The organism is Paenarthrobacter sp. PH39-S1, from assembly GCF_030063245.1.
GTDB lineage: Bacteria > Actinomycetota > Actinomycetes > Actinomycetales > Micrococcaceae > Arthrobacter_M.
The window spans coordinates 1-55,518 of the sequence record NZ_JASISR010000009.1; the positions used below are offsets into that span (position 1 = coordinate 1).

Sequence of the window (55,518 nt, forward strand, 5' to 3'; positions counted from 1 at the left end):
CGGGTCCACCGAGAAAGCTGATCGCGTTCTTCCTCGGTGAGGATCAGTTCAGCCTTCGGGCGTCCAGTGCGTGCCATACACCAATTTTAACACTTATTCAACGAATTTACGACGCAGGACACTAGCGACAATGCAGCTCACCCGGATACCTGGCATGGCACGACGCGGGTCGACTCGGCTTCTGATCGAAGCCGTCCGTGTCCGCAGCGACAACAGGTCAAGTGGCATCGGATCAGCCATGATGCGGTGGGTTACTGAAAGTGCAGCCCCCGCCATGGAGGCGTCGCTAGTACAGCTCACGTCTGACGAGGCGCGTCAGGACGCACACCGGTTTTATGAGCGATTGGGATTCGTTGGATCGCACCGTGGTTTCAAGTACCAGGTGCGATCAAGCCGACCATCGTCGGATGCCATGTCGCAGTAGCCGTTCCCCTACGGGAAAATCGCATTCTGGCGAACGTGAGGCGTTATTCACCGGTGTCCCTGTCAGTCTGCCAGGGTGCCGGCCCAAGTACGCGCCTGTGCGATCTGCTCAACGTCAAGCCCCTCGGTGTCGACTGCGCGGCGCTGAGCTTCCTGCCCGTCAATCCAGCGCAGGTGCGTCTCCCAAGCCGCCTGACGACTGACGCCCAGCGACCTGCCGATGTCAGCCCATGACGCTCCAGCGGTCCGCGCGGTCCGGACACTCAGCTGCTGGCCATACCTCACCTTGCGGGTGATGACCTCACTGAGCGCCAACAACTCCAACGCTTCAGCCGTCCGCAGTGAAGGCCCCGGACCCTCACCAATCGCTTCCTGGGTTCGCAGCTCATCAAACCGCTCAATCGCAGCATGCAACGATAACGACCACTCCAACTTCCCCAGATCATTCATGCCTTCAGCGTCCTCTGCTGCAAGCGACCTGTCAAGGTACCTTGACAGGTCAATTAGAAGGCGGACCACAGCCGGTGGCCGAGTTCGGCGGAGGCTATGTTCGAGCACTTTTCACAGTTGTCATGAAAACCTAATGCGCATGGCCGCGCACGTCATCAATTCAAGTGCATGGGTCGGGCAAGAGCGATCCTTACTGGGCTCCTTGAAAGCCCGGTAGCCCTTCCCCCTACGGGCGGGGAGCTGATGTGCTGACGACTTCTGACATTCTGTGCAGTCGTCTTCTGAAAACGACAATTTTTCGTCCGGAGAATCCTGATGGCACTTGCGCCGGCGGGGGACCGGGTTACGGGACGATTCAAAGGCTGCCTGTTGCGGGACGCTGTCATAGGCACCACCCAGTGAGCTGCCACTGATCCATCTGCCGTCTAAGGGACGTTCGACTTGCCATCTGTCGGCCGTGGTATCAGCTTCCAGAGAAACCACTGCACCGTATGCCGCCCCTCTGATTTTATGGGGACATGAAGCTTCTTATTCTCGGGGGTACTGCCTGGCTTGGTCACGAGGTCGCACGTCAGGCGGTCGATCGCGGCCACGACGTAACCTGCCTCGCGAGAGGGTACTCAGGTTCCATCCCAGAAGGTGCATCACTCATTCAGTCGGACCGGGACGAAGACCAAGGCCTCGAACCAGTGGCCACATTCCAGTGGGATGCGGTTTTGGACGTATCCCGCCAGCCAGGGCAGGTGAAACGGGCAGTTCGAGATCTTCGCACGGCGCGTTACTACCTCTTCGTTTCCTCCGGCAACGCATATGCAAGCCAAGGGCCGCTGGGACAGGACGAAGACGCGCCACTGCTTCCTCCGCTCGAATCAGATGTCATGGAAACCATGGAATCCTACGGTCAAGCAAAGGTCGCATGCGAGCAAGCCGTCACTGAGGGGTTCGGCTCAGAGAACTGCATGATCGCCCGCGTAGGACTCATCGGAGGACCCGGCGACATATTCGGACGCACCGGGTACTGGCCGTTACGGTTTGCCCATCCCTCCGTGGCAAACGGAACGGTGTTGATACCCAACGCTCCAGCGCTGCCGACACAGGTGATTGACGTTCGAGACCTGGCTGCCTGGCTTGTCCACTCGTGCGAAAAGCAACTCAGTGGTGTCTATAACGCGATGGGAGAAACGCAGACGTTCGAGGAACACCTTGCCGCCGCCAGGACAGCGGCCCGCCATGAAGGCCAAGTCGTGACCGCCGACGCAGAATGGCTCCACTCCCACGGAGTAGGGGAATGGGCAGGCCCGAAGTCTTTACCCTTGTGGCTGAGCAATCCGGACTGGCACGGAATGAACGCACGCTCCAACAAGAGGGCGAAGGACGCAGGCTTGGCATTACGTCCGCTCGAAGAAACACTGAACGCCACGTTAAAGTGGGAAGAAGAGTCTGGCATCGATAGGCCAAGGCGTGCCGGACTCACCAATGAGGAAGAAGCAGAACTGCTCACTGAGCTGGTCTCAACCATGCACTAATGTTTCCTGCTCTGCATTCTGCAGCTGCGACCAAAAGTAAGCGAATGGATCATATTTCACATTTAGTGACCGCTTCCACTCCCTTTACATGAGCACTGTCCGGTCAAGGTTCCCCTGCGGACGGTAATTGGCACGGCTCCCATCGACAAGTCGCGCGCCAGTAGACGACCCTCTTGCGAGACGCTTTGGCTACGTCTATACGGGATGCCCCTTTCGGGACGAAGCGCACAGACAACAGCGTTTCGCAGAACCCCGAGTAAGGCAGCCATGCTACTTTTCGACGGCATCAAATCTGCCAGCTGATAACGTGAATCTCAATTACATCCTTCAAATTCACCAGCACTGGTCCGATGCCATCAGAACCGATGATTCATAACAAGGAACGGATTTCAGCATGACAATTGAGAACAACCTGCCCGATTTCGTAAGGGCCGAAAACCAAGGGAGTAATCCGGAACTATATGAGATCGAAAACGATGCCCTCGACCGTGAGAACCTCGTCTGGGAGGCCTGAAACAAAAAGCGTCCTAGGACGGTAAATGTATCGTTGACCTTGGATGCGGCTCCGGGTTATGGCTCCAGCGCCACGCCGCGACTGCAGAATCCGTCATTGGCATCGAACCCGACGCTGAGCTCTTGCCGACTGCCAGAGCCAGGACACAACGTGCACAAGTGTTGGCTGGCTCAGCTGAACATATTCCACTCGCTGATTCCAGCGTGGATGTTGTTCACGCTCGATTTGCATACTTCTTTCCGACTCCAATGAATGCTTGTTCGCCGGGTCTCGCCGAGGTACTCCGGGTGCTTCGTCCGGGAGGTTCGCTTGTCGTCATCGATAACGATCACCAGCACGGCGAGTTTGCACGGCTTCTTGGCCAAAGTCCGTGGGCGGCAGCAGCACAGGGTGAAGACGACTTCATTCGTCGCTGGTGGGGCGAAAGAGGAGCAAGCCATCACGAAGTGATGAGCAGCTGGACCTTCGATACGGCCGAGGACCTGAGCGCGGTACTCAGAAATGGAATTTCCCCCTGAAGTATCGGAACCATGGTTGGCCGCAAACCCCGAACGCACAAAGTTAACGTACGGCTACGTCTTGCACCAGGTACGTCGGCCTGAATAACTCCAAAGAATCCGATCCCTGGCACTGCTGAGCAACTGATGGCCACCCTGCTCCATTACATTCCGTGCTACCGGTCTCCCGAGCGAGCCCCCTCGCTCTGACCGAATAGCGTTCCCCTGCGGACAACCCGATCGATCTCGCAGCCGCTGATGCCTCAGGCCATCCGCCCAGCCGGTTATCGACCCTCTTACAGACACTTCGGTACGTTTGTCCGGGACACCCCTTTCGAAACGTTTCGACGCGACAACAGGCGGCAACATCCTGTGTTTACCGTTCTCCGTGCGGGTGCGGAAATGCAGTGAAGTCGAGTATCTAAATTTATGCAGACGTCTTTTGAAAAGGACAACTTTCGACAAAGAAACCCGCCTCAGGATCGTGTTCTAAGCTGATCGAGTGAAAACTGAGAAACTAGTCATTAGACCAACAACCGAGGCTGATTGGCTCAAGATTCGGGACTTGCGCCTAAAAATGATCAATGACACACCCATCGCATGCGCCGAAACGGAAGCTGATGCTCTAGCCCATGACGAAACTGAGTGGCGCCGTCGTGGGGCACAAGGATCACGAGAAAGCTCCATCACCGTGGCGGCAATCGATGAATACGGGAACTGGGTTGGCACCATGGGCTCGTACATAGCTGAGCCAAGCGTTGGCCCGCTGCTTGTAGGAGTTTACGTGTCCCCTGAGTTCCGAGGAACGGACGTGGGCGTAACCGACACCTTGCTGTCCGCGGTTGAAGAATGGGCCAGTAATAACGGCGGACGCCTTACTCTCCACGTGCATGAAGACAACGTGAAAGCACAAAGAGCCTATTCAAAAAGAGGCTTCGAGTTCACCGGCCACTCAGTTGAATACTCTTTGGATCCCAGTAGCCGTGAAGTAGAGATGACGAAGGAATTGATCCCTGCAGCAGCGTGAGGCTGTCCAGATCCGATGTGTTGAGCCGGCTCTATGCAGTCTGCGAGGGTTCCGCTTACGCGACTGGCCAACCAAATCCGAGAGACCGCTGTGCAACCATCGCTAAGCGGCTGTCATACTGAAGCATCTGTAAGAAGCAATCGTTTATTCCAAACAGCCAATTCCGATACAAGGGTGGATAGGGGAATTCAAATTGTCGTTAGAGGTCAGCGTTCTAGACGACGGAGAAGTTATCGGCGCCTTCGAGCGTTATGTCGATGAACGTTCAACAAGCGGCGTGCTGTTTGCCGAGGCAGTAGTATCGATTTCTTTCGACGGTACAACAATCATGGTCGTCTTCGATCCGTCTTCCGCAGGGGCGTCTAGTGAAGCTTTTCTTGCCGTCAATCCTTTCGATACGCTAGCCGAGTTCGTAGGTATGCCGATTGCATTTGCTGACGAGGACGGACGACGATTGCGTTCCCGTGTTGAGAAAGTCCACGTAGCTCTCGCCGATGGTCAGAACCTCGGAACGATGACGGCGGCCGACCTTTACCGCAAGGGCACGGGTGGGGAATGGGCCCCGGGCCTATAGGGTTAGCGGAGTCCCGAATTTGCTTGACTCAACAATGAAGCGATGAAGCCGTCCCGCAGAGCATTCCACTTGCGGGCACGGAGCAGCCGCGCAAATGGTCATAGACATTCCCGCCAGACAACTTCGAAAAACAACGCCAGGGACGACAAATGCCGTCCCACTCCCGAGGAAGTGAGACGACCCCTGTCGACCTACCTTGGGAGGGTGGTCACCGGCCTACCAATGAGAGGGTGTTTCCAAGTCCGCGGGTATGCGTGTCGTGTGGTTGCCGCGGGCTGCATTGAGCTGAGGCTGAGTCAGGTAAATCGTCCTTGATAAATCAGTTCCTTCGAGCCGTGCATCCCGAAAATCTGCGCCGAGCAGATCTGCGCCCGACAAATCGCTGTTCCGCAGGTCCGCTGCGATAAGGTAAGCCCCTCTAAGATCTGCCCCACACAACCGGCGGGAGCGGAGATTCCGGCCTATCAGGTCCGCTCCTGGCTTCAACGTTGCATCCAAATGGTCATCGCCGGCTGCAAAGTAGGAGGCACGTACTTCCTCACTGACCTCCATCAAGATGGATCTCACTTGGGAATGAAAATCTTGTGCATCCGTTGAAAGAAGCTTCGTTAAGTCGCCGCCGAGTGTTTGTTCGATCAAGTTCCGGAGCAGTTCTGCACGGTCTGCGGCGTCAGGATCGAAGGTCCGATTCACGGCTTCGGCCAGGTACCAGAGCATCTCATGTAGCTGCCGTGCCGCTTTGAAGGCGGCAAACATATTGTCTTTGGTATCGGGTTCGGCGAGCCAACTCTTTCCGGCGAAGAACTGCTGAGAAACGTTTTGACCGGCTCCGAAGCAGTCAAAGACAGTACATCCACGAAAGCCCCTGGGCCGGAGGCTGTCGTGGATGGTGCAGGAGAAGTCTTGGGCCAGGTTTTGGCATGGCGTCCCTGCTGGTTTGTCGAGGGCAAAGTCCGCCGAGCGAGAGAACCCGAATGCCGTACAGCACAAGGCAAAACAACTGCCGCAGTCAGGGCGCAGGGATTTCCGGTCAGAGGCAGGGGAAATAGGGTCAGAAGTGTTCGCTGATGTCATGGTTCTGTGATCTTTCAGTGGTGAATTCAGTGCGGGGCCGGTGAGCAGGGGAACACCAAATGGAGTTCCCCTCGCGGGCGCACGTCATCACCACTCCGCTAAGGAGCGCATTGGAACCGCTGAAAGGACTCTGGGTCACAGAGAAAAATTAATTATCACTGCCACCACCCTACCTTGACGAGTATCGATTACTCGGCACTGATCCACCGCTCGGCATCCCCTTCCAAGCCTCACGAAGGGGGGCCATCAAGTCATCAACAGGAGTTCAATTGAAATCGTCCGCAAGGGGTTCCTCATGGTGGGGTATCGAAGACGGCGCCAACGACCTGAGCCGACAGACGCTTTCATGAACAAGCTCCTGGCTCTAGGCTCTGTTAATCAAGGGCAAGGGAAAGAAAGGGTTCGTTGATATGGCCGGACACGGACGGGACCTAACTCCGGCCCCTCGCGGGTGGCTGGAGAAGGCTTTTGACGCGAACATCGGATTCATACTTCCGGCCTTCATTTTCCTTGCGGCATTTTCCCCGCTACGTGAAGCTTTAGGCTATTTGTCCGCCTTTGCCATCGTGGTCCTGTCGGGTATTGCATCGCTGCTGGTTCTTCGGCAGCTCGTTGCGCCGGTGAGAAAGCGCCGGTCGGCACTCGACGCTGAGAAAGGTTTTTTTGAGTGCGCCCTGCGGGAGAAGGAATCAACTTCTTACAAGGGAAAATGGGCCATGGGATACGTCAAAGCAGAACCGGGCCAGCTCGTATTCCAAGCTAAGACCGGCATGACCGGCCCACTGTTTGGCCCCGTTGACACCTACTCAGGGATACAGGAGATCGGGCATCCCATCAAAGCACCCTGGTCCGTACTCCCAAGAGGCCGCCTGATTACACTCGGCACCGACCAGGGAACCGTGGAGCTGGCCACCACCACATCAGGACTCGGCTTACTGACCAAAAAAATCCGCGCAGATGGAACGTGAAGTCCATGAAGTTTTTCAGGTGCTGCCTGCGAAGCACACGGAATCGGATATCGGCAGCGCGGGCATTCGCACCCAATAACCGGGATCGTGAGCGTTCCTGGATTAGGCTGCCGCGGTGCTTTTGAATCAGATCGTGAGCCCTCCCCCGTCCACATCCGTTCGTCTGTCCCGTACGCCGTTCCCCCTGCGGGCCCGGGATACGTTCAGAGCAATGTTGCCTCGTTTAGGTCTCCCGGTCCTCGTCGGGGTTCCGGAATGGCCGAAGTTGCGTTCCTGTGGCACCAGCTGTGAAAGAGTAACGGCCCAGCATATTGATGTGTTCCGAGACCAGCGGCGATAGCCGTTGTACGTCGTCGTCGGCAACGTTGTGGCCGCGGTCGCGGAGCCCGGTGAGCGCGGCGTCCAGGTAGCGGGTGTTCCACAGGATGACGGCGTTCAGGACCAGGCCAAGGGCTCCGAGCTGGTCTTCCTGGCCTTCCCGGTAGGACTGGCGTATCTGGCCCCTCCTGCCATAAAAGACGAGTCTGGCCAGGGCATGTCTGGATTCCTGCACAGTCAACTGGGTGTGAATTTGCCGGCGGTATCCCTCGTCAACATCGATGAAATCCAGCAGATGCTCCGTTTTGGCTATTCGGCCGTACTCCGCCAACGCTTTTCCGAGCAGCGTTGGTGTCCCGCCGCCCTGGGTGACCCGCAGGACTTCCGAGGCGCGCACGGTCCCGGCAGTCAAGGATCCGGCAAGGCGGAGCATGTCCGGCCAGTTCGCCGTAATGAGATCCAGGTTGATCCGGTTGCGGCCGGCCACCGCGTTCAGCTTCCCGTAGTCCTCCGTGGTGTCGATGCGCCAGAACCGTTGATCCGGCAACCCGGCCAGGCGGGGCGAGAACCGGTATCCGAGCAGGGTGAAGAGCCCGAAGACCTGGTCCGAGTAGGAGGCCGTGTCCGTGGCGACCATCTCGGGGCGTTCTCCGCCGTCAAGATCGAGCAGCCCATCCAGGATGTGCAGGGAATCTCGGACCGTTCCCGGGACGACGACGGCACCCAGGCCGGACACCTGGTCGTTGAGATAGTTGAGCCAGGTCAGGCCACGACCTTGGCCAAAGTAGCGGGGATTTGCCCCGGCATTGACGGTGGCCACCGGTACCACGAACCGCATTCCATCGACGGACGCCAGCAATCCGGTACCCCAGCGCTGCGCGAGTCCGAGCGCGGACTGGGCCTGGATCAGGCGGGCGTTGGCCGCGCGAAGCGTATCGGCGCGCACATAGTTTTGATCGACGTGTGTCAGGCGTCCACGCGTCAGTGCGGGGTGGCCGTCTTTGACCACCGGTGTTAGTCCGACGTTGCATGCCTCGGCCACCAAAATGGCGGCTACGGAGACATCCAGCTGGCCCATCCGCGCGGAGGCCTCCGAAACGTGGCTGAATTCCGAGAGGAACCCCGTCCAAGAATGCACTTCCAACAGCACATCGGGCAGATCCACACTCGGCAGCGTTGCCGACACCAATCCCCGCAACTGTGTCAAGGACTCCGGTATCGTCTTGGCCTCCAAAGGTGAGAGGTGGACCTTGCCGGCATCATCAATGCGTACCGCGGGATTGTCTTCCAGTTGCTCGGCCGCCGCACGATAACGGACGTCAAGGCGGTGACGAACACCGGCAAGATGGTTCGCTGGATCTTCTGGCAGCTGGAGCGCTCTCAAGGTCTCGTTTTTGGTTGCCTGCCACGCCGGGTCGGTGAGCAACCGCGCCCTGGGGTCTCCCCAGCGACGTCCGCCCACAACGAAGATGTCCCTGCGTCGCAGCGCTTTATGGACGGCGTCCATCACCGCCACCGTGTAAGCCTTGCGGTCGATTTCTTCCGAAACCGTGACAAGGCACTGCCAAGCAGGCGAGAGTACGGACAGATCAACCTCGCTCGGCGTCCTTCTGCGGCCGTCCAAAACCTCCGGCAGTGCTGTCAGTGCTGCCAATGTTGGGGTCCCGCCTGCGGTGGCCCCGAAGGGTGCCGCCGATGCCAGTGCCGGCAGGAACGACCGTACGGTGGCGAACCGGCGCATCATTTCGGCCACCGTGTCGCCCTCGGTGCCTTCGGGATTCACCAATTCGTTCACCACGTCCACCGCGGCACGTAACTGGGGCAAGGAAACCTGCTCGGCCAGCACCGAGGTGGCCTCGGTGCTGGAATATTCCGTACTACCCAGGACCTCGACCAGCGTTTTCGCGGCCTTTGCCAGCTGCAAGGAGGCTTTGGACAAGCGCGGCAGGGACTTCAACCGGGCCGCAGCGGATTCCCTGGCTGCCTTGCGAAGAACGCGTTCAGTGACGATGGTTTCCAGGGCGTCACACAAATCATCGGCAACCTCGGACGTCAATGCCCGCACGGCACAGAGCAGTGTCGCAACCCGGCGCTGACCCGATAATCCAAGAAGTGCTGAGGCTTTACCCGCCAACCCGTAGCGGGCCAGGGCGTTCATCCGGCCCGAGGGTATCGTCTCCACATCGATAGCCTCGGCACCCAAGGCCCGTAGGCGGGCCAGTCGGTCAAGTTGCCGCAACAATTCCGGCACCGATACCCTCGAGGGCCCGGTCCGCAGCCGCTCCCACGCAGTCAGCCTTGAACCGTCCTCAACGCGAAGCAAACATTCCAATTCCAGGATCAAAGTGGGGCCGGCCGCAGCAACCAACCAGGAATAGAGTCGATCATTTGCTCCGGCACAGACCTCAGACACCAGGCGTGTCAATGTGGAGACGCCGGGAAAAAGGGCTTTGCGCTCACGCAGCCAGACCGCGGCCCGTTCAAACAAACGCACCGGTCCCTCCGGTGACGTCCACGCCCGGGCCGACAAGAACAGTTTGAGTTCCTCGTACTTGACCTGATCAGAGAATTCGCTGTACCCATACACGGTGGAAATCTCCGCAGCGTGCTCGTAACCGGTCTGTCCCCGTTGGCGTAAAACTTGAGCACGGGAGCATCAGCAATACCCAGCTGCCCGGCCAGGGATTCCACCACCGCCCACGGGACAGCCCGCGGATCCGTCAGAAACCGGCCCCACCACCCGCACCGTGACCAAATGGACAGCGAATCCCAGGCGGTTGTGCATTCCCCGGCGGCGGCCAACTACCGACAGATCGGCATCGTCCAACCAACAGAAACGTTCCAAGTCCTCCGCCGACAACTCAGCAGGGAATCTACCGAACGCTGCAGCCTGCTCATCACTTAGAAAATCGACCGCCATGCCACCCATTCAACAGGCACCAGACTCCTTAGCGTGAATTTCCGTACCGATCCTCCCCAGACCCCGGGTTGACGGGCGGAGACAGAGTTCACGGCCGGAGACAGGGTTGACGGGCGGAGACAGGGATGACGGCCGGGATACGCGTCGCGGCTGGGGATAGGCGTCACGGTGGGGCCCCGCGGCGCGGCGGTGCATTCCTGCAGATGCGGTCTGCGCTAATGGCGGTTGTCCGAACCCGGGGGCGCTGTGATACTCAACTAAGCCGCTCCGCAACGTGCCGCAGATCACAGTCGGGTACCGGTGCAGGGCGATCACCACGTTCAAAAAACGCCGTGTCAGTGCACACGCAAGGAGATGCTGATGAGCATGCAAACGCCGCCGCAACAATCCGTCAAACAATCAGGGCTGAAGAAGGTCGTCGCCGCTTCCATGGCCGGGACGGTGGTGGAGTGGTACGAGTTCTTCCTTTATGCCACCGCTGCCAGCCTGGTCTTCGGCAAGATGTTCTTCCCCAACGCCGGTTCCGACCTCGACGGTGTGATGGCGGCCTTCCTGACCTATACGGTGGGCTTCGTGGCCCGCCCGCTTGGCGGCATTGTCTTCGGTCACTTTGGCGACAAGTTCGGCCGCAAGAAACTGCTTCAGCTCAGCATCATCCTGGTCGGCGCGTCGACGTTTCTGATGGGCTGCCTGCCCGGCTTTGCGCAGGCCGGCTACTGGGCGCCTGGCATGCTGGTGGGGCTCCGCTTTATCCAGGGCTTCGCCGTCGGCGGTGAATGGGGCGGCGCCGTCCTGCTGGTCGCCGAGCACAGCCCCAACAAGTCACGCGGTTTCTGGTCCTCCTGGCCGCAGTCCGCCGTCCCGATGGGCAACCTGCTCGCCACCGGGGTCCTGCTCTTCCTCTCCTCCACGCTGAGCGAGCAAGCTTTCCTTGGCTGGGGCTGGCGCATCGGCTTCTGGCTCTCGGCCGTCATCGTCGTCGTCGGTTACTACATCCGCACCAAGGTCAGCGACGCCCCCATCTTCCTGAAGGCGCACGAAGAAATCCAGGCCAACCCGAAGGCCGGATACGGCGTCGCCGAGGTCTTCCGGCGCTACCCCCGCGGCGTATTCACCGCCATGGGGCTGCGCTTCGCCGAGAACATCCTGTACTACCTGGTGGTCACGTTCTCCATCACGTATCTGAAGTTCATTGTGTACGCGGACACCGCCCGCATCCTGCTGCTCCTGCTGGTGGCCCACGCCATTCACTTCTGCGTGGTTTCCTTGGTCGGCAAGCTCTCCGACGCGATCGGCCGCAAGCCTACCTACATGGCCGGTGCCGTGACCGGAGCAACCTGGGGTTTCTTCGGCTTTCCCATGATGGATACGGGCAACGACCTCGTCATCCTGGTCTCCGTGACGATCGGGCTGCTGTTCCACGCGCTGATGTACGCCGGCCAGCCGTCCATTATGGCGGAGATGTTCCCCACACGGATGCGCTACTCCGGCGTCTCGCTGGGCTACCAGGTGACGTCGATCGTGGCCGGATCGATGGCCCCGATCATTGCCACCGCCCTGCTGGAGCACTACAAGTCCTCCGTCCCGGTGGCGCCTTACCTGATGGCTGCCTGCATCGTCACCGCCGTCGCCGTCCTGTGCCTGAAGGAGACCAAGGGGATTTCCCTGCAGGACGTGGACGACGCCGACGCGGCCGGTACGCTGGCCATGAACGGGATCGCATCGGTACAAAGTGAAAGCAAGGTTGGTTAGGGAATGCCTATTAATGCAGCAGAGAACGGCGCGCCAGCGAATCACGCGCCGGGAAACAAGTCGATGGAGACCAAGTCGACGGGAAACAATGCGACGGGAAAAAACGCGACGGGGAATGACGTGTCAGAGACCAGGCCGACGGCGAACGGCTCCGGGCCCTTGCCGGGCCGGATTGACGGACGACGGGCACTGATCACCGGTGGCGCGGGCGGCCTGGGGGCAGCCTGCGCCCGGGCCCTGGCCGCCCAAGGCGCACACGTCATTGTGGCGGACCGGGACGGCACGGCTGCGGCCGCCCTCGCAACCGAAGTCGGCGGGGAAGCCTGGGAAGTGGATCTGCTGGACACCGGCGCGCTGGAGTCGTTGACGCTGGATGTGGATATTCTGCTCAACAATGCCGGGATTCAGGCCATTAGTCCCATCCAGGAGTTTGATCCGGCTGCATTCCGCCGCATCATCACGCTCATGCTGGAGGTGCCGTTCCTGCTGATCCGCGCCGCACTGCCCCACATGTATGCGCAAAACCACGGCCGCATCATCAATATCTCCTCCATCCACGGGTTACGCGCCTCGGCCTTCAAATCCGCCTACGTGAGCGCCAAGCACGGGTTGGAAGGTCTCTCCAAGGTCACCGCTCTGGAGGGCGGCCCAAACGGGGTCACCAGCAACTGCGTGAATCCGGGCTACGTGCGGACCCCACTCGTTGAGGGGCAGATCGCCGATCAGGCCCGCACCCACGGGATCGCCCCGGAGCAGGTGCTCAGCGATGTGATGCTGGCCCGGAACGCGATCAAGCGGTTGGTGGAACCTGCCGAGGTGGCGTCCCTGGTTACCTGGCTGGCATCCGATCAGGCCGCCATGGTTACCGGTGCGTCCTACACGATGGATGGCGGCTGGACAGCGTAAAGGGCCCATGTGCCCCGCTTTTCGCGGCTCAGCAGCCCGGCGTCGAGCAGGATCCTGGGGTGGTGGGATACGGTCGGTTGGCCCAGGTCCAGTGGGCTGGTGAGATCGCAGACGCAGGCCTCGCCGTCGTCGGCCGCCTTTAGGATGGAAGGCAGCCGCAGCCGTTCAGGGTCGGCGTCGCCAGGGGCTGAAATTAAGCACGCGGGAGCGGGAGAATAAACCATGGACATCGAATTACGCACCATTGAGGATTGCCCCCACGGCCCACAGGCCAGGGAGCTGTACAGGCGTGCTTTGGAGCTGGAAGGCCTGGCTGCCGAAAGTCTCACCGTTCGGGAAATCACGACCAATGAACAGGCGGCGGAACTGCTGTTTCATGGTTCGCCGACGTTCAGCTTGAACGGGGCCGATCTCTTACCCTCTGATGCTGAACCCGCACTGACCTGCCGGGTATATGGGACACCCGGGGGACTTGCCGGCCTGCCGGCTCTGTCTACCTTGCGCGAGGCCATTAGGGAATTCAGTGATGGACAATCGTCTTGAGGATATCGTTGCCGGCTACGAACGGGCCTGCGGCGAGCTGACTGAATACCTGCTCGCGGCTGACCGCGCCGATCTCCGCCGCGGGAGCAGCGGGACCCGGTGGACCAATGAGGAGCTGCTCTTCCACATGGTTTTCGGATACATGGTGGTCCGGACCCTGTTGACCATGGTCCGGCTGATGGGCCGGCTTCCCCGATGGTGGGGACGTGGTTTCGCTGCGGTCCTGAATGCAGGGACAACTCCTTTTGATGCGGCAAACTATTGGGGATCCCGTGCCGCCGCTCTGGTCTACAACCGGTATCGGATGGGCCGCAAACTGGAGAAGACAACGCAGGCTCTGGCCCGGCGGCTGCGGCGCGAAACTCCGGCTTCACTGGCCTTGTCCATGGCGTTCCCCGCCCGCTGGGACCCGTTCTTCGCACCGGAGATGACGCTGGCCGATCTGTACGCCTACCCCACGCTCCACTTCAGCTTCCATGCCGCGCAGCTCACCCTTGACCAGCACGGCGCCTGCGCGCCAGGGGGACCCCCTGCCTGAGCCCGGTGGTCAGGCAGCCAATGCGTCCCGCCGGAGCCTGGTCTCCTGCAAAATGGCTCCGATCACGGCCTGCACCGCGGCGGAGCGGAGGGACTCCGGGCGCGCTGCCGCCCAAAAGCTCAGCCGGCGTTCAAAGGCCGCCGGCAGAACAGGAACGAAGTCCGGCTGGCCGCAGACCATGAAGGACGGCAGTATTCCGATGCCGCCATGGCCCCTGACGGCTTCAATCTGGGCAAAGATGCTCGTGGCCTGAAATGCTGCCGCCGGTTCGGAGAGGGCAGAGGATCGGTGCCCCAGCTCGGCGATCTGGAGCGCGGATTCCACGTAGGAAACAAAGGTGTGCCGTTGGAGATCCATTGCGCTCGCCGGTGTCCCCTTGGTCTTCAGATATTCAGGGCTGGCATAGAGCCGGAGGAAATAATCCGTCAGGAAGACCGTCTCGGCCCTGCTGGCATCAATGTGGCCGGCCACTATTTCCAGATCGACGCCGGAACGGTTCTGGCTGACCTTCCGCGTGGCGCTGAGGAGCTCCACCTTGAGCTGCGGATGGCTGCGTTGCAGCCGTACCAGCGCCGGGGCGGCGATGGCGGCGCCGAACCCGTCCGAGGTGTTCACGCGGACCAGTCCGGCGAGGGAACCGGAACCGGTATCCAGGCTGGCTGCGAGATCGCCGAGGCTGTGCTCGATTCCTTCGGCGGCACGGACGGCCTGCCGGCCCAGCTCGGTGAGCTCCCAACCATGCGGATTGCGTTCCAGCGTCCGCCCGCCCAGGCGTTTGTCGAGGGCGAGAATGCGGCGGGAGATGGTGGTATGGGAGGTTTCCAAAGCCTGCGCGACGGCGGTAAAGCGGCCCAACCGCGCCACCGTGAGCAGGATGAGCAGATCATCCGGGCTGGGGAATCTCTTAAAGTCCACCGCTGCGGTCTCCTTCATGTGCATTCCTGCACAGGGTCTCTGCCAATATTCGGCTTGAATGCACTCTAACAGGGTGTGATCCTAGTCATAACCGGATCAGTCCGGACACCGCAGAAGCAAGGGGCTTTCATCATGGCTGTAGTCGCATGGATTGGTTTAGGGCACATGGGCGGCCCCATGACCGCGAACATGATCAAGGCCGGGCACGAGGTGCGCGGTTTTGATCTCGACGCGGCGGCACTGGCCGCAGCGGTCGGCCACGGTGTCACTCCGGCGCGGAGCATTGCCGACGCGGTGGACGGCGCCGACGTCGCCTTCACCATGCTTCCGAAGGGTGACCACGTCCGCACGGTCTATCTGGGCGACGGCGGCATCCTGGCTTCCGCGGCAAAAGAGACACTGCTGGTCGATTCCTCAACCATTGACATCGACTCGGCCCGGGCGGTTCACGACGCGGCCGCCGATGGCGGTTTTCGTTTTGTGGATGCGCCCGTCTCCGGCGGTATGAGCGGGGCCCAGGCGGGGACATTGACGTTCATGATCGGCGGCGAATCGGTTGCCGTTGCCGACGCGTCGAAGTACATTGAACCGATGGCGGCGAATATCATTCCCACGGGCGCTGCGACGACGGGTCAGGCCGCGAAAATCTGCAACAACCTGATGCTGTTCATCAATCTGGCCTCCACCGCCGAGGGCGCGGTGCTCGCCGACCGGCTGGGTCTGGACAAGCAGGTTTTCTGGAACATTGCCTCCGTCTCTTCCGGGGACAGCTGGGCGCTGCGCACCTGGTATCCGCTGGCCGGGGTGGTTCCCACGGCGGCGTCCAACAAGGACTTTGCCCCGACGTTCACAGCGGAGCTGGCCAACAAGGACATCAGCCTGGCCATTTCCGCCGCCCGCAACACCGGCACCCCGCTGGAGATTGGTGAGCGTGTACAGCAGCTCTTCCAGCGGCTGATTGATGCGGATCAGGGCCGCAAGGACTGCTCGATGATCGTCTCCCTGGTGGACGGCTCTCTGACCTCGGGGAAAGTAACAAAATGACGCAGACCACGAACAACCCTCCCGCCGCGCCGCACACGGGCATGAACGCGGACTCGCCGGTGACGGACTGGCCGATGTGGATCGACGGCCGGCAGGTGGAGGCTCAGCAGGTCGGCAGCCAGGCCCCGCAGTGGCGGCCGGTGTATAACCCGGCCCGCCGGGAAGCGGTCATTGCCCGGGTCCCGGCGGCCGGACCGGCGGACGTGGACAAAGCGGTGGCCGCTGCCCTCCGCGTCTTCCCGGAGTGGCGGGCCCTGCATTTCAGCGGCAGGCAACGCGCCCTGGCCCGGATTGCAGATGAGCTGGAGGAGCGTTCCGAGGAGTTCGCCAGGCTGACCGCACTGGACACCGGCAACGCGCTGCGGACGCAGGCCCGCCCGGAGGTCTTGTCCATGGTGTCGCTGTTCCGGTATTTTGCCGGCGTGGCAGGGGAAGTCAAAGGCGCGACGCTGCCCGCGGGTGACGATCAGCTGCAGTACACCAGGCTGGAGCCGCTGGGCGTGGTGGCCTGCATTCTGCCGTGGAACTCGCCGCTGATGATCGCCTCGTTCAAAATCCCGGCCGCCCTGGCCGCGGGCAATACCGTCATAATGAAAGCCGCCGACGACGCACCGCTGACCATCCTGCTGCTGGCCGAGGTCTGCAACCGGCACCTCCCGCCGGGGGTGGTCAACGCGCTGACCGGGCGCGGCTCGGTCATCGGCGCGGCGCTGGCGGATCACCCGGACGTGGCCAAGGTTTCCTTCACCGGATCGACGGAGGTGGGACGCGGGGTCGCCCGGCAGGCCGGCGAGCGGCTGGCGCATATGTCCCTGGAGCTGGGCGGCAAGAACCCTTCCATTGTGTTCCCGGACGCGGTCGACGACGAGCTGATCGACGGACTGCTGCTGGCCTCGCGTTTTACCCGGCAGGGGCAGAGCTGCACCGCCGGTTCCCGGCTGTTCCTGCACGAGGACATCCATGACGAGGTCATGGACAAACTGGTGGCAAGGCTGGGCGCCCTGAAGGTGGGTGATCCGTTGGACGAGGCCACGGATATGGGCGCGGTGATCAACAACAAGCAGTTTACCCAGATCAGCAGTTACCTGTCCGAGGGCCGTTCCACGCCCGGCATGACCACCGCGCTGGGCGGCGAAGCCCCATCGGAAGGGCCGCTCCTGGCGGGTTACTACCATCTGCCCACCATCTTCAGCGGGGCGAAAAACGAGTTCCGGCTGGCGCAGGAAGAGATCTTTGGCCCGGTGCTGGTGGCGATCCCGTGGCATGACACCGATGACGTGGTGCGGATGGCCAACGACACGCACTTCGGCCTGGCGGCCTACGTCTGGAGCCATAACCTGGACAATGCGCTGAACACCGCGCACCGGTTGGAGGCCGGGTGGGTGCAGGTGAATCAGGGCGGCGGGCAGGTGGCCGGCCAGTCCTACGGTGGCTACAAGCAGAGCGGGCTGGGCCGGGAAGTGTCCTTGGAGGGGATGCTGGCCGGGTTTACCCAGACCAAGCAGATCAACGTCAAGCTGCGCAGCCACGGTGGACTCCATGTCTGAGCCGGCAGCCGGTTCACGAACCCGCGGCCCGCTGGAGGGCATCAAGGTCCTGGACCTGAGCCGTGCCCTGGCCGGGCCGTACGCCACCGCGCTCCTAACAGACCTGGGTGCCGAGGTGACCAAGGTGGAGAGCATCAAGGGCGGCGATTCGACCCGGTCCTGGCCCCCCTTCGAAAATGACCAGAGTCTTTACTTTGACTCCACGAACCGGGGCAAGTCCTCCATCGCGGTCGATTTCTACAGCCCCGAAGGCAGGGCCCTGCTGCGCTGGCTGGCGCTCGCGGCCGACGTCGTCGTCGAAAATTTCCGTCCGGGAGTCCTGCGCACCATGGGACTGGACCCGGCGGAACTGCGCGCGGCCAAGCCTGAGCTGATCATCGCGTCGGTGAGCGGCTTCGGCGCGACGGGTCCGCTGAGCCAGGCCGCCGGACTGGACCAGGTGGCGCAGGGGATGTCGGGGCTGATGTCCGTTACCGGTGCCGATGCGGAGCATATGTTCCGCATCGGAGTCCCGATTATCGACATGGTGGCCGGCATGTTCACCGCGTTCGGCATTGCGGCGGCACTGGCCGGCCATGCGAGCCACGGGGCGGGGATGGTGGTGTCGACGTCGTTGCTTGAGTCGGCGCTCTCGATCTCCAGTTTTCAGGGTCAGCGTTACCTGAGCACCGGTGAGATCCCCACGCCGCAAGGCAACAACCATCCGGTGCTGTCCCCCTACGGGGTGTTCAAGACGGCGGACATTCCCGTCATCGTCGCCGTCGGGACGCAAAAGCAGTGGCAGCTGTTGTGTCAGCTGCTCGGCGATCCCGCGCTGGCCGATGAACCGGAATACCGGACGGGCAAGCTGCGCACCCTCAACAGGGGTCCGCTCAACCTGCGGCTGGAAGAGCTGCTCGCGGCCGGAAACGGCGCGGACTGGGTCCGTAAATTCCGTCAGGCCAAGATCCCAGCGGGGCCGATCTACAATTTTCAGCAGGTCTTCGACGACGAGCAGGTGCAGTCCCTGGACATGGTCAAACACATGCGCCGACGTGACGGCAGTGCCCTGCCACTGCTGCGCGGGCCGCTGTCCATTAACGGGCAGGCAACCGCAATCCGCAAGCCCCCGCCGGCCTTGGGGGAGGACACCCGGAAGGTCCTGGAAGAGCTGCAGCTCAGTGCGGACCAAATCGCGGGCCTGCTGGCGGCCGGCATTGTGATGGCCGCGGACGTTCGTGCTGAGAGCACCGTTTCATGAGCGAAACCGGGTCGGTCCGGGCGAAGAGAACGGTCCAGGCGAAGGGGACCCTCCGGGTCCAGCAGCGTGGCCCCGTGGCGACGGTGCTGCTGGAGAACCCTGGCATGCGAAATGCCGTCACCGAGGAGATGTGGGGTCAGTTTGAACCCGTGCTGGCACGCCTGGACGGGGAGCCATCTGTCAAGGCGGTGGTGGTGCGCGGCGGGGGCTCGGACTTTTCCGCCGGCGCGGACATCGGCGCGCTGCAGCAGATCCTGTTGGACCCCAGCACCGGTCACAGCGACGGCGGCCGGATCAGTGCAGCCGAACGTGCCCTGTCCAAATTCCGCAAGCCCACGATCGCAGCCATCGACGGATACTGCATGGGCGGAGCCTGGCAGATCGCCGGTGCCTGCGACATCAGAATCGCCTCCGATGCTGCGGTCTTCGGCATCACGCCGGCGAAGATCGGCATTGTCTATCCGCTGTCCGGGATTGAGCGGCTGGTCCGGCTGGTGGGGCCGGCCCCGGCGAAGTTCCTGCTCTTCAGCGGCGACTTCGTGGATGCCCATACTGCCTTGGCTCTGGGCCTGGTGGCGCGCGTAGTCCCGCAGCCGGAGTTTTGGGCTGACATTGATTCCTTCGCCCGCCGGCTGGCATCGCGCTCCCAGCTGTCCATTCACGCGATGAAGGACCTGGTGGACGCCATCGCCGGCGGCGCGGAGGACCTGGCGGCGCGCAACGAGTTCTGGCAGCAGGAGATGGCCGCGAGCAGCGATCCCGCGGAGGGAGTGCGCGCATTTCTGGCCAAGGAAATCCCGGAGTTCAGCTGGCTCTCGCCTGCTTCCCGGCAGCCGGGGTCCTGACGGCTACGCGGCAGTCAGGCCCGTGCGCGCCATCGCATCCGCGTAGGCCGCCTTCATCTCCTCGAGCCATTCCTGCTGCCGGGTGGCTGAGCCGCCGAAGGACCTGCCGCCAAGGGAACGCACCTTGTATGTCTTGACTCCCCGGCGCCAGATCAATGGGTTCTCGGTCTTCAGGAGCAGACCGGCCAGCCGGTTTGCCTCGGTCCCGTGGGCCACGATGGCGGAGGCCCTGGGGACCAGTGCCAGGAGCCTCAGGAGTGGTTTGAGGCCGGCCGAAATCTCTCCGGGCGCGAGCTTGCCGTTGGCTTCCCCGTGGGTGAACCAGGGGTGCACATTCCACGGCATGATGTATTCGGGCCGTAGGCCGATCTGCCATTGCACTCCCATCAGGCGCGCCACGGCATCATCATCCCCAGGCGTGACAAAGCCGGAGTCGTGTGCGGAACCGATATTGGAGTACAGACTGATGATGCGGCATTCGTCCACGTTGTGGACCGGGTCGATGTAAGAAACCTCACTGCCCGGCCGGAGGTCGACGAGGGAATCGCAGAGTTCGTTAACTGCCGCGACGTTCGGTTCGTAGCGGCGGTTCCAGAGTTCTTCGCGGTAGGTTTCAGTGACCTGGGCTGTCATCGGGTGAGGCTTCTCCTATGCGGGCGGACACGCCCCTGCGCCGGCCGCAGGCATGCCGGGACCGGCGGTGGGGGTGCTGATTCGTTGGGCGGATCGGGTGCGGAACGCGTTCGGCCCGGAAGCCTGCGATTGGCAACTCCCGGTCCGGGCTGGTTGCCTGCTCGATCGGTATCCAGTCTATCAAGCCCGGGGCAAAACGAAACTGGCCGGAAGGGAATCTGCCTCACCTATCTGCCTCACCTAAAGGGCATTAAAATACATGACGGACTTTGGTGGGTTTTTCATCGCTGCCGGCTCGTTCAAATGACGATGAGCACGTTCCGGTGGCACCTCGGGACTGACCCCCGTCAACGCCACATTGGGCCTGGTGCCGAGGCCTACCCCTTGGCGGCCGCGACAGCTTCGGCGAGGGAGGCGAGACCCTTGTCGAAGTCGCCCCCCACCATTTTGTCCATGCTCATAAACAAAGCAAAGACGCGGCCAACGCCCTTGTTCTCGCCCGTCATGGTCCAGGTGACGCGGGTTCCGCCGGCCTCGGGCGTGAAGGTGAATTTGGTGGGGTTGACGGCCTTCATGGGCATTGTGAATTCCAGCCGGATGCCGATGCTGGAAGGCGCGGTGACATCCACAATTTCCATGGTGCCCGAACCTGCCTTGCGATTCCCGGTCCACGCATATTTTGCTCCCACGCCGGCTTTGGCGCCGGAGTAGGTGCGCTTCATGGACGGATCAATTTTCTCCCACGGCGACCAATTGGTCCACTGGTGGAAGTCGTAAACAAAGGGATAGATCTCTGCCGCGGCGGCCGGGATAACGATATTGCGCGTGACGCTGAAGGATGACATGCCGTCATCATATGCGGTGGGTCAAACATTCCCTACGGGTCGTCCAGAAATGAAGGGGGGCCTTCGGAACTGCGGCGGCGGATCGAACACGGCTGCCGCGCACGACCGCGGCATCGTCAAAGGACTCCAAAGTTTGGGGCTCGCTGGCGTCCTCGGACATCGCCCCCGACTGCCGAACGCGAGCCCCAACCTGACAACGTACTGCTAGACCGTGGCGGTGGCTACGTCGTAGTCAAGGCGCGGCAGACGGGGCAACCAGGCGTTCTCGCCCGGCTTGCCGATGTTGACCACCATGATGGTTTTCCGGCTGGTGCCGGCGTGGAAGTCAGCATCGATGGCGGCGGTGTCGAAGCCTGCCATCGGGCCGGCAGCCAACCCAGCGGCCCGGACGGCCATGATGAAGTAGGCCGCCTGCATGTGGCCGTTGTTACCGGCCATTGCGGACCTGAGTGCGTCCTTGCCCTCGAACATGGCCTTGCGCTCGGGAGCGTGCGGGAAGAAGGTGGGGAAGTGCTCGTGCCAGTCCCCGTCGACGCTCAGGATGGCGACCATCGGCGCCGTCGCGGTCTTCGCGGCATTGCCGTCCGCCATGTAGGAGACCAGACGATCGCGGGCCTCGGCGGACCGTACCCAGGTGACGCGCAGCGGTTGGATGTTCATCGCCGTCGGGCCCATCTTGGTGAGCTCATAGATGGCACGCATCTGCTCCTCGGTCACCGGCTCATCGGTGAAGGTGTTGGCCGTACGCGCCTCAAGGAAGAGGGCGTCGGTGGCTTCGCTGTCCAGGATCAGTTCATCCTGAAGATTGACGACGACGGCGTTATCGATGCTCATGGCGCTGCTTTCTGTGGGGGAGACAAATTTGTGGGGGACAAATCTGTGGATAAGACGTACGGTGTTCCCCTTTGCAAGCGTTCGGACCGTGCCTGCTGCTTCCCGGATCCAAGGAGGTATTCATCACAGTTGCGGCTGAATGGCTATCCCTGCGCGCTGGTGATGATGCTCGGCTCGACTCGGCGCGGGACTGGGTCGAGTCGGCAGGAGCCTCCAACGGCTGTTCGGCGCGGGAAAACTGCCGCAAGTCAGCCTGGTCCTAGGGCCCTGCTATGGCGAGGTGAGCTCCGCCAAATCTCCGCGCAGCGGCCAACCCTGGCCGTCCAGAATGACCTGTGAACAGCGGCGCGTGCTGTTGTTCACCACGATGGGCGCCATCAGGTTCACGGTGGTGGTCCGCTCACCGAAGTTTGCCACCACCAGAACCTGTGCCTGCTCGGGTGTGTCCAGCGCCAGCACCGTGCACTGCTCGTCGGAGAGCAACGGGGCGTAATCGGGCAGATAGACGGACGCGTCAAGGACGTACAACCGCCGGTCCGCACCGGCTACCGACTGCAGCCGGTAGAGGCCGTCGGCGCCGGCCACCGGATCCAGAGTGAAGTCCACCAGTGGTTCCAGCCCGGGCGGAGGGGCGGCGAACGTCAGGGTGACGCTCACCGGAGGAAGTCCAGCAGGGACATCGGGAGCACCTTCGCCGTCACGGCGAGCGCGGCCTGGTAATTGGTCGCCTGCAGCTGCAGATCCAGGATGGCCTTGCCAAGGTCCAGGTCCTCGATGCCGGATCTGGTGGCCTCCAGCGTGCCCTTGAGGGCGGTGTTGGTCTCCTGTGCGCGCAGCAGCTGTGCCTGCCGGGCGCCGACCTCGGCGTGCCGGCTGCTGATCGCCGTCATCCGCGCTTCGAGATCCTTCAGATTTGCGCTCACGTCAGCTCCGGAGGTGAGGTCGGCGGTGATTTTGTCCAGCAGTGCGAAGACTGACGTGTCACCTGTACCAAAAACGGCCGCCCCATCAGCGTCCACCCGGATACTGGTTTCATTGCCAACGCGGCGTTCGACGGCGCCGCCCGCCGGTACGGTGTAGGGTGCGGTCGAGGAGAACGGCGAGGAGTCGTTGGAGTTTCCGGCGAAGATGTTCCGGCCCATAAACTTGGTGTTGGCCTGGCTGAGCAGGTCTCTTTTCAGACCGGTGATCTCGACCGCGAGGGCCTCCTTGGCCCCGCTGCTCACACCGCCATTAGCGCCCTGCACGGTCAGGTCCCGGACCCGGTTCAGAATGAACGACGCGCTGGACATGGTGGTGTCAACCGTCGCCAGCCAGCCGTTTCCATTTTCGATGTTGCGGCCGTATTGATCCGTCGCAGACTGCTGGGCGCGTACCTGAAGCGCGGCGGCAGCGGCGGCGGGATCATCCGAGGGCCGCACGATCGCTTTGAGCGTCGAGGCACGGTCCTGGAGTTTGGCCAGCTGGGATGAACTCGACTGCAGGTTCCGCTGCGCGGAGGCCATCATGGTCTGGTTGGTGACACGGCTAATCATGCGCTATCTCCCCACGAGTCCGGTTCTGTTGATCAGTACGTCCAGCATCTCATCCACGGCCGTCATGACGCGCGCCGCTGCCTGGTAGGCATGCTGGTAGGAGAGCAGATTCATGTTTTCCTCATTCAGGCTGACCGAGGCCGTGGAGGCCTGCAGCTGCGTGGCGCTCACCGCCGAGGCGGCGGCCAGCTGTCCCTGCTGCTGCGCCGAGCGTGACGCCGCGCCCAGCTTGGTGATGAAGCCGCTCCACGCGGTGTCCGGAGAGTCCGGTCCCACGCCCAGCTGCGAAATGGCGTCCGCGTTGCCGCCATTGAGGGCTCCGCCAGTGGCGCTCCCCGTGGCCAGGCCGGAAACGTCGGTGACCGCAACGGTCAGTCCCTGGGCCGACGGTTTGCCGGGCGAAAAATCAAAGAAGTCCCCTCCGGCCGTCCCCGCGGTAGTGACGCCCGCCCGGTGTGCCGTGTTGACGGCGTCGGCCAGCTTCTGCGCAAACGTGTTGTAGGAAGCGGCCGCCTCGGCAATCGAACCACCGGTGCCGGCCGCGTCGCCCGCACCGCCGCCGGCCGGAGCCAGCACGGACAAGGCGCCGGCGATTTCGCCGCCGTCGAGCGGTCCGGCGGCTCCCGTCCGGTCCGTCCATTCCAGCTGGACGGCGTAGGTTCGGGCGGGGCCAGTGCCGGCGCCCGCGGAGTCCATCACATAGGCGCCGGTCACCTGCACGGTGCGGGCCGATCCGCCGGAAACCATCGCGTTGCCGCCCACCAGAACGTCCACCATGCCGTCACCGGTGTCCCGGACTGCGCCACCGGCCAGCGAAGCAATGGTGGCGGTGAGCTGGCTGCGCTGGTCCACCATCTCGTTGGCGGAACCGCCGGCGGCGATCGTCGAGCGGATGCGCAGATTCAGGTCCGCGACCTGGGCGGCGGCGTTATTCAGGTCCGTGGCCATGCCATCCACCTGCGAACGGCCCTGGGACCACTGGGCTTCCAAATTCCCGTATCCGACGGCCAGCTGTCCGGCCAGGTCGTTCGCGGCGGCCAGGAGAACAGCGGCGGGGGCCGCCTCACCGGCCTGGTTGGCCATCGCGCCCCAGCCGGCCCAGAAAGCCTGCAGCTTGGCGGAAATCCCCTTCGCGCCGGGTTCGTGTGTCGAGTCCTCGATCGTGGTGAGGGCGTTGCTGCGCACCGCGGTATACCCGGCGGCCGCGGTGGTGGAGCGGACCCTGGCATCCAGGAACGTATCACCCAGGCGGGCCACGCCGTCCACGGAAACCCCCTGCCCGGCACGGGCGCCGGCGGAAAAAAGCCCAACATTGGCGCCTTCACCGATCGCGGATGTGGTCACGCGCTGCCGGGTGTAACCGGCGGTGTTCGCATTGGCAATGTTCTGGCCCGTGACGCTCAGCCCCTGCTGGGCAGCGGTCAGGCCGGAGAATGCGGCGTTCAGTGCACCGAATGTGCTCATGAAGAGGTCCTCACAGGTCTTTATCGAAGAGTCTGGCGCCGGCGTCCAGCCCGGTGCCACCGCGGGAATTGTAGGTGCCGGCGTCCGGTACCAGCCCGGCCACGGTTTCCTGCGTCGAGCGGGCGGCCGCACGCAGGAACTGGTCATTGGCGTCCCGGAGTTCGCGGATCCGCGTTGTCAGTTCCGCCAGGGCCTTCAAATGGCCCGCGAAGATCTCGGACCAGGGACCGGCCGGCGCCTTCGCGGCGATGTCGCGCAGGCTGGCGTTCTCCTCCGTGCCCCACTCCCTGGCGAGCGCGGAAACTTCGACGGTGCGGCCGAGCCCGGCCGTCCGCAGCCGCTCCACCACCTGCTCAACCTCACGTGTGGCATGCTGCAGCCAGCGGGTTTTTCCGGAGGTGAGGATCAGTTGTTCCTCCTCCAGCTTGAACGTCAAAAGCTCCAGTAGTTCCCGTTCTTTCCACAGCAACGAGGACAATTCCTGGGCGCCCAACCTCACCAGCTCCTCTTTAAAATTCCGACAGACGTCAGACCGCCGCCTAGTTGTTACCCAACTATCGGCAGGGAATGTCTTTATGTTAGTCCGCACTGGTGGTATGTTTCACGTAGCGCGCCCGAGTTATACGGCTGATCATGGTCTCTGGTCAGTTCGGGAGCCTTCTGTTGGCGTTGACGGCTCCCGGGGGAACCAAATAAATGAATCGTATTAAGCGCAATGAGCTGGTCATCGAAAACCTGCCATTGGTTGGCTATCTCGTGTCCGAACTGTGTGCCAAGGCCACCCATCTCTCACGGGATGATCTGGCGTCGGTGGGCGCCATTGCGCTGATCACCTCGGCCGAGGCCTACAACCAGGACTTCGGCGTCCCCTTCGGAGCCTTTGCCCGCCGTCGTATTGTCGGCGCTTTTGCCGATGAAATGCGGTCCAGCGACTGGGCTCCGCGCTCGGTGCGGCGCCGGATTAAAGAGACGTTGGCCATCCGTGAGACTCTTACTGCCGCGTTGGGCCGGATCCCGACGGTGGATGAGATAGCCGCGTCCTTGGGGGTGACTCGGGATGAAGCCGATGCCGCCTTGGCCGATGCTGCGCGAACCGTCTCAACCATTGACGAGGTCACCGCCGGGTTCTTGGTTGCGGAAAATGCCTCCCCCGAGGGCGAGCTGCTGGCCGCCGAGCGGCTGCAGTACCTCCGCGCCGCCGTCGGGACGCTGCCGGGAAAGATGCGTTACGTGGTGGAGCAGATTTATTTTCAGGACCGCAGCGTCAAGGACCTTGCCGCGGAGCTGGGCTCCACGCATTCCGCCGTGTCCCAGCAGCGCGCCGAGGCGATCCGTCTGCTCGGCGACGGGATGGGGACGCATTACGGGAACGACGACGGCGACAGGCACGTTCCGCTGTCCCGGATCGCCCCACAGCGACGCAACGCCTACCTGTCCGCCATGGGCGGCCACACCGCAGGGGGCATTACCCGCGCCGCGCACCATCACCCGGCGCCGGCGATGGACGTCGTCGTCGCCTGAAAATACGCAAAAAGGCGAATTCCGAATTGTCTTCCGCGAGCTGCTAACCGCCGTACCTGCTCCGCCGATAGTTGAGTGTGCCGGACCATGGATGGGCCGGCGAAACTGACCCCACTCACGGAGGAATACACCATGGGCATGCAGATCAACACCAACCTCGCGGCAAACAACACCTACCGCAACCTGGCCAACACGCAGAACGACCTGTCCAAGTCATTGGAGAAGCTCTCCAGCGGCCTGCGCATCAACCGTGCCGGCGATGACGCCGCCGGCCTGGCGATCTCGGAGGGCCTGAAGTCACAGGTGGGCGGCATGACCGTCGCAGCCCGCAACGCTCAAGACGGCATCAGCGTCATCCAGACCGCTGAAGGCTCCCTGGGCGAAGTGCAGTCCATCCTGCAGCGTGTTCGTGACCTGGCTGTTCAGGCCGGCAACGACTCGAACAGCGTGGATTCACGTGCCGCGATCTCCACTGAGGTCACCGCGCTGGGTAAGGAACTGACTCGGATCGGCGATTCGACGAACTTCAACGGCAAGAAGCTGCTTGACGGCGTTACCACGAGCCTGACTTTCCAGATCGGCGCGGGCAGTGTCGCAGGCGCGGACCAGATCTCGGTCAACTTCTCAGACGTAAAGGCCATCGGTACGGCCGTGTCCACCTTGGCTTCGGGAACAGGCTTCTCAAGCGCCGCTGATGCTTTGACTACGATCGACGCCCTGGATACGCAGATCAAGGCCGTATCGACCGCCCGCGCCTCCCTCGGAGCGGACCAGAACCGGTTCGAAAGCGTCATCAAGAACCTGGCCGTTTCCAAGGAAAACCTCTCCGCCGCCGGATCCCGCATCCGCGACACAGACATGGCCGAGGAAATGGTCAAGTACACCCGCAACAACATCCTGTCGCAGGCCGGGACCGCCATGCTTGCGCAGGCCAACCAGTCCAACCAGGGCGTGCTGCAGCTCCTGCGCTAAACCCTGTGAACCAGACCCTGTGAACCAGACCCTGTGACCTAGACCCTCTAAGTGCGTTCCTCGGTAACAGGGCCTCGGTAACAGGAACAGGACTGATCGCGGCTCCTGCGGCGGATGGACGAGTGCGACTCACCCGTTCATCGGCCGCAGGTAGGCCGCTTCCGTAGTTAGAGACGTATTCAGGAGTTACGCGCATGGGAATCACTCTCGATGGCTTGTCGAGTGGTCTGGACACCACTACGCTTATTGCCTCGCTGATGAAAGTGGAAGCCATTCCGCAGACACTCCTGAAGAACAAGGTCTCGGACACGCAGGTCATGGCGTCGGCGTTGCAGGCGTTAAACACGAAAATTGCCGCGCTGGCGAACCTCGCCACGGCCGCCGCGAAGCCCGCCGCCTTCGATGTCTATGCCGCCACCAGCAGCTCCGACAAGGTGACGGCTGTGTCCACGGCTGGGGCCTCCGCAGGGCAAATCGATTTTGCGGTCGATCGACTCTCGCAAACCCAGGTCAGTGTAACGGGCGCCTTGACAGTATGGCCGGACAGCGGGCTCACCCTCACGGCCAAAGACGGCACGGCGACCACCATCACAGCGGCCTCCAACTCTTTGGATGACGTGGTCGAAGCGATCAATGCCGCCCCGGCGGGTGTCACCGCGATGAAAGTGGCCAGCGGGACTGACGCCGGCGGGAATCCTCAATACCGCCTCCAGCTCACTGCAGCTTCGGCCGGTGCCGCCGGCCGGTTCAGCATTTCCGGCACCACCGCCGCCGTGACAGACATCAAAACCGCCCAAGACGCGCAGGTGACTCTCTGGGCCGGCACCGCCGCCGCCCAAGCCGTTACTTCGGCCACCAATACTTTTCCGGAACTGCTTCCCGGCGTCGCCGTGACGCTGGCTTCCGGTGCCCTGGGCCCCGCCACGGTTACCGTGGCACGCGATGACAAGCAGGCCGCCAAGATGGCCTCGGATCTGGTTACCGCCCTGAACGGGGTCTTTTCCCTGATTGCCGCCCGCAGTGCCGTTAGCACCAGCACGGATGCCAGCGGTAAGACGGTCACCGCAACGGGGCCCTTCACCGGGGACAGCACCGTCAGGGACGTGAGCCAGAAGCTGCTCTCCGCCGCGTCGCTGCCGGTGAATGGCCACTCGCCATCAGAATACGGCGTTGGCATCACCCGCGACGGAAATCTGCTCTTTGATGCGGACAAGCTGACGGCCGCTTTGGTGAAGGATCCCACCGCGACTAAAGCCGCCCTCGCTGAAATTGCCTCCCGGGTAAGCACTGCCGCCGCTGTCGCCTCCGATAAATACAGCGGTACCATAACCGCCCAGATCACCGGCCAGCAGAGCGCCATCAAAGATCTCAGCGACCAGATCAGCAGCTGGGACCTCCGGCTGGCGAGCAGGCAGGCCGGGCTGCAGTCAACTTATGCCGCCCTGGAAGTTGCGTTGGGAAAAATGAAGTCCCAGCAGTCCTGGCTGACCGCACAGCTGTCCGGCCTATCGTCATCGAGCACGGGAGCATGAGCACCATGAGTACTGCTTACGCACAGCAAATGGCCAAATACAACCGGGAGGCGGTCCTGTCGGCCCCGCCGGCCCGGCTGCTGACCATGCTGTACGACAGGCTGCTGCTTGACCTGGACCGCGCCGAGGCAGCCCAACAAGGGCAAAACTGGGCGGCCGCGTCGGAGAATCTGGTCCACGCGCAGGCAATTGTTGCCGAATTATCCACCTCGCTGAACGCGGATGCCTGGGACGGTGCCGATCAGCTGTTCGCGCTGTATACGTTTGCATCCAACACGATGATTGAGGCGAACATTCAGCGGGACGCCGGGAAGACCCGCGACTGCATTGCGGTCCTGGAACCGCTGCGGCAATCCTGGCACGAGGCGGCTGCATCGCTGCCCGTCCGGACCGGAGCACCGGCATTCACGGGCGGAAGCCTCGGCATTGGCTAAGGCGCCCGGTACTGGACAGAGCACCGAACGGAGCACCGGACAGGGCATAGAACAGGGCTTCCACGAGGGCATTGAACAGGGCATCGTCGAGGGCATTGAACAGGGCTTCGACGAGGGCATTGAACAGGGCTTCGACGAGGGCATTGAACAGGGCATCGACGAGGGCATTGAACAGGGCTTCCACGAGGGCATTGAACAGGGCTTCGACGAGGGCATTGAACAGGGCCTCCAATGGCTCGGGATTCTGGAGCAGCTAGAGGCCGGGGTCAATGCGCCGGGTCCGGGGGAGTCCTTGTATGGAGTCCGGCGCCAAGACGCCTCGGCCGATGCCACGGTAGCGGCGGAACGTGAATCGGCTGTGCAGACAGCAAACAACGCGACTCCGTGGCTGCCGCTGGCTGATCCGGGGCCGATTCCCGCCGGGCTGATCGGCCGGGCTCACCGGCTGCTCGCAGCCCAGCATGACGCCGTCGAACGTCTGGAAGCGCAGCTTCACGAGACCGCGCGGCACCTGGCCGCCGTTCAATCGGTGCCGGAGACGATACCCACTGGGCGGCCCGTTTTTCTGGACGTTACGGGCTAGACCTAGCGCGTTTGAACGGAAGGGCTAACGGAACGACCGACAGTGTCAAAGAGGCCGTAGTAATGATCGAGGCGCCGTAGGAATTTACTCCGAGAACACGCGCGCTCCGCTTGTATTCACTCGGGTTCCAGATGCGGCACTCGACTGTGACCAACTTGCCGTCTGTAGCTCTGCGCTGACGCTGGTGTCAATGCCGAGTGCTGGGAGGGTTCAGAAGGGCGGCGTCAGAAGGGTGGTGGTGGTTCGGGGTTGTTGGGGTAGACGCGTCCGGTGGGTGAGGTGTGGATGAAGACGCCGGGGGTTGGTTGGGTGAGGGTCCAGCCGGTGCCGGGGTCGTCTTTGAGGTGGTGATCGGCTGTGCACAGGGGGCCGAGGTTGGTGTCGCTGGTTTCGCCCAGGGGCAGGGGTGTGCCGTCGGGGGCGTAGGTCTGCCGGTGGTAGGGGATGGTGTGATCGATGTCGCAGAGTCTTGCGGGTTTGTCGCAGCCGATGCCGCGGCAGGTTTTGTCCCGGTTGATGATCCAGCGGCGCAGGTCTGCCGCGGGTTCGTAGGCTGTCCGGCCGATGGAGAGGATGGTGCCGTTTTCGGGGTCGGTGAGGAACCTGAGCCAGGAGGTTGCCTGGCCGGCGAGTTCGCGGGCCTGGTCGGCGGGGATGGGGCCGTAGCCGTTGAGGTTGCCGGGGCGTTCGTCCAGTCCCATCAGGGTCAGGACGGGGACGGTGACGGCGATCTGGGCGGGTGCGTAGCGGGGGGCCTTCCGGCCCCGGCGGCCACGGGCGGTCTTCCCGGCGTTCCCGGTGCCGGTCTTCCCGGCGTTCCCGGTGTCGGTATCGTCGGTGCAGTCGCTGGTGTCGGTGTCGGCCTTCCCGGCGTTCCCGGTGTCGGTCTTCCCGGCGTTCCCGGTGTCGGTGCCGGTCTTCCCGGCGTTCCCGGTGTCGGTGCCGGTCTTCCCGGCGTTCCCGGTGTCGGTATCGTCGGTGCAGTCGCTGGTGTCGGTGTCGTCGGGGTCGGTGTGGTCGGGGGCCAGGGCGTTGTTGAAGAGGTCGATCATGACGTCGGCGCGGTATTCGTTGATCGCGCGGGAGGGTTTCCCGCCGGGGGTGGTGCCGGTGGAGGGTTCGCCTTCGTGTTGGGCGTGGTGGGCCCAGGCGTCGATGGTTTCGTAGAAGCGCCGGGCGTCCACGGCGGGGAGGAGTGCACCGATTTCGGCCATGCCGTCGGGTTGGGCGAAGAACCAGACGTCGCGGTGGGTGCGGGCGCGTTCGTGCCGGGCGGCGAGGGGTTCGGGGTCGAGTTTCTCCGCCGTTTCGCGGGCATGCCGTTCCAGGGCTTTGGGTGTCAGGGAGGGTGCGAGGGCGGTGATCGCGTCTTCGACCGGGCCCCAGAGTTCGGCCGGGGTGGTGCCGAGTCCGGAGAGGACGGCGTGGACGCGGGCCCGGTCCAGGAGGCCCTGCTCGTGCTGGGCGAGGGTGGCAGGGAGCATGCTGGTGAGGTAGTCGCTGTTGTCCAGGAGGCGCTGGGCGCTGTAGCGGCCGATGTGCAGGGCGGCACCGATTTCCGCTGCCGCGTACCGGGAGCGTTCGCTGATCCATTCGGACCGGGCCGGCACGGTGCAGCGCCGTGGTGTTTCGGCCGGCAGCGGGGGCCGTTCTGCGGCGAACGCGGCGACGGCCCGGGTCTGGATGGCCTGGGCCCAGGACACCATTTTCCCGGCTGCGGCGGCGTAGTCGAGCTTCTGGTCGGCATCACCGCCGGCGGGGTCGGTGAGCAGCAGGGCCTCGGCGGTCCGCAGCGGGTCCAGCCTGTCGGGGTCCTCTTCCCGGACCAGGCCCGCCAACAGGGCCCGGCAGACGGACTCGACCTGCAGGTCACCATCAGGCTGATGGTTATCCTGCCGGTTAGCGTCAAGGAGCTCAGCGTCCTGCAGATGGGGGACCTGCGCGTCGGGGACCTGCGCGTCGGGGACCTGCAGATCGGGGAGCTGCTCTTTGGAGGGATGTAGATCACTGCCCGGGTGCTTGGCGATGACGGCGGAGGGCTTCAGGGAGCGGCACAGGTCCTCGCCCGTCAGAGTGCGGGCCGGACCCCACCCGAACTCCCACTGGGTGAGATGGGGACCTTCTGGCCGGGATCCGTCGGCTTGGAAATCTTCGGGGCGGGCGTGCGGGGGTATCCCGAGGTAATCCCCGAGGAGCGTTTCGAAGCTCTTCCCGCCGTCCATGCTTTAATTCTATTCTAATTAAGCTATATTTTCCACAATCTTTCCGAACGTGTGTGCGAATATTTTCAGATGTCCCGTCCACGTCACGGCTGCCGGGTAAAAGTTTTGGCGATTCTGCTAACGGACGCGTGTCCCGCGCCGATAGATAGAGACGAGCAAGGACCGCTCACTTGAATTGGCCACGGATCGGCCGACTTGTCCCTTTTTTGTAAAGCGGGTAAACGTTGTTCGATTCCGTGACTACTGTGGCGCTCAGCAGCGCCCTTGATGGTTTGGCCCTGCGCCAGCGCACCATTGCCGACAATATTGCCAACGTCAATACCCCTAATTACCATGCCAAAAAGGTCGCCTTCGAGTCCGCGCTGAGTTCCTCGGTGCAGGCACGGGACGGGCACGCGGCGGCGACGACGGCGCGGTCGCTGGAAGCGACGCAGCTGAACGGCAACAACGTCAACCTGGATACCGAGACGCTCGCGAACATCCAGACGGTGCTGCGCTACCAGTTCGCAGCTCAGGCCTCCAACGCCCCGTTCACCGGCATGCGTACCGCGATGCGGACCAACTGATGACGGACGCAATCAGCATTGCCGGCTCCGCACTGACGGTGCACCGCAAGTGGCTCGATGCCGTGGCGGACAATCTAGCCAACGTCAATACCGCCAAAAGAACGGACGGCACCGCCTTCCAGGCCCGCTATGTGCAGGCGCGGGAGGGGCCGGGAAACTCCGGTGTCTTCGTTGCCGGCACCAGCTATGGCGACGCTGCCGGGCGGCTGGTGCACGAACCGGCCAATCCGCTGGCGGATAAGGACGGCTACGTCCGCTACCCGGACATCGATCTGGGGCTTGAAATGGGCAAGCTGATCATGGCGCAGCGCGGTTACCAGGCCAACGCCGCCGTCGTGGACCGCGCTAAAACTACCTACGAAGCCGCCCTGCAGATCGGAAAAGCCTGATGGCCATCGCCGCAATTCCCACGGTCCAGGGCGTTTCCCCGACGGGCTATCTGCCAGCGGTCCAGTCCGCCGCCCCGGACGGCGGCGCGGACTTCGCCTCGACGCTGACCGGTGCCGTGGACGGACTGCAGCAGCTGCAGTCCAACTCCAATGACCTGGCCATTAAGGCCGTGACCGGCAACCTGGACGATATTCACACCGCGACGCTTGCCGCTACGCGGGCGCAGGTGACGCTGGAACTGGTGGCGGCGGTCCGGAATAAGGGCGTCGACGCGTTCAACGAGATCATGCGGATGCAAGCCTGATGCCGGCACAGCTATCCGCCTTTTTTGCGCGGTTCACCAAGGCCGTGGGCAGCTTCAGCGTGGCACAGCGCACCATTGCCATTATCGGCATTGCCGCGTTGGTGCTGGGCGGAATCGCGCTCACGTCCTGGCTCACCAAACCCACCTACACACCGCTGTTTTCCGGACTCGCCGCAGCGGACGCGAACACCATTGTGGACCAGCTGCGCACGGACGGCGTGCCGTACGAGCTGACCAACGGCGGGGCCACGATCATGGTGCCGGAGGCGAAGGTCTACGACGAGCGCCTCAAGGCGGCCGCGGCGGGGCTGCCGGCGAACAAGACGGCCGGCTACTCGCTGTTGGACAACATGGGCGTGACATCGTCGGAATTCCAGCAGACCGTCACGTACCAGCGGGCCATGGAGGGCGAGTTGGCGTCCACGATTTCCGCCATGAACGGTGTAAAAGCCGCCTCGGTGAAGCTGGCGATCCCCAAGGACACGGTGTTTGCCTCCCAGAAACAGGACCCGACGGCGTCGGTGTTCATCGAAACCGCGAAGGGAACCTCGCTGGATTCCGATCAGGTGCAGGCCATCGTGCACCTAACCTCCGCGTCCATTGACGGGCTGAAACCGCTCAACGTCGCGGTCATTGACTCCGCCGGAACCGTACTTTCCGCCGTCGGAACCGGGGCTGCCGGGGGAGCCGCCAAGCAGGGCTCCGACTATGAGAAGCGGATCAGCGCCGCCGTGCAGGCCATGCTCGACCGGGTGGCGGGTCCCGGTAACGCCACGGTGGCCGTAGCAGCGGAGATGAGCCAGCAGACCGGTCAGAAGGTGCAGGAATCCTTCACCAACCCCGACCAGGCTCCCGCTCTGAGCGAATCCAAGGCGACCGAGTCCTACACCGGCACCGGGGCCGCGGCTGCCGGCGTGCTCGGGGCCGAGAGCACGGCGGCACCCAATGCCGACGGAAACGGGACGTTCACCTCCGACAAGACGACGAAGAACAACGCGGTGAATAAAACGACTGAAACCACGACCATTCCCGCCGGCGCGGTGACGCGGCAGACGGTGTCGGTTGCGGTGAACAAACCGACCGCTGACGGATTGGACATGTCCACCCTGCGTGATCTGGTCTCCTCCGCAGCGGGCATCAATATTGCCCGCGGGGACGTTGTGACCGTCGCGGCGCTGCCGTTCAACACCTCCGGCGCCGCTGACGCCAAGGCTGCCCTCGATGCGGCAAAGGCCGAGGCCGATGCCCAGCGCACGGCGGAGACGTGGAAAACCATCATCATCGTGGCCAGCATTCTGCTCCTGATTGCCCTGGCATTGCTGCTGTACGCGCTGAAGAACCGGCGGCAGAGCCGGGAGCCCGTCGACCTCGGAGAGCGGCTGGATCAGCTGGGGCTGCTGGAACCCGCCGCGACTTCCCTTCAGCTGACTCCTCCGCCGGCAGTGCGGGAAATTCCGCGGCTGCCCGACGACGCGCCCGATGATCTGGATGACAAACGGGCCCGGATCGATTCGCTGGCCACCCACGACCCGGAAAAGACGGCAGCATACCTGCGGAGCATGATGGATGACAGCAGGACATCGGTATGAAGACCGCGGAATCGGCCTTGACGGGCATGCAGAAGGCCGCCATTATCCTGATGCAGTTGGAGCCGGAAAAGGCCGCCCGGGTGATGCAACAGTTCACCGAAGCCGAGGCGGAGGAAGTCGCTGCGGAGATTGTCTCGCTCCAGCGGGTGGACCCGGCGCTGGCGGGGGAGGTCATCAACGAATTTCATGAGATGACCTTTCACAGCAGCTCAAATACCCGTGGCGGGCGGGACTTCGCCCTTGAACTGCTGAAGGCATCATTCGGCTCGGAGAAGGCCGCGAGCGTCATGAGCCGGCTCGAATCGTCAATGGCCGGGACGTCCTTTGAATTCCTGGCTGAGGCGGATGCGCGGCAGATTCTGATCCTGCTGGATGGGGAGCTGCCGCAGACCATCGCCCTGGTGCTCGGCCATGTCAGTGCGCAGAAAGCCTCCGCCGTGCTTGCAGGTCTGGGCGAGCCGCTCGGCGCCGACGTGGCGCAGGCCTTTGCCTCGATGGGTACCGCCACCCCGGAAGCGGTCGGTATTGTTGCCGAGACGCTGCGGGCACGGGCCAATGCCGTCGTCTCGCTGCCTGAAACGGTGGAGGTGATCGGCGGTGTCGAGTCCCTGGTCGAGATTCTCAACCGGGCGGATGTCGCCACCGAAAAGTCCCTAATGGAGGGGTTGGAGGAGCGGGACCCGGTTCTGGCGGAGGAGATCCGTTCGCGGATGCTGACGTTCGCGGACATTGTGAAGCTGGACCGCAAGGATGTCCAACAGGTGCTGCGCGGCATTGACGCCGGTGTCCTGGCCTTGGCGCTCAAGGGCGCCGCCGTCGAGCTCGTCGACGTTGTGCACGCTAATATCACCGAGCGGAACCTTGAAATTTTGCAGTCTGAGAGCGGTGCAACCGGTCCGGTGCGCGCCTCCCAGGTGGAGCAGGCCCGGGCTGACATTGTGCGCTCGATCCGCGAGCTCGAAGCGGCGGGGACCATCACCGTGCGGCGGAACGAGGAGGACGACCTTGTCTACTAATTCGCCTGCTGGCACCTCCACTGGCGCTTTCACTGGTGCCGCCTCCACCGGCGCTTTCACCAGTGCCGCTTTCACGCCGATCAGCTTCGCCCCCGTTGAGGGCACCGCACCCGACGGTCCCGGAACGCCGGGCTATATCCGGGGCCACTCGATCGGTTACGCCTTCGGAATGCGGGCCGCCGAGGCGGAGTCGCAGACGCGGCGCGCCGAGATGGAGGCCGAGTATGCCGCCGGGCTGCTGCGGCTGCGGGCCGCAACAGAGCAGGCGGTGGCCACGCTCAACAGTGCGGTTGCGGCGGTCAATGCGGTGGTGCTGCCGGTGGTCACGGAGGCGCAGGATGCGCTGCTGGCAGGGTCTTTGGAGTTGGCCGAAGCGGTCATCGGCAAAGAGCTGTCCGACGGCGAACACTCCGCCCGGGCGGCGCTGACGCGGGCGATGACGCAGCGGGCCGCCGCAGGCACCTACGCCGTACGGATGAATCCCGCGGATCTGGCAACCCTGGATGCGGACACGCTTGCCGGGGCCCGCGTCCGCCTCATTCCGGATACCGAGCTGGCGCCGGGGGATGCCATGGCGGAGTTCGAGTACGGCTACCTTGACGCGCGGATCGGCACCGCGCTGGCGCGGGCCAAGGATGCCCTCCGGGGTGACTCCGCATGACGACATCCTGGCGTCCGCACGCCCACCGGTTCGAAGCGGCCTTGGCCGCGGCGCGTCCCGAGCGGGTTGGCTCGGTATCATCCGTCGTCGGGCTCGGAGTGGAGCTGGCCGGGCTCGACTGTGCCGTCGGTGACTTCGTCACCATCGGTGAGAATCCCGGCGTGGACGCTGAAGTGGTTGCCTCTACCCGGACCGGCATCCGCTGTATGCCGCTGGGCAGAATGGCCGGGATCGGGGCCGGCTCTCCGGCGCGGACGAAAGGAACGCCTCTGCTGGTCCCCACCGGGGTGGGGCTGTTTGGCCGCGTGCTGGACGGTCAGTGCCGCCCGATCGATGGCAAGGGTCCACTCGTGGCTGACGGCAGGGTGCCGTTGGATCATGACACCCCCTCGGCCATGCACCGCACCCGGATTTCCGAGCGACTGCAGCTGGGCGTGCGGGCCATGGACACCCTCCTGACGGTCGGCAAGGGCCAGCGGATGGGCCTGTTCGCCGGTTCCGGGGTGGGTAAATCCTCGCTGTTGTCCATGATTGCCCGCGGCACCGACGCAGAGGTTTCCGTGATCGCGCTGGTGGGCGAGCGCGGCCGCGAGGTCCGTGAGTTTCTCGAAGATGATCTCGGCGCGGAGGGACTGGCCCGGTCCATTGTGGTGGTCTCCACCTCGGAGGAGCCGGCTCTGATGCGCCTGCGCGCCGCCTTCACCGCCACCCGCATCGCGGAATCCTTCCGAGACCGCGGCGCCGACGTCGTGCTGATGATGGATTCGCTGACGCGGGTCGCCATGGCCCAGCGTGAGATCGGCCTGTCCGTCGGCGAGCCGCCCGCTACCCGGGGGTACCCGCCGTCGACCTTCTCGGTCCTGGCCCAACTACTCGAGCGTGCCGGAACAGCCGAGCGCGGCTCGGTCACCGGAATATACACGGTGCTGGTGGACGGAGACGACCACAACGAACCGATCGCTGACGCCGCCCGCTCCATACTGGATGGTCACGTCGTGCTGGACCGCAGGCTGGCCGTCGCCGGCCACTTTCCCTCCATCGACGTCCTTAGTTCCATTTCCCGCGTCGCCTCCAAGGTCATTTCGGCCGAGGAGGGCGGGACGGCCACCGCCTTGCGTCGGGTGCTTGCCGCGCGCAAGGGCGTGCAGGACCTGCTCGACGTCGGCGCTTACCAGCGTGGGACGAACCCGCTGGTGGATGCCGCCGTGGATCACGAGGCCGCCATCAACGCGTTCCTGCAGCAGCGGATGGACGATCAGACGGCTGGCATTGATGCATGGAACCAGTTGAACCGGCTGGTCCAGACCCTTGGAGGTACCTGATGTCCCGTGCATTTCCGCTGGCTGGGCTGCTCCGCCTGCGGCGCCTGCGCCAGGATGCCGCCGCCGCCGAGCTGGCCGGCGCGAATGCGAGAGCGTCTGCCCACGGCGCGCGGCAGAACGCCGCCCGCGGTGAACTGCAGCAAACGACCAGCGAGGTGGCCACCGCCGCCGCGCTGAGTGCTATGGCCGCTGCACGTTCGTCCGCACGCAGTATGTTGGCCGAGCTCGAAGCAGTGTCGCAGCAGAACCGGGTACAGCAGGACCAGGCGCAGACAGTATTCAATGAGGCGCGGGCCGGTTCCGTCCGGCTGGAGAAGCTGGCGGCGAAGCATGCGGAACTCGTAGCCGCGGAACTGCTCCACTCCGAGCAGACCGTTTTGGATGAGATAGCGGTGACGGCCTGGCACCGGGATCGCGGCCGGGACCGGGGGCCGGACAGTGGACCGAACCGGGGCCGGGGGTCGGATCGGGAGTCGGGCCGCGAGTCGGCTCGGGAGACGGGCCGCGGGCTCGATAGGGGGAAGACATGAGCGTGCTTTCGGGCCTACAGCTGGCGCTGTCGCCTACGAGAGCCCGGGATTCCGGCGCAGCGGGCCAGAGCCGCGGCAGGGGAGGGCGGCAGGGGGAAGCGGCGTTTGGCGCCGTCTTGCGTGCCGTCGTGGGCACGTCCACCGGTACGGCCGGGCAGAAATCAGCACCGCCAGGAACAGCCCGCAGCGGGAAACCGGTTGCTGCCGGCACCGAGCCGGGCGGGACAGCGGCGCCCGTTGCCGCTGGCGCTCTGGCGCCGATTGCCGTGGCCGTGCCGGTTAGTGGCAGCCTGCTGACCGTTGGCGCTCTGCCGGCGGCAGATCCTGTGACCACCGGATCGCTGTCGGCTGCTGGCACTGAGGCGGGACCGCAGCCGGCCGACGGCACCCGTACGGCCGACGGCACCCGTACGGCCGACGGCACCCGTACGGCCGACGACGCGGGGGCCGACGTGCCCCCTTCCGTGCCGGAGGCTGTGGCCGGAGCGAGTAATTCCACCAGGTCGCAGGACGCGAAGCGGTCTGCATCTGCCCCGGTGCCTGCAGCTGCAGGCGCCACGACTACGACGGCTACCGCTTCCGCACCGACTACGACGACGACGCCGGCTCCGGCTGCGGGCGCGATGACAGTGTCAGCTGCAGCCTCAGGGGGGACGGCGACGCCAGCTACGTCTCTGGCGTCGCCCATGTCGTTGCCCGCAGCGCTGGCCGCGGCGCCTGCTTCGCCGACCGCCGCCGTCGTCCGCCCCGGTGGGCTGACCTCCAATACACCGGCGCCGACAGCGTCACAAACCACCTTTTCCCCTGGTGATCAGGGCGCGCCCCTCGTGCCCGGCCCCATCGTTTCCTTACAGGCGGCTCCCGCAGCATCCGGCACGCCCGTGCCGCGGCCTTCCGGAGCCCCGCAGCCTGCACCGGTCCCGCTTGCCAGCCAGATTTCGGCGCCGTTGGCCGCACTGGCAACGGCCAGGCCCAGGGAACACGTGATGACCGTCCGCATCGCTCCCGATGCATTGGGCCCGGTTACGGTGCGGGCGCATATTTCCGCGGATAACATCAGGATCGAGCTGTACGCCCCGAACGATTCCGGGCGTGACGCGCTCCGGGCTGCCCTTCCCGATCTGAAGCGGGACCTGGCAGCGACGGGAATGAACGCCAGCCTCGATCTTGCATCCGGAAACCAGCCCGGCCGGGACCCCGACGCCCAGGACCCGGACGGCCGGGACCCCGAGGCCCAGGGCGCCGATGGCCGGACCTCCCCGGCTCCCGCGAACGCCGGGCAGCCCGGTAACCGGCAGCTCGAGCCGCCGGGGCCAGAGCCGGGTATCAGCAACGCCCATGCCAGCCCAGGATCCACCCTTGACATCACCACCTGAGAGAAGGAGCAGCACCCGTGGCCATTGACCCGGTAACCCCAACCACAGCCAGCAGCGGCAGTAGCCTCTACGCCAGCGCTCCGACGACGGCCCCGAAACAGGTGATGGACGGCTCCATGTTCATGTCGTTGCTGGTGACCCAGCTGCAGAACCAGGATCCGAGCTCGCCGATGGACACCAATCAGATGATCGGCCAGACCACTCAACTGGCCATGATGGAAAAACTCACCGCGATGGAAACCACCGGCACGGAAAACTTTTCGCTCCAGATGCGGATGGCGTCCGCCGCGTTGGTGGGTCAGCAGATCACCTACACGGGCAAAGACGGGGACACGCTGACCGGTCTTGCCAGCTCGGTTTCCTACGCGGGACCGGTTCCGCAGATCACCGTGGACGGCAAGACGATGCCCCTCGACGCGGTCTCCGGCGTCAGCACGAAAAGCTGACAAAGAGCCAACGGCTTTCCAGCAACACCGCAGTTCCACCATGCTTCGCGCCTGCTTGTCCCTCCCGAAAGGAAAACACCGTGCTTCGCTCCCTGTACTCCGGTATCTCCGGGCTCCGCGCCCACCAGACCATGCTGGATGTAACCGGCAATAACATCGCCAATGTGAACACCCAGGGCTTCAAATCGTCCTCGGTGCAATTCCAGGACACGCTCTCCCAGCTCACCAAGAGTGCTTCGGCGCCGCAGTTGGCCGACGGCGGCACCAACGCCGCGCAGGTGGGTCTCGGCGTGCAGATGGCCGGGATTTCCACCAACTTTGCGCAGGGGTCCTCCCAGTCCACGGGCAAGTCCACGGACATGATGATCTCCGGCGACGGCTTCTTCGTCACCAAACAGGGCGCGGACACGCTGTACACGCGTGCCGGTGCGCTGAACCCGGATGCGCAGGGCCGGCTGGTAACGGCCGACGGCGGTATTCTGCAGGGCTGGACGGCGGCGGCGGACGGGACAATTCCCACCGGTGGCCAGGTGGGGGAAATTGTGCTCTCCGGGCAGACGCTGGCGCCCGCGGTGGCGACCTCCAGAGCCACGGCGAGTGGAAATCTGCCGCCGGAGACGGCCCCGGGGGCCGCTGCACTGGTCCGCGACATTAAGGTCTACGACGCATCCGGAAAAGTCACGAGCGCAGCCGTGTCCTTCACCAGGACCGCGGCCGGGTGGACGGCCGCCGGGGACAACGGCTCCTCCGCGACGCTGACCTTCACCAACGGTAAGCAGGCTGCCGGTAGCGGGGCCAGCGTGAGCGTCGGCGGTATTCCGGTGGACCTTTCCACCGTCACCGGGTTTGCCGGGCTGAGCACTATCAGCGCCAAGGCCGACGACGGCGGGGCCGCGGGCACGCTGGAGACCTTTTCGGTGAGCAAGGACGGGACCATCGTCGGTTCCTTCAGTAACGGCGTGACGGAACCCGTCGGCAGGATCGCCCTGGCCACCTTCACCAACCCGGGAGGCCTGGAAAAAGCCGGAAATTCCTCCTACAAGGTCAGTTCCAACTCCGGTGCGGCGACGGTGGGCACGGCCGGGTCGGCCGGTATCGGCACGCTCACCAGCGGCGCGTTGGAGATGTCGAACGTGGATCTCTCCCAGGAGTTCACCAACCTGATTGTGGCCCAGCGCGGCTTCCAGGCCAATGCCCGCATCATCACCACCTCCGATGAAGTACTCCAGGAACTGACAAATCTGAAGCGCTGACGCCGAATCCGTCTGCCGTGCACGGCGCAGATGAATTGAACCATCAGGTCACGTTGGGCCGTTAGCCTATTACATTGCCCGGTGTGACGCTGACCGTGGCGGTGCCGGTGAAACCGTCCTGCGCCGCGCTGATGGTGGCGGTTGCCGTGGTGGAACCGGGGCCGACGGCGGTGGCCAGCCCGGCGCCGTCGATCTGGACAACTTTGTTGTTGCTCGTCGTCCAGCTGGGGGCGGGAGCGGGCCTGGTGGATCCGTCGCTGAGGGTGAAGACCGCGGTGAACTGCTGCTTCTGTCCGGTCTGCAGCGTTGCTGTGGCTGGGTTAATAGTGATGCCGGTTACGGTGACCGCGACGACGACGGGGGAAACCGTGATCTGCGCAGTGGCCTCGAGCCCCTCCTGCGTGACGGTGACAGCGGCGGCACCCGGGGCCGTCCCCGTGACCTGCCCCTCGCCGTCAACGGAGGCGACAGTGGAATCGCTGGACTGCCAGCCGGCGGATATCGTCAAGTCCCGGGTCGAACCATCGCTGTAAATGCCCCGGACCCTCAACTTCTGCGTCTGCCCGGCTTGCAGGGTTGCTGCCGCGGGGGTGACCTCAATGCTGGAAAGCTTTGCCGGGGGCTGGTCCAGGACGGTCAGGAGGATGCTTCCCTCGACATCGTCCTTAGACGCCGTAATGGTAGTTGTTCCGGGTGCCGCGGCGACGACCCGCCCGTTACCGTCGACGGCGGCAATGTCGGCCTGCTCGGATGCCCACCTCACAGCGCCGGTGAGGGACTGCGTGGAACCGTCACTGTACTTTCCTTCGGCCGTAAGCTGCTCCGATGATTGCGGCTGCAGCGACGTCGAGCCGGCTTGGACGGTGATGCCTGACAAACGCAGCGCATCCTCACCCGCCGGGTGCAACATGAACAGGGCGCTGGCGAGCACCACGACGGCACCCACACCCGCCGCGTAAGTGAGCAGCGTGCGGTGCCAGAGGCGACGCATGCCATGCTGCAGGGCGCCTTCCACGTCTGCCGGATATGCTGCCGATCGGTCGGCGGCCAAGGACTCAAGGCGTTGCCGTTGAAGGCCGTTCACGAGGGTCCCTCCCAGCATCCGTACCGTCCAGCACTGCCTCAGCCCGGGTAAGTGCCGTTCGGGCTTCGGCCAATGAGACGCCTGTGATCCCTGCGATCTGAGCCAAGGGGAGCTCGGCAAATTCATGCAGGACGACGACGACCCTGTCCTCGTGGGACAGGTAAGTCCGCCGACTTACCGATTGTCCTGGCTGCGCCGCCCGCGGCGGCTCTGAGGGCGGCGGATCCGACGGCGCTGCCAACCACTTTCGGTGCGCTGCGAGCAGCTGCACGAAGAGGCACAGCGTATAGACGCGGGTTTCGGGAGTAACCGGGCCGCGCCAGGCAGAGGCGGTTTTGGCCCATGCCGACTTGAGTAATTGGGAGGCGACCGACGGGTCATCGCACAGCAGTTGCGTGCATAATTCCAGATCTCCCTGCTGGCTGACGAAGGCACGGCGAAAGTCCTCCTCGCGGTTCTGCAGGGCCGCCCGGATTTTCACTCCGGAGGGAAATCCGAACTCCACCTCGTGAATGGCGGGAAGCAGAATCGCGACCAGAATGGCGCCAAGGCCAAGTCCAACAGGGACGAGGCCAAAAGAATTGGGAATCTGCCAGCCGGCCACAATCACCGCAAGTGCCAGCACCGCAATGAGGACCCGTGCGGGTCGCAGGCTCTGCCGAAGTCGCCGTTTCGGAACATCGCACATGGTACGTTCCCCGTTCAGCTCGTACAGGCTTTGTTGGGACTTCCACGCGGTATGAGCGAGCTACACGGACATCATAGTTCCGCGGAGCAAGGCTGCATAGGGCTGCACCGGTGCCTGAAACTGTCCGGTGAACCTGTGCCGATCGCCAGTTCGGAGGGAAAGACCTAATCTAGGTTCCACAGGGTTCTATTTCGGCAGTCGGAGGACGACGATGAAAGACATCACGATGACCCTCAGTTCCCCCGACGTCAAGCTCGTCAACGGGAAAGCCTCCCTGACCGCGTCCGTCAGCAACGGATCAGCAGCTCCGCAGCGCGTCGTGCTGGGTGCCTTCCCGGGCAGCGAAGGGGCAGCAGCCCAGTCTGCAACGTGGACAACCATCGGTCGGCCGCTGCGCACGATCCCGGCCGTCAGCATAGAGCAATACCTGGTCGAGTTTGACACGACGGGTGCAGCACCTGGCACGTACCCGGTGAAACTCATCGCCTATTCAGCTGATGAGGCGCCGGAGGAATACAGCGATCAGGGCCACGTCATCTCGCTCGTCGTTGAGCCGCAGCCGGTGGTGCCGCCGAAGAAGTTTCCGTGGTGGATTGTGATAGCTGGCGCAGCCCTCGTACTCGTGATCGGGGCCGCCGTCGTCTTCTTCCTGACCCGGCCCGCCACCCCCAAGCTGACAGCTGTTACCGTCAATCCGGCCGCGGTGACAGTGCCGGTCGGAGGCACGCAGCAACTCACTGCCGCAGGTTCCTTCAGTGATGGTTCCACGAAGCCTCTTGCGCCGGCGTGGCGTTCCGCTGACGCGGGCATCGTCGAGGTCGATTCGACCGGGAAGGTGACCGCCCGCGCCCCCGGCAGCGCACTCATCACGGCATCCCAGGACGGCATCGAGGGCAATGCCACAGCTTCCGTCCCTGCTGTGCTCACAAATATCACCATCACGCCGGCCTCCGCGACCTTGAACTTGGGCAACAGGGTGAAGCTGAAGGCGTTCGGGATCTTCAGCGACGGGTCGACGCAACCACTGACCACGGTGACCTGGCAGTCTAATAATCCCTCCAGTGCCCAAGTCGATGACACCGGCGTCGTTACCGCCGTCTCTTTCGGACCTTCCACCGTCACTGCCTCCCGGGATGGGATCCAGGGCGCCGCAAATATCTTCGTTCAATTCATTCTCCCCTTCTGACAACAGGAAGTGGGTGTTTTCCGTGACGGAGCCACCTGTTCGGAGTACTCTGGGCTTCATCCCCATCCGGGGTGCCTGCTGAAGAGGTGCAGACGTGAGTGCCGTGCAAGTTGCCTTGTCAACTCTCGTGGATTTGCTTTCATCTGCCGTTGACCCGGAAAAGGTTCGCCTTGAGGAGGACAATTCGGAGGATCCGGCGCCGATAGCCGTCCGGATCCTCTCCCTCGACCGGATCGGACGGTCGCGCCGCGACGGGCCGGTATTGGACTTGGACCTGGCGGTCGCTGTACTCAGCACCGGTCCCCGCAGGCTGGACAATCTCGAGCAGTTAATCACCGCGGTGGAACGGGGTAGCCGTTATTCCACCGGCCCGCTCGAGAGGACTGACCAGATCCCGTCGACGCCGGGAATCGGCTTTCTGGTCCATGTGCCGGTCTCCCTCCGCCTGGACGAGCCGCAGGGCCCCCCGGTTCGGGAGCCGCTGCAGATCAAGACGTCGGTGGGCCGCCACCTCACCGGCGTCGTCGTCGGACCGGGCGGCAAGGGCCTCGGCGGCGCCTATGTTCGTACGGGAACTTCGGGCCCGGCCGTGGCGTGTGATCCGCTGGGAAGGTTCCAGATGCTCTCCACGCCCGATCTGCTGCAGCAATTCACCGTTGAGTTCAACGAAATTTCCCGGCAGTTTACGGCGAACGCAGAAACGCTTCCCGTCACTCTTCGATGGGATTGAAAGGAGCACGTCATGCCCAACTACCTGGCCCCGGGCGTCTATGTCCAGGAAGTTCCAAGCGGCGCGCGCACCATAGGACGCGTCAACACCAGCATCGCCGCGTTCGTTGGAGTGGCCCCCAACCCAACGGCGCGCCTGGATGAGGCAGTGGTCATTGACAACTACACTCAGTTCGCCGATATTTATGTCGGAAATGCGACGACGGGCACAGCGCTGGCCAACGCCGTTTTCGGCTTCTTCGATGAAGGCGGCGGCCGCTGCTACGTCGTCAACATCGGTACGGACGGCAGCCTCACCGGAACCTCAGCCAAACCGACCGGCCTGCGGCTGCTGGAGGCCATCGACGACATCTCCATGGTGGCGGCGCCCGGCTACGCCGACGCCGAGGCCTACGCCGCGCTGATCGGACACTGCGAGCACCCGCTGCGCCAGGACCGGATGGCGATCCTGGATACCGTCGAAACGGTCGACGACGTTTCGGCGCTGACCAGAGTGGCGACGGCCGGGGACCAGGACGGCGTGAAACCGTCAGTACCACAACAGGCGGACGGCGCTCCGGGAAGGGGCGACCGCACCGATTCCGAAGGGAGCGGTGCCGCAGCTGCCGGTTCCGAGGGGAGCGGAGCAGACCGCGCCGGTTCCGAGGGGAGCGGGGCAGACCGCGCCGGCTCCGTCAGCGCAGCGCCCTCGCCGCCAAGCCGCGGCCCGTCCGCCGTCGAACTGGCGCTGGGACCGCCGCAGTCGCCTGACGGTTACGCGGCCGCCTACTACCCTTGGCTGCGGGTGAAGGACGTTGTGACCGGGAAGCTGGTGAGCCAGCCGCCGTCGGGCCACGTCGCGGGGGTCTGGGCCCGCGTGGACGGCAGCCGCGGCGTGCATAAAGCCCCGGCGAATGAGCCCATCCGTGGAGCGTTGAGTCTGGTCCGCCGCGTCAGCCGCGGAGAGCAAGAGGTGCTCAATCCGGCCGGGATTAACTGCATTCGCTACTTCCCCAATGAAGGAACCCTGATTTGGGGTACCCGCACCCGCGCCCCGGAGGCGAATCCGTACCGCTACATTCCGGTCCGGCGGCTGACGAACATGATTAAGGAGTCCATCGCGGACGGCACCCGCTGGTGCGTCTTCGAGCCCAATGACTTCACCCTTTGGCGCACCATTCACTTTAACATCAGCGCCTTTCTCACCGGGGTCTGGAGAGACGGCGCCTTGCTGGGACGGACTCCCCAGGAAGCGTTTTTCGTCAAATGCGACGCGGAGTCGAACCCCCCGGACGTGCGTGAGGCTGGCCAGGTGGTGACCTACATCGGCATAGCGCCCGTTAAGCCGGCCGAGTTCGTCATTTTCAAGCTGATGCAGTCGGCGGACGTCACCGAAATCGAGAACGCAGGAGCTTAACATGTCCGAGCAACCGGCCGCGGCGCCAGCAGCGCAACCCGGCAATATTGTGGACCCCTATCGGCAATACAACTTTAAGCTTGTCATCCAGGGAGTCGTCCAGGGGCACTTCACCAGAGTCGATCCCTTTGAGATCAACATCCCGCGGATCCTGCACCGGGAGGGGACCGACAGGGCGACGGTGACCACGTTGATGGGGCCGGTGGAATATCCGCCGGTGACCTTAAGATACGGTCTGACAGAATCCCGGGAAATGTGGCGCTGGCTCTTCAAGGCCGTTTCAGGGGAGGTGGACCGGCGGAATGTGTCGATCGTCCTGCTCAACGAGGCAGGAACCGCTGAGGTGCGGCGGTGGAACCTGGTGCGCGCCTGGCCGTGCAACTGGCGCAGCCCGTCCCTTAAGGCGCTCGGCAGCGGCCTCGCCATCGAGCACATGACGCTGGCCTATGACCGGCTGGAGCTGGATGATGCCGGCGCGGTTGGCTAAGCGCGTGGGTGCCCTGCTGCGCACCGTGGCCTCCGCCCTGGATCCCGACGGCGGGTCCCCGGCTCCTCGGGAGGGCGGAGCATGGCGCGGCGATGGGTCGGCTCTGCCACATGATCTTGACCTTCCAGATGATATTGACCTTCGTGGCGCACCACCGCATTGGATCCAGATGCTTGAGGACGGAGGAATTCTGCCACCGGGTTCCCGGCGGCTCCGGGACGCCCGATTGGAGCAGGACGGGGTCAACGCCGGAGCCCAGCAAGCGGCGGATCCTTCGTCCGGGATGTGGAGTGAATTTGCCTCGGAGGTTGCGGAACCGGCCCCGGCGGGCACCTCGGTTGACCCGGGATTCCGTGACCCTGCCGATGCGCGGAAATCGGGGAGGCGTTGGCCCGTCAGGAGCCCGGGAGGCCGGCTCCGTTTGGCGGGACCTGAACGCCGGGCGCCCGCTGACTCCCCGCCAAGGAGCGAAAGCGGGGCGGACCGCGCTCGGATCCGCGGACAGCGCGGCCAATCGGAATCAGGCTCCGCCAATGACCTCAGCGGAGTGTCATCCGGTTCGCGGCCGGTGCAGGGTCAGGGCAGCGGGAATCAGGGCAGCGGGAATCAGCCCGATGCGGTGCGGGACTGCGGGACGGCGGGGTCCGTCCGGCGGGCTGCGGGCGGTGCGGGCGATCGCATGGTGCCGCCGCCGGTGGCCGCTGCTCAGACGGGCCGGCGGTTGACGTCCGTTGTTGTCCGATCGGTGCCCGGATTGCCATCTTCGGCGCTGGATCCGGACTTCAGGGCTTGGAAAACCAACCCTCCGGTGCTTCCCGGGGAACCTGCCACACCGCCGGTGCTCCTGGTCCGGAGCACTGAACGGGACGGTGAAGCTGAACGGGGCGGCGAAGCTGAACGGGGCGGCGAAGCTGAACGGGGCGGCGAAACCGCATCGAAGCGGCGGAAGGGTGCGGGTGGGCCGGCTGCACCGACCGGGAACATGGCCCCGGCCCCGGAGCGGAAGGGACACCGGCAATCGGATGAGTCATCGGCCCGCCAGCCCGTGTCCCCGTTAGGATCGGCAGCAACATCACCGCTTGATCCTCCCGGCGGAGCGACCGGTACCCTTATCGCGGCACCTTGGCCTGAGCTGCTAGGCGCCCGGCTGCCCGTCACTGCAGAACTCCGGCAGGTCGCCGTCGACCCTGCCTTGGACCGCGCCCTGGAAAGAGCGTGCCGGCTGGCGGCGGAGCAGGCTGCGGTGTGACATGGAACGGATCGCGTTCTTAATCGAGGACACCGGGGAACACCTCGGTGCGCTGCTCAACCCCGAGACCGTGATCATGTCGCGGACCGCCGGCGTTGAGCCGCGCCGGACATCCGGGGGCAGGCTGGCCGGCGCCGGCCTGGCCGATGATCCGCTGCTCTTTACCGGCGGCGGGCATACCGAACTGCGGCTCGATCTCGTCTTTGACGTCGATCTGGCCCCCGCGCATCTGCCCGTGACCGACGTCAGGCAGATGACCCGGCCGATCTGGAGCCTGGCAGAGAATTCGACCGAGGTGGAGCACCAGCGGCGGCCGCCGTCCGTGCGCTTCGTTTGGGGACGGGCCTGGAATGTTCCCGGCATCGTGACGGAGGTGGCGGAGCGGTTCGACAGGTTCGCCTCCGACGGCTCTCCGCTGCGTTCATGGATGCGGCTGGTGTTCGTGCGCGTGGGGCAGAGCGCCGATGAGGAGGGCGGGGAGAATTATGAGCTGGCCCAGCGCCTGCCCCCGGTGGATCTGACCGCCCCGCCCGTGGATTCCCTGCAGGTTCTGGGGGATGGAACTGATGAAGGCCTCCAGCCGGCGGAGCCGGGCGGGGAATCCGTGCCGTCCATGCCGCCCGTGCCGGCGGTTGAGCTGGGCATTCTTTCCTGGCGGGCCTTCGGCACGCCCCTGCTGTGGAAGCTATTGCTCGAATACAACAATATTGACGACCCATCCCGCTTCAGCGGACCCCTTGCCGTTCCTCCCGTCGGCCAGACGCCGTGAAACCGATCCAGGGCCTGCCGGAGCTGACCGTCACCTTGGGACGACGGCGATTATCCGCTGCCGAGATGGCTTCGTTGACGGCGATTCAGGTGCGCTCGGCCCTGGCGCAGCCCAGGCAGTGCATCGCGACCTGGCAGTTCACCGATGTGCGTCCCACGCACCGGGTCGATCCTGCACCCGGCGACGCCTTCCGCCTGGAGGTGGGCGGCCACCGCGGGCCGCTCTTTGTCGGCGAGGTGACCGTCGTGGAGCACAGTTACGGTTCCGGCCGCCTGCAGGAACTGCGGGTGCGCGCTTACGACGCGCTGCACCGGCTGCGCAAACGGCACTACACCCGGCGGCACGAGGCCGGTGATCTCGGGGACCTCGCAGCGAAGCTGTGTGAGGGCACAGGTCTGCAGGTGGTGGGTGGAGGGATCCAGATCGGTGATATTTATCAGTGCTCCCGGTCCGATCTGGACCTGCTGGTCGAAACCAGCGCCAGGCTGGGACTATATCCGATCGTTGACCAATCCACTCTGCGCCTGATCGACCTTGCCGGGCACGGCGATCCGATCGATCTGGAGCTCGGCACGAGTCTGCATTCCGCCGAACTGGAGGTCAGCCAGGAGCCGTCCTTTCGCAGCGCCAGCACGGTCGGGTGGAGTCCCGGAAGCGCGGCCGGCCTCGCTGGCCGCGCCGAAAGTGCGCGGGCGCGCGCCGCCGTCCGGGCGGACCCCGCACCCCAAAGCGTAAGCGGTGGCGGCACCTTGCTGCGTTCCAACGAGGCGCTCGACGACGATGCGCTGGCCTCGGCACTGGCGCAGGCTGATCTCGATGTGCGGGCCGCCGGCGAAGTCACCGGCCATTTTGTTGCGGAAGGGGATCCCGCGCTGCAGGCGGGCAGAAGAGTGCGCGTCGCCGGCGTCGCTGCGTCCTTCGAGGGCACCTACACCGTCTGCTGCGCCGTGCATACGATCGGCGACGGCGGCTATGAGACAACGCTATCTACCGCACCTCCGCCTCCGCCCCGTCAGCGCGGAGCGGACGTCATGACACTGGGCGTCGTGACCGACGTCGAGGATCCCGGGCAGCGCGGCCGCCTGAAGATGAAATTTCCGGCGTATCCGGACCTGGTCAGCGGCTGGGCGCCGGTATTGGTCATGGGCGCCGGTCCCGGCAAGGGCTCCGTCGTCCTGCCGGACGAGGGCGACACGGTGCTGGTCCTGCTGGTCGCCGCCAATCCGGACGACGCCGTCGTGCTCGGCGGGCTGTACGGAACTGAACGTCTCCCGGACGCCGACGTCGCCGGGGGCAGGGGGAGCAGGTATACCGTGCGGACCGCCGACGGCCAGCAGATCGTCCTCGACGGGACGGCGCACGGTATCCGGCTGGCCGACGGCCACGGCTCGCTCGTCGATCTCGGACCCGATCTGCTGAAGATCACGGCGGCCACTGACCTGATCCTGGAGGCACCCGGGCACGCGATCCGGATTCGGGCCAAGTCTGTTGACTTTGAGGAGGCGACATGAAGATCCTAATCGAGCGGGGAGTCATCCGGTGCGGCCACGATGGCAGCGTCGCCAATGTGCCGTCGCAGAGCTGGGTCCGCATCACCGGCTCACCCGTGCTGGTCGAGCACGATCCGCAAGGCCGAACCATCCGGATGTGCCCCAACGTCGGCATCAACATTAAACCGTGCACCTCGACCCTGGTCGTCCAGACCGGCTATTCGACCTTTATCCGCATCGACCGGCACGCCATCTGCCTCGACTCCGTCCAGGGCTATACCGACGGCACACCGCCGGGAGCGGTCAAATACACGGTGCGTTCCGCCGGCCAGCAGTTGGCGGCGGCGCCGTCATGAGCCTCCCCCGCTACCGTGCGCTGGCGCTGAATCATCCGGACTTCGATGCCGCGTTTGGTCCTGCCGGCCTTCGGGTAGCCCCCGGCGGCCGGCTCGCGACGGTCAGTGACGCCGCCTCGATCCGGCAGGCTGTTCTGTTGCTGCTGAGCACCAGGCCGGGGGAGCGGGTCAACCGGCCCGAATACGGGTGTTACCTGTTCCGGCTGGCCTTTGCCCCGAATGACGACACCACGGCCGGCCTTGCCATTCACTATGTGGCCCGCGCCGTCGAACGCTGGGAAAAGCGCATTGCCGTACTTTCGCTCGATGCAGCCCAAGCGCCCGAGGACCCCGCCCTCTTGGAGGTGCGCTTGCGCTACCGGGTGCGCGCGTCCGGACAGGAGGACGAAATCGCCGTCGCCGTCCCGGTTGAGATCCGAGGTGTACCGTGAGCATTCCCGTGCCCAACCTGGATGACCGTTCCTTCGCGGATCTCGTTGAGAGCGCACGCGAGCGGATACGACAGATCGATCCGGAATGGACGGACCTGTCGGTGCACGACCCGGGGATGGTGCTGGTCGAAGCGTTCGCCCACCTCACTGACATGCTCATGTATCGGCTCAACCGGGTGCCGGACAAACTGTATGCGGTCTACCTCAATCTTCTGGGCACCGCCCTCCGTGCGCCCAGTGCCGCCGAATCCAGACTTGTTTTCACGCGCAGTTCCACGGGCGGCCCGGAGATCCGGATTCCGCGGGGAACCCAAGTGAGCTGCGTGCCGGGCCTGCCCGGTACCCCGCAGCCTGTCTTTACGACGACGACGGACGGCGTCCTGGCCGCGGATGCCCAGTCGGTGGAGATTCCCGCCGCAGACGTGGCACTCCACGACGCCGTCCTGCTCGGGGTGGGGACCGGCCGGCCCGGACAGACCTTTGCCCTTCCCACCGTCCCGGCGGTGTCCGGCCCCGGGCTGGCCATCGCCGTTGAGGTGCCTTCCGGTACCCGGCTTGCCAGCGGCGAAGCGGTACTGGTCGGCGGCGTCGCCTTCCGGTACTGCCGGGAGGTGGAGGCGTTCGCTGACGCTCAGCCCGGCGAGATGGCCGTGCGGGTTGACCGAACCTCCGGCACTGTCACCTTTGCCTGGTGGAACGGCCCGGACCCCGATCCGCCCGGGGCGCCGGCGCCGGGGGCCGCGGTGCGGGCCTGGTACCTCGGCGGTGGCGGCGAGCGGGGAAACGTCGCCGCCGGGCAACTGACCGTCCTGCGCACCCAGATCTCCGGCCTGCACGTGAACAATCCGCAGCCGGCCAGCGGCGGCCGGGACGCCGAGGTGCTGCAGGACGCGCTGCGCCGCGCGCCGCAGGATTTTCAATCCCGCGACCGCGCGGTGACGGCACGGGATTATGAGCTTCTGGCGGCGCGCAACGGCGCGGTGGCGCGGACCCGTGCCTTTACCCGGCGCGAGGTGTGGGCGTTCGCCAGCCCGGGGGAGGTCGAGGTCGTGCTCGTTCCGCAGATGCCGCTCAACGACCGGCCGGACGGGCGGGTCGACGTTGAACAACTGGCCGCTCAGCAGCGCGAGGATGTGCGGCTGGAGGTGGAACGGTACCTGCAGGAGCGTGCCACCATCGGCGCCAGGCCCATTGTCCGCTGGGGCCTGTACAAGGAGGTTTTGGTTGAAGCCATCATCGTCATCCGGCAGGATGAAGACGCCGACGCCGTTCGGAGCCGCATTGTCCGCCGGCTGTCTGAGTTCATCAATCCACTGCCGGTGGGCACCGGCGGATATGGCTCGGGATTCGGCAAGGCCCTGCGCGTGTCAAACCTCTACCGCGCCATGGAGGAAGCCGAGCCCGGCGTCCAGTATGTCGAGTCGGTGCGTCTCCGGCTCGACAAGGTGCCCGAGACCGACGCGGTGGGCCTGGCCCAGGCCGAAGGGCAGGACTCCACTTGGTTTGTGGCCCGGAACGGCACGCTCTTTCGGACCACGAACGCGGGCGATGGCTGGGAGGCCTGCGCGGAATTCACCGATGAGTCGGTCCGCTCCATCGCGCCCTTTCACACCGCCGGGCCGGGCCGTTCGCTGGAGACCTCACATCCGGGGATGGTCGCGGTGGCCACGACGATCGAGCAGGGTTCCCGCGTGTACGTCAGCGACGACCTGGGTGAGAGCTGGCGGCGGGTGGCCGAACTCGGCTTTCCGCTGGCCGACCTTGCCTGGGTGGACCGCGCCGGGCGCCCCGTGCTTCTCCTGGCGGGGGAGAAGGGCATCTATGAGTTGAACGACACCGAGGGCTCCGTGCCCGTGCAGAACGTTGTTGACCCGGCCCAGCCGGACTGCGGATTTTATGCGGTGGATTCCTTTGTCGATATCCGTGGCCGGACGGGCGTTGTTGTCGCCGCCGAGGCCTCGGCGGGGATCTGGCTCTCACCCGACGGGGGAGCCCCGGAGACCTTCCACCGGATCAGGGCCGCCGGCGAAGACGTGCGGTGCCTGGCGGTGCAGTACGACGGCCCCGCGACCTTTCTCTGGCTTGGTCGTTCGGTGCCGGAGGGCAGCGGTACGGGCTGTGCCCGGTTGAAAATCGACGAACTGGCACGGACCAGCTTTGATGATTCCCTACTGGAATCGTGGGAGCAGTTCAGCCAGGGATGGGGCGGCGGCAGCTGCTGGGGCATTCATATCGTGGGGGACTCCGCGTATGCCGCCACGCAGAGCGGGGGAGTGCTGCGGCTGCAGCTGGGGGGAGGGCAGCCGGCCTGGGACCAGCGCGACGTCAATTGCGGTCTCCCGCTACGGGACCGGGCCCGCTTTGATCCCGTCCGTTCCGTTTCCGGGGCGGTTCGCGACGACGGCACGGTGCTCGTGCTCGCAGCCGGCCCGCGAGGTGTCTACCGCTCCGAGGACACAGCGGACACGTGGCACACCTGCAGCTCCAGGGTGGTCTCCGATGTGGTCACCCTCCCGGAAACCTGGCTCTTTTGCTCCGGCGCCCATCAGGTTGCAGTGAGGCGGGCCCATGACTGAGGATCCGCTGCTTCGCGTGCTGCCCGAGGTATTCCGGGTCAGCGCATCGTCCAGCGTGCCGCTGCGGGCGCTGACCTCCGTGGCCGGCGAAATGCACCGCCCGGTTCTGGAGGTGCTGCAAGGCATCGATCGGGTGATTGACCCTTTTCGCGCCCCGGAGGAGCTCATTCCCTACCTTTCCCGCTGGGTGGATCTGGACTGGCTGACACTGCCGGACCGCGAGTCCGCAGCCGGTCCTGCCCTGGGGGTTCCGACCTCCCGGCAGCGGGACCTCATCGCCAACGCCGCTGATTTGTCCGCACGCCGTGGCACCCTTGGCGGCCTGCAGCGATTTCTCCGGCTCGCGACCGGCGTTACGGGATTTCAGATCGAGGACGAGCCGGGCGCGTTCCATGTCCGGGTGCGGGTTCCTGCGGCGGCGGCGGATCAGCTTGAAATTGTCCGGCGGATCGTTCGGGGCATTAAGCCCGCTCACGTTACTGACGAGGTTCTGCTAATGGACACGCGAGGCGCCGAAGCCGACGCGCCGGTCCGGCCTTCCACACGACCGCGGATCGGCACCGGAACGGAGGAGAAGGTGCCGTGAGCGAGAGGAACCGCAAGCCCATTCTCATCGCCGTGGTATGTGCCGCCGTCGCGATTCTCGTACTGGGGCTGGGCATTGGCTTCGGTGGCCGCGATTCGACTGGAAGCAGGAGTTGGCAGGAGTACCTATCCGGAATCCGTACGGCAGCAGCCCTACGGCCAGCCGATCTGCGCCTCACTGCCGGGTCCTGTTCGTTCACCGACCATCAATTTACGGTGGTCGGGTTGTGCACTTTCGCTGTGGACAAGTTCGGTGGTTCCTTTGATCTTGGCCCTCCTACCAAGCGAGCGACGTTGTTGGTGATTGCGGGTACTGCCCAACTTTCAATGCAGATCGAGGGTACTTCGGTTTCGCAGAACCTTCAGGCCAGCCAGGATGCCAAACTGACCTTCGGTAAATCCGGCGGCACGCTCACCGTGTTTTGCGCCCCTCTGCCCTGCGTGCTTTCTCTCACGTGAGGTGCCTGGAGTGAGGAAAGGAACCCCGTTCGTCGTATGGTCAAGGCACCGGGCAGCGTGCACACTGTACTTGTGCATCGGTGGCACCGGCTATAGGAGGACGCCATGAAAAGCCTCTCAATGACCCTCAGCTCTCCCAACGTTTCCCTACAAGACGGCAAGGGTGCCCTGACGGCATCCGTGACAAACACATCAGCGGCACCCGAGCGAGTCGTCCTTGGAGCGTTCCCCGGCGCGGAAGTTCCTCCGGTGGATTCCCGGTCCTGGACCACGATCGAAGAACCGCTGCGAACCATCGCGTCAGGTGCTACGGCACAATACGAAGTCAATTTTGATACCGGCGGAGCGGCTCCGGGAACCTACTCAATCAAACTCATTCCCTAT

At 64.3% G+C, this 55,518-nt stretch carries 56 protein-coding genes and 2 pseudogenes (1 of these 58 only partly in view); 43 read left to right on the plus strand and 15 right to left on the minus strand.

All coding sequences use genetic code 11. The features are described 5' to 3' along the window. Positions 1-121 precede the first annotated feature (121 nt). Positions 122-424 (plus strand): annotated as a pseudogene (locus QMG52_RS07505) (GNAT family N-acetyltransferase); the annotation flags it as partial. A gap of 62 nt (positions 425-486) precedes the next feature. Here the strand turns inward: QMG52_RS07505 and QMG52_RS07510 are convergent. After that, positions 487-873 carry a hypothetical protein gene (locus QMG52_RS07510; protein WP_283559801.1) on the minus strand — a complete coding sequence of 129 codons (387 nt, stop codon included), beginning with the start codon at positions 871-873 and terminating at the stop codon, positions 487-489. Positions 874-1,391: 518 nt separating this feature from the next. Here QMG52_RS07510 and QMG52_RS07515 point away from each other — a divergent pair. The 4 genes from QMG52_RS07515 (at position 1,392) to QMG52_RS07530 (ending at position 5,011) form a co-directional block, all read left to right on the plus strand. Continuing rightward, on the plus strand, positions 1,392-2,399 hold the full coding sequence (locus QMG52_RS07515) for an NAD-dependent epimerase/dehydratase family protein (protein ID WP_283559802.1): 1,008 nt from the start codon (positions 1,392-1,394) through the stop codon (positions 2,397-2,399). Positions 2,400-2,942: 543 nt separating this feature from the next. Then, positions 2,943-3,431, plus strand: coding sequence for a class I SAM-dependent methyltransferase (locus QMG52_RS07520; RefSeq protein ID WP_283559917.1), 489 nt, complete (start codon positions 2,943-2,945; stop codon positions 3,429-3,431). 481 nt (positions 3,432-3,912) lie between these two features. After that, positions 3,913-4,437 (plus strand): GNAT family N-acetyltransferase, encoded by a 525-nt coding sequence (locus QMG52_RS07525; protein WP_283559803.1) that lies wholly within the window; start codon positions 3,913-3,915, stop codon positions 4,435-4,437. 193 nt (positions 4,438-4,630) lie between these two features. After that, entirely contained in the window at positions 4,631-5,011 is a 381-nt protein-coding gene (locus QMG52_RS07530; protein ID WP_283559804.1) for a hypothetical protein, read from the plus strand. A 216-nt stretch (positions 5,012-5,227) separates the two neighbouring features. Here QMG52_RS07530 and QMG52_RS07535 read toward each other — a convergent pair whose 3' ends face one another. Next, complete coding sequence (locus QMG52_RS07535) at positions 5,228-6,085, minus strand: pentapeptide repeat-containing protein (RefSeq protein WP_283559805.1); 858 nt, start codon at positions 6,083-6,085, stop codon at positions 5,228-5,230. Between the two features lie 410 nt (positions 6,086-6,495). Here QMG52_RS07535 and QMG52_RS07540 point away from each other — a divergent pair, with 410 nt between their 5' ends. Beyond that, positions 6,496-7,053, plus strand: a complete 558-nt coding sequence (locus tag QMG52_RS07540; RefSeq protein ID WP_283559806.1) for a hypothetical protein — start codon at positions 6,496-6,498, stop codon at positions 7,051-7,053. 223 nt (positions 7,054-7,276) lie between these two features. Here the strand turns inward: QMG52_RS07540 and QMG52_RS07545 are convergent. After that, positions 7,277-10,300: pseudogene (locus QMG52_RS07545) on the minus strand (Tn3 family transposase). 351 nt (positions 10,301-10,651) lie between these two features. On the opposite strand from QMG52_RS07545, the gene QMG52_RS07550 reads away from it, so the two are divergent. Together QMG52_RS07550 and QMG52_RS07555 are read left to right on the plus strand one after the other, a co-directional pair. Beyond that, positions 10,652-12,043 carry an MFS transporter gene (locus tag QMG52_RS07550; RefSeq protein WP_502920461.1) on the plus strand — a complete coding sequence of 464 codons (1,392 nt, stop codon included), beginning with the start codon at positions 10,652-10,654 and terminating at the stop codon, positions 12,041-12,043. Between the two features lie 3 nt (positions 12,044-12,046). Then, a complete protein-coding gene (locus QMG52_RS07555) occupies positions 12,047-12,949 on the plus strand; it encodes a 3-hydroxybutyrate dehydrogenase (protein ID WP_502920462.1) in 903 nt (300 codons plus the stop codon). Here the strand turns inward: QMG52_RS07555 and QMG52_RS07560 are convergent. Continuing rightward, a complete protein-coding gene (locus QMG52_RS07560; RefSeq protein ID WP_283559808.1) occupies positions 12,919-13,179 on the minus strand; it encodes a metalloregulator ArsR/SmtB family transcription factor in 261 nt (86 codons plus the stop codon). The two genes, QMG52_RS07555 and QMG52_RS07560, sit on opposite strands and share 31 nt — an antisense overlap. Between QMG52_RS07560 and QMG52_RS07565 the strand changes: the two genes are divergently transcribed. Continuing rightward, positions 13,172-13,492: a hypothetical protein gene (locus tag QMG52_RS07565; protein ID WP_283559809.1), complete on the plus strand. Its 321-nt coding sequence runs from the start codon at positions 13,172-13,174 to the stop codon at positions 13,490-13,492. The genes QMG52_RS07560 and QMG52_RS07565 overlap by 8 nt on opposite strands. Further along, positions 13,476-14,030 carry a DinB family protein gene (locus QMG52_RS07570; RefSeq protein ID WP_283559810.1) on the plus strand — a complete coding sequence of 185 codons (555 nt, stop codon included), beginning with the start codon at positions 13,476-13,478 and terminating at the stop codon, positions 14,028-14,030. Before QMG52_RS07565 ends, QMG52_RS07570 begins: the two co-directional genes overlap by 17 nt. Positions 14,031-14,039: 9 nt before the next feature. Here QMG52_RS07570 and QMG52_RS07575 read toward each other — a convergent pair whose 3' ends face one another. Continuing rightward, a complete protein-coding gene (locus tag QMG52_RS07575; protein ID WP_283559811.1) occupies positions 14,040-14,963 on the minus strand; it encodes a LysR family transcriptional regulator in 924 nt (307 codons plus the stop codon). A gap of 114 nt (positions 14,964-15,077) precedes the next feature. Between QMG52_RS07575 and mmsB the strand changes: the two genes are divergently transcribed. The 4 genes from mmsB to QMG52_RS07595 are packed head-to-tail and all read left to right on the plus strand — an operon-like array spanning position 15,078 to position 19,621. Next, entirely contained in the window at positions 15,078-15,989 is a 912-nt protein-coding gene (gene mmsB, locus QMG52_RS07580) for a 3-hydroxyisobutyrate dehydrogenase (protein ID WP_283559812.1), read from the plus strand. After that, positions 15,986-17,536 carry an aldehyde dehydrogenase family protein gene (locus QMG52_RS07585; RefSeq protein ID WP_283559813.1) on the plus strand — a complete coding sequence of 517 codons (1,551 nt, stop codon included), beginning with the start codon at positions 15,986-15,988 and terminating at the stop codon, positions 17,534-17,536. The genes mmsB and QMG52_RS07585 overlap by 4 nt, the downstream gene beginning before the upstream one ends. Further along, complete coding sequence (locus QMG52_RS07590; RefSeq protein WP_283559814.1) at positions 17,529-18,776, plus strand: CaiB/BaiF CoA transferase family protein; 1,248 nt, start codon at positions 17,529-17,531, stop codon at positions 18,774-18,776. Before QMG52_RS07585 ends, QMG52_RS07590 begins: the two co-directional genes overlap by 8 nt. Further along, positions 18,773-19,621 (plus strand): enoyl-CoA hydratase/isomerase family protein, encoded by an 849-nt coding sequence (locus QMG52_RS07595; RefSeq protein ID WP_283559815.1) that lies wholly within the window; start codon positions 18,773-18,775, stop codon positions 19,619-19,621. Before QMG52_RS07590 ends, QMG52_RS07595 begins: the two co-directional genes overlap by 4 nt. Positions 19,622-19,624: 3 nt before the next feature. On the opposite strand, the gene QMG52_RS07600 is transcribed toward QMG52_RS07595, so the two are convergent. The 7 genes from QMG52_RS07600 to QMG52_RS07630 form a co-directional block, all read right to left on the minus strand. Continuing rightward, positions 19,625-20,254 carry a uracil-DNA glycosylase family protein gene (locus tag QMG52_RS07600; RefSeq protein ID WP_283559816.1) on the minus strand — a complete coding sequence of 210 codons (630 nt, stop codon included), beginning with the start codon at positions 20,252-20,254 and terminating at the stop codon, positions 19,625-19,627. Positions 20,255-20,631: 377 nt separating this feature from the next. Further along, the gene (locus QMG52_RS07605; RefSeq protein WP_283559817.1) at positions 20,632-21,099 is read right to left on the minus strand and encodes an SRPBCC family protein; all 468 of its coding nucleotides are present in this window, start codon (positions 21,097-21,099) and stop codon (positions 20,632-20,634) included. A 204-nt stretch (positions 21,100-21,303) separates the two neighbouring features. Beyond that, a complete protein-coding gene (locus QMG52_RS07610; protein ID WP_283559818.1) occupies positions 21,304-21,933 on the minus strand; it encodes a malonic semialdehyde reductase in 630 nt (209 codons plus the stop codon). A 270-nt stretch (positions 21,934-22,203) separates the two neighbouring features. Continuing rightward, positions 22,204-22,590, minus strand: a complete 387-nt coding sequence (fliW, locus tag QMG52_RS07615; RefSeq protein ID WP_283559819.1) for a flagellar assembly protein FliW — start codon at positions 22,588-22,590, stop codon at positions 22,204-22,206. After that, positions 22,587-23,468: a flagellar hook-associated protein FlgL gene (gene flgL / locus QMG52_RS07620; RefSeq protein WP_283559820.1), complete on the minus strand. Its 882-nt coding sequence runs from the start codon at positions 23,466-23,468 to the stop codon at positions 22,587-22,589. Before flgL ends, fliW begins: the two co-directional genes overlap by 4 nt. Before the next feature lie 3 nt (positions 23,469-23,471). Next, positions 23,472-24,932, minus strand: coding sequence for a flagellar hook-associated protein FlgK (gene flgK / locus QMG52_RS07625; protein ID WP_283559821.1), 1,461 nt, complete (start codon positions 24,930-24,932; stop codon positions 23,472-23,474). A 10-nt stretch (positions 24,933-24,942) separates the two neighbouring features. Continuing rightward, complete coding sequence (locus QMG52_RS07630) at positions 24,943-25,431, minus strand: flagellar protein FlgN (RefSeq protein WP_502920463.1); 489 nt, start codon at positions 25,429-25,431, stop codon at positions 24,943-24,945. A 197-nt stretch (positions 25,432-25,628) separates the two neighbouring features. Here QMG52_RS07630 and QMG52_RS07635 point away from each other — a divergent pair, with 197 nt between their 5' ends. The 5 genes from QMG52_RS07635 to QMG52_RS07655 all read left to right on the plus strand — a co-directional run bounded on the left by QMG52_RS07635 (position 25,629) and on the right by QMG52_RS07655 (position 29,974). Beyond that, positions 25,629-26,453, plus strand: a complete 825-nt coding sequence (locus tag QMG52_RS07635; protein ID WP_283559822.1) for a sigma-70 family RNA polymerase sigma factor — start codon at positions 25,629-25,631, stop codon at positions 26,451-26,453. A 132-nt stretch (positions 26,454-26,585) separates the two neighbouring features. Then, positions 26,586-27,425, plus strand: a complete 840-nt coding sequence (locus QMG52_RS07640) for a flagellin N-terminal helical domain-containing protein (protein WP_283559823.1) — start codon at positions 26,586-26,588, stop codon at positions 27,423-27,425. 194 nt (positions 27,426-27,619) lie between these two features. Next, entirely contained in the window at positions 27,620-28,957 is a 1,338-nt protein-coding gene (gene fliD / locus QMG52_RS07645; protein WP_283559824.1) for a flagellar filament capping protein FliD, read from the plus strand. 5 nt (positions 28,958-28,962) lie between these two features. Beyond that, positions 28,963-29,391: a flagellar export chaperone FliS gene (gene fliS / locus QMG52_RS07650; RefSeq protein WP_283559825.1), complete on the plus strand. Its 429-nt coding sequence runs from the start codon at positions 28,963-28,965 to the stop codon at positions 29,389-29,391. Continuing rightward, positions 29,384-29,974, plus strand: coding sequence for a FliH/SctL family protein (locus QMG52_RS07655; RefSeq protein ID WP_283559826.1), 591 nt, complete (start codon positions 29,384-29,386; stop codon positions 29,972-29,974). The genes fliS and QMG52_RS07655 overlap by 8 nt, the downstream gene beginning before the upstream one ends. A 224-nt stretch (positions 29,975-30,198) precedes the next feature. On the opposite strand, the gene QMG52_RS07660 is transcribed toward QMG52_RS07655, so the two are convergent. Then, entirely contained in the window at positions 30,199-32,196 is a 1,998-nt protein-coding gene (locus tag QMG52_RS07660; protein ID WP_283559827.1) for an HNH endonuclease signature motif containing protein, read from the minus strand. A 224-nt stretch (positions 32,197-32,420) separates the two neighbouring features. Here QMG52_RS07660 and QMG52_RS07665 point away from each other — a divergent pair, with 224 nt between their 5' ends. The 11 genes from QMG52_RS07665 (at position 32,421) to QMG52_RS07715 (ending at position 41,649) form a co-directional block, all read left to right on the plus strand. Then, positions 32,421-32,762 (plus strand): flagellar basal body rod protein FlgB, encoded by a 342-nt coding sequence (locus tag QMG52_RS07665; RefSeq protein ID WP_283559828.1) that lies wholly within the window; start codon positions 32,421-32,423, stop codon positions 32,760-32,762. After that, positions 32,759-33,151 (plus strand): flagellar basal body rod protein FlgC, encoded by a 393-nt coding sequence (locus tag QMG52_RS07670; protein WP_283559920.1) that lies wholly within the window; start codon positions 32,759-32,761, stop codon positions 33,149-33,151. The genes QMG52_RS07665 and QMG52_RS07670 overlap by 4 nt, the downstream gene beginning before the upstream one ends. Further along, positions 33,151-33,456 carry a flagellar hook-basal body complex protein FliE gene (fliE, locus tag QMG52_RS07675; protein ID WP_283559829.1) on the plus strand — a complete coding sequence of 102 codons (306 nt, stop codon included), beginning with the start codon at positions 33,151-33,153 and terminating at the stop codon, positions 33,454-33,456. The genes QMG52_RS07670 and fliE overlap by 1 nt, the downstream gene beginning before the upstream one ends. Next, positions 33,456-35,045, plus strand: a complete 1,590-nt coding sequence (fliF, locus tag QMG52_RS07680; RefSeq protein ID WP_283559830.1) for a flagellar basal-body MS-ring/collar protein FliF — start codon at positions 33,456-33,458, stop codon at positions 35,043-35,045. Before fliE ends, fliF begins: the two co-directional genes overlap by 1 nt. Beyond that, complete coding sequence (gene fliG / locus QMG52_RS07685) at positions 35,042-36,061, plus strand: flagellar motor switch protein FliG (protein WP_283559831.1); 1,020 nt, start codon at positions 35,042-35,044, stop codon at positions 36,059-36,061. The genes fliF and fliG overlap by 4 nt, the downstream gene beginning before the upstream one ends. Further along, complete coding sequence (locus QMG52_RS07690) at positions 36,051-36,722, plus strand: FliH/SctL family protein (protein ID WP_283559832.1); 672 nt, start codon at positions 36,051-36,053, stop codon at positions 36,720-36,722. The genes fliG and QMG52_RS07690 overlap by 11 nt, the downstream gene beginning before the upstream one ends. Next, positions 36,719-38,044 (plus strand): FliI/YscN family ATPase, encoded by a 1,326-nt coding sequence (locus tag QMG52_RS07695; protein ID WP_283559833.1) that lies wholly within the window; start codon positions 36,719-36,721, stop codon positions 38,042-38,044. Before QMG52_RS07690 ends, QMG52_RS07695 begins: the two co-directional genes overlap by 4 nt. Continuing rightward, positions 38,044-38,574 (plus strand): flagellar FliJ family protein, encoded by a 531-nt coding sequence (locus QMG52_RS07700; RefSeq protein WP_283559834.1) that lies wholly within the window; start codon positions 38,044-38,046, stop codon positions 38,572-38,574. Before QMG52_RS07695 ends, QMG52_RS07700 begins: the two co-directional genes overlap by 1 nt. Beyond that, positions 38,571-39,950: a flagellar hook-length control protein FliK gene (locus QMG52_RS07705; protein WP_283559835.1), complete on the plus strand. Its 1,380-nt coding sequence runs from the start codon at positions 38,571-38,573 to the stop codon at positions 39,948-39,950. Before QMG52_RS07700 ends, QMG52_RS07705 begins: the two co-directional genes overlap by 4 nt. A 17-nt stretch (positions 39,951-39,967) precedes the next feature. Beyond that, positions 39,968-40,396: a flagellar hook assembly protein FlgD gene (locus tag QMG52_RS07710; protein ID WP_283559836.1), complete on the plus strand. Its 429-nt coding sequence runs from the start codon at positions 39,968-39,970 to the stop codon at positions 40,394-40,396. 80 nt (positions 40,397-40,476) lie between these two features. Continuing rightward, positions 40,477-41,649, plus strand: a complete 1,173-nt coding sequence (locus QMG52_RS07715) for a flagellar hook protein FlgE (RefSeq protein WP_283559837.1) — start codon at positions 40,477-40,479, stop codon at positions 41,647-41,649. Positions 41,650-41,710: 61 nt separating this feature from the next. Here QMG52_RS07715 and QMG52_RS07720 read toward each other — a convergent pair whose 3' ends face one another. Together QMG52_RS07720 and QMG52_RS07725 are read right to left on the minus strand one after the other, a co-directional pair. Beyond that, positions 41,711-42,733 (minus strand): Ig-like domain-containing protein, encoded by a 1,023-nt coding sequence (locus tag QMG52_RS07720; protein ID WP_283559838.1) that lies wholly within the window; start codon positions 42,731-42,733, stop codon positions 41,711-41,713. Continuing rightward, positions 42,705-43,421: a sigma factor-like helix-turn-helix DNA-binding protein gene (locus tag QMG52_RS07725; protein WP_283559839.1), complete on the minus strand. Its 717-nt coding sequence runs from the start codon at positions 43,419-43,421 to the stop codon at positions 42,705-42,707. The genes QMG52_RS07720 and QMG52_RS07725 overlap by 29 nt, the downstream gene beginning before the upstream one ends. Before the next feature lie 211 nt (positions 43,422-43,632). Between QMG52_RS07725 and QMG52_RS07730 the strand changes: the two genes are divergently transcribed. From QMG52_RS07730 to QMG52_RS07790, 13 genes are all read left to right on the plus strand, one after another. Then, a complete protein-coding gene (locus tag QMG52_RS07730; protein ID WP_283559840.1) occupies positions 43,633-44,607 on the plus strand; it encodes an Ig-like domain-containing protein in 975 nt (324 codons plus the stop codon). 94 nt (positions 44,608-44,701) lie between these two features. Then, a complete protein-coding gene (locus QMG52_RS07735) occupies positions 44,702-45,337 on the plus strand; it encodes a hypothetical protein (protein WP_283559841.1) in 636 nt (211 codons plus the stop codon). Between the two features lie 12 nt (positions 45,338-45,349). Beyond that, positions 45,350-46,732, plus strand: coding sequence for a phage tail sheath family protein (locus QMG52_RS07740; protein WP_283559842.1), 1,383 nt, complete (start codon positions 45,350-45,352; stop codon positions 46,730-46,732). A 1-nt stretch (position 46,733) separates the two neighbouring features. Beyond that, positions 46,734-47,219 carry a phage tail protein gene (locus tag QMG52_RS07745; protein WP_283559843.1) on the plus strand — a complete coding sequence of 162 codons (486 nt, stop codon included), beginning with the start codon at positions 46,734-46,736 and terminating at the stop codon, positions 47,217-47,219. Then, positions 47,179-48,468: a hypothetical protein gene (locus QMG52_RS07750; RefSeq protein WP_283559844.1), complete on the plus strand. Its 1,290-nt coding sequence runs from the start codon at positions 47,179-47,181 to the stop codon at positions 48,466-48,468. The genes QMG52_RS07745 and QMG52_RS07750 overlap by 41 nt, the downstream gene beginning before the upstream one ends. A 1-nt stretch (position 48,469) precedes the next feature. Continuing rightward, complete coding sequence (locus QMG52_RS07755) at positions 48,470-49,237, plus strand: CIS tube protein (RefSeq protein WP_283559845.1); 768 nt, start codon at positions 48,470-48,472, stop codon at positions 49,235-49,237. Continuing rightward, a complete protein-coding gene (locus QMG52_RS07760) occupies positions 49,234-50,748 on the plus strand; it encodes a phage baseplate assembly protein V (RefSeq protein ID WP_283559846.1) in 1,515 nt (504 codons plus the stop codon). The genes QMG52_RS07755 and QMG52_RS07760 overlap by 4 nt, the downstream gene beginning before the upstream one ends. Continuing rightward, positions 50,745-51,083, plus strand: coding sequence for a hypothetical protein (locus QMG52_RS07765; protein WP_283559847.1), 339 nt, complete (start codon positions 50,745-50,747; stop codon positions 51,081-51,083). The genes QMG52_RS07760 and QMG52_RS07765 overlap by 4 nt, the downstream gene beginning before the upstream one ends. Continuing rightward, on the plus strand, positions 51,080-51,514 hold the full coding sequence (locus QMG52_RS07770; protein ID WP_283559848.1) for a GPW/gp25 family protein: 435 nt from the start codon (positions 51,080-51,082) through the stop codon (positions 51,512-51,514). The genes QMG52_RS07765 and QMG52_RS07770 overlap by 4 nt, the downstream gene beginning before the upstream one ends. Beyond that, entirely contained in the window at positions 51,511-54,090 is a 2,580-nt protein-coding gene (locus QMG52_RS07775) for a baseplate J/gp47 family protein (RefSeq protein WP_283559849.1), read from the plus strand. The genes QMG52_RS07770 and QMG52_RS07775 overlap by 4 nt, the downstream gene beginning before the upstream one ends. After that, on the plus strand, positions 54,083-54,676 hold the full coding sequence (locus QMG52_RS07780; RefSeq protein ID WP_283559850.1) for a phage tail protein: 594 nt from the start codon (positions 54,083-54,085) through the stop codon (positions 54,674-54,676). The genes QMG52_RS07775 and QMG52_RS07780 overlap by 8 nt, the downstream gene beginning before the upstream one ends. Continuing rightward, on the plus strand, positions 54,673-55,134 hold the full coding sequence (locus tag QMG52_RS07785) for a hypothetical protein (RefSeq protein ID WP_283559851.1): 462 nt from the start codon (positions 54,673-54,675) through the stop codon (positions 55,132-55,134). Before QMG52_RS07780 ends, QMG52_RS07785 begins: the two co-directional genes overlap by 4 nt. A gap of 105 nt (positions 55,135-55,239) precedes the next feature. After that, on the plus strand, positions 55,240-55,518 hold the 5' end (the start) of the coding sequence (locus QMG52_RS07790) for an IPT/TIG domain-containing protein (protein ID WP_283559852.1). The gene runs 657 nt beyond the window's last position; only the first 279 of its 936 coding nucleotides appear in the window; the start codon lies at positions 55,240-55,242; the stop codon falls past the right edge of the window.

Bases quoted from the DNA above. Each gene is read 5' to 3' on its own strand.
- QMG52_RS07595 (WP_283559815.1), top strand. From the start codon at position 18,773: ATGAGCGAAACCGGGTCGGTCCGGGCGAAGAGAACGGTCCAGGCGAAG.
- flgK (WP_283559821.1), bottom strand. From the start codon at position 24,932: ATGAGCACATTCGGTGCACTGAACGCCGCATTCTCCGGCCTGACCGCT.
- QMG52_RS07765 (WP_283559847.1), top strand. From the start codon at position 50,745: ATGAAGATCCTAATCGAGCGGGGAGTCATCCGGTGCGGCCACGATGGC.
- QMG52_RS07540 (WP_283559806.1), top strand. From the start codon at position 6,496: ATGGCCGGACACGGACGGGACCTAACTCCGGCCCCTCGCGGGTGGCTG.
- QMG52_RS07610 (WP_283559818.1), bottom strand. From the start codon at position 21,933: ATGAGCATCGATAACGCCGTCGTCGTCAATCTTCAGGATGAACTGATC.
- QMG52_RS07565 (WP_283559809.1), top strand. From the start codon at position 13,172: ATGGACATCGAATTACGCACCATTGAGGATTGCCCCCACGGCCCACAG.
- QMG52_RS07515 (WP_283559802.1), top strand. From the start codon at position 1,392: ATGAAGCTTCTTATTCTCGGGGGTACTGCCTGGCTTGGTCACGAGGTC.
- QMG52_RS07780 (WP_283559850.1), top strand. From the start codon at position 54,083: ATGACTGAGGATCCGCTGCTTCGCGTGCTGCCCGAGGTATTCCGGGTC.
- QMG52_RS07600 (WP_283559816.1), bottom strand. From the start codon at position 20,254: ATGACAGCCCAGGTCACTGAAACCTACCGCGAAGAACTCTGGAACCGC.
- QMG52_RS07755 (WP_283559845.1), top strand. From the start codon at position 48,470: ATGGAACGGATCGCGTTCTTAATCGAGGACACCGGGGAACACCTCGGT.
- QMG52_RS07510 (WP_283559801.1), bottom strand. From the start codon at position 873: ATGAATGATCTGGGGAAGTTGGAGTGGTCGTTATCGTTGCATGCTGCG.
- QMG52_RS07570 (WP_283559810.1), top strand. From the start codon at position 13,476: ATGGACAATCGTCTTGAGGATATCGTTGCCGGCTACGAACGGGCCTGC.
- QMG52_RS07725 (WP_283559839.1), bottom strand. From the start codon at position 43,421: ATGTGCGATGTTCCGAAACGGCGACTTCGGCAGAGCCTGCGACCCGCA.
- QMG52_RS07550 (WP_502920461.1), top strand. From the start codon at position 10,652: ATGAGCATGCAAACGCCGCCGCAACAATCCGTCAAACAATCAGGGCTG.
- QMG52_RS07730 (WP_283559840.1), top strand. From the start codon at position 43,633: ATGAAAGACATCACGATGACCCTCAGTTCCCCCGACGTCAAGCTCGTC.
- QMG52_RS07535 (WP_283559805.1), bottom strand. From the start codon at position 6,085: ATGACATCAGCGAACACTTCTGACCCTATTTCCCCTGCCTCTGACCGG.
- QMG52_RS07605 (WP_283559817.1), bottom strand. From the start codon at position 21,099: ATGTCATCCTTCAGCGTCACGCGCAATATCGTTATCCCGGCCGCCGCG.
- fliG (WP_283559831.1), top strand. From the start codon at position 35,042: ATGAAGACCGCGGAATCGGCCTTGACGGGCATGCAGAAGGCCGCCATT.
- fliF (WP_283559830.1), top strand. From the start codon at position 33,456: ATGCCGGCACAGCTATCCGCCTTTTTTGCGCGGTTCACCAAGGCCGTG.
- fliD (WP_283559824.1), top strand. From the start codon at position 27,620: ATGGGAATCACTCTCGATGGCTTGTCGAGTGGTCTGGACACCACTACG.
- QMG52_RS07590 (WP_283559814.1), top strand. From the start codon at position 17,529: ATGTCTGAGCCGGCAGCCGGTTCACGAACCCGCGGCCCGCTGGAGGGC.
- QMG52_RS07635 (WP_283559822.1), top strand. From the start codon at position 25,629: ATGAATCGTATTAAGCGCAATGAGCTGGTCATCGAAAACCTGCCATTG.
- QMG52_RS07695 (WP_283559833.1), top strand. From the start codon at position 36,719: ATGACGACATCCTGGCGTCCGCACGCCCACCGGTTCGAAGCGGCCTTG.
- QMG52_RS07560 (WP_283559808.1), bottom strand. From the start codon at position 13,179: ATGTCCATGGTTTATTCTCCCGCTCCCGCGTGCTTAATTTCAGCCCCT.
- flgL (WP_283559820.1), bottom strand. From the start codon at position 23,468: ATGATTAGCCGTGTCACCAACCAGACCATGATGGCCTCCGCGCAGCGG.
- QMG52_RS07705 (WP_283559835.1), top strand. From the start codon at position 38,571: ATGAGCGTGCTTTCGGGCCTACAGCTGGCGCTGTCGCCTACGAGAGCC.
- QMG52_RS07745 (WP_283559843.1), top strand. From the start codon at position 46,734: ATGTCCGAGCAACCGGCCGCGGCGCCAGCAGCGCAACCCGGCAATATT.
- fliE (WP_283559829.1), top strand. From the start codon at position 33,151: ATGGCCATCGCCGCAATTCCCACGGTCCAGGGCGTTTCCCCGACGGGC.
- QMG52_RS07740 (WP_283559842.1), top strand. From the start codon at position 45,350: ATGCCCAACTACCTGGCCCCGGGCGTCTATGTCCAGGAAGTTCCAAGC.
- fliS (WP_283559825.1), top strand. From the start codon at position 28,963: ATGAGTACTGCTTACGCACAGCAAATGGCCAAATACAACCGGGAGGCG.
- QMG52_RS07585 (WP_283559813.1), top strand. From the start codon at position 15,986: ATGACGCAGACCACGAACAACCCTCCCGCCGCGCCGCACACGGGCATG.
- QMG52_RS07700 (WP_283559834.1), top strand. From the start codon at position 38,044: ATGTCCCGTGCATTTCCGCTGGCTGGGCTGCTCCGCCTGCGGCGCCTG.
- QMG52_RS07660 (WP_283559827.1), bottom strand. From the start codon at position 32,196: ATGGACGGCGGGAAGAGCTTCGAAACGCTCCTCGGGGATTACCTCGGG.
- mmsB (WP_283559812.1), top strand. From the start codon at position 15,078: ATGGCTGTAGTCGCATGGATTGGTTTAGGGCACATGGGCGGCCCCATG.
- QMG52_RS07770 (WP_283559848.1), top strand. From the start codon at position 51,080: ATGAGCCTCCCCCGCTACCGTGCGCTGGCGCTGAATCATCCGGACTTC.
- QMG52_RS07555 (WP_502920462.1), top strand. From the start codon at position 12,047: ATGCCTATTAATGCAGCAGAGAACGGCGCGCCAGCGAATCACGCGCCG.
- QMG52_RS07640 (WP_283559823.1), top strand. From the start codon at position 26,586: ATGGGCATGCAGATCAACACCAACCTCGCGGCAAACAACACCTACCGC.
- QMG52_RS07750 (WP_283559844.1), top strand. From the start codon at position 47,179: ATGACCGGCTGGAGCTGGATGATGCCGGCGCGGTTGGCTAAGCGCGTG.
- QMG52_RS07575 (WP_283559811.1), bottom strand. From the start codon at position 14,963: ATGAAGGAGACCGCAGCGGTGGACTTTAAGAGATTCCCCAGCCCGGAT.